Source organism: Microbacterium sp. M1A1_1b (genome assembly GCF_053345565.1).
In genome coordinates this window covers 1-57,671 of the sequence record NZ_JBKFAJ010000005.1, presented here as the reverse complement: position 1 = coordinate 57,671, position 57,671 = coordinate 1, and the positions used below count along the sequence as shown (strand labels likewise).

At 71.6% G+C, this 57,671-nt stretch carries 51 protein-coding genes and 1 tRNA gene (1 of these 52 running past the window's edge); 32 read left to right on the top strand and 20 right to left on the bottom strand.

Annotation, left to right across the window (positions count from 1 at the left end):
• Together ACLBWP_RS12660 and ACLBWP_RS12655 are read left to right on the top strand one after the other, a co-directional pair.
• Positions 1–279, top strand: partial view of a glycosyltransferase family 2 protein gene (locus tag ACLBWP_RS12660; RefSeq protein WP_374202498.1) — the end only. It extends 570 nt beyond the left edge of the window; the window shows 279 of its 849 coding nt (coding positions 571–849); its start codon lies beyond the left edge, outside the window; the stop codon is at positions 277–279.
• A 27-nt stretch (positions 280–306) separates the two neighbouring features.
• Complete coding sequence (locus tag ACLBWP_RS12655) at positions 307–1,539, top strand: CDP-glycerol glycerophosphotransferase family protein (protein ID WP_447655439.1); 1,233 nt, start codon at positions 307–309, stop codon at positions 1,537–1,539.
• Between the two features lie 11 nt (positions 1,540–1,550).
• Here ACLBWP_RS12655 and ACLBWP_RS12650 read toward each other — a convergent pair whose 3' ends face one another.
• From ACLBWP_RS12650 to ACLBWP_RS12635, 4 genes are all read right to left on the bottom strand, one after another.
• On the bottom strand, positions 1,551–1,853 hold the full coding sequence (locus ACLBWP_RS12650) for a hypothetical protein (RefSeq protein WP_243561292.1): 303 nt from the start codon (positions 1,851–1,853) through the stop codon (positions 1,551–1,553).
• Between the two features lie 120 nt (positions 1,854–1,973).
• Entirely contained in the window at positions 1,974–2,744 is a 771-nt protein-coding gene (locus tag ACLBWP_RS12645; RefSeq protein WP_447655438.1) for an ABC transporter ATP-binding protein, read from the bottom strand.
• The gene (locus ACLBWP_RS12640; protein WP_447655437.1) at positions 2,744–3,568 is read right to left on the bottom strand and encodes an ABC transporter permease; all 825 of its coding nucleotides are present in this window, start codon (positions 3,566–3,568) and stop codon (positions 2,744–2,746) included. The genes ACLBWP_RS12645 and ACLBWP_RS12640 overlap by 1 nt, the downstream gene beginning before the upstream one ends.
• Positions 3,569–3,609: 41 nt before the next feature.
• Entirely contained in the window at positions 3,610–4,305 is a 696-nt protein-coding gene (locus ACLBWP_RS12635; RefSeq protein ID WP_243561289.1) for a phosphocholine cytidylyltransferase family protein, read from the bottom strand.
• 297 nt (positions 4,306–4,602) lie between these two features.
• Between ACLBWP_RS12635 and ACLBWP_RS12630 the strand changes: the two genes are divergently transcribed.
• From ACLBWP_RS12630 to ACLBWP_RS12620, 3 genes are read left to right on the top strand one after another with little or no spacing between them, the layout of a single operon-like run.
• Positions 4,603–5,886 carry an ABC transporter ATP-binding protein gene (locus ACLBWP_RS12630; RefSeq protein ID WP_447655436.1) on the top strand — a complete coding sequence of 428 codons (1,284 nt, stop codon included), beginning with the start codon at positions 4,603–4,605 and terminating at the stop codon, positions 5,884–5,886.
• Positions 5,862–7,436 (top strand): ABC transporter permease, encoded by a 1,575-nt coding sequence (locus ACLBWP_RS12625; protein WP_447655435.1) that lies wholly within the window; start codon positions 5,862–5,864, stop codon positions 7,434–7,436. The genes ACLBWP_RS12630 and ACLBWP_RS12625 overlap by 25 nt, the downstream gene beginning before the upstream one ends.
• A gap of 55 nt (positions 7,437–7,491) precedes the next feature.
• Positions 7,492–7,755: a DUF3039 domain-containing protein gene (locus ACLBWP_RS12620; protein ID WP_243561287.1), complete on the top strand. Its 264-nt coding sequence runs from the start codon at positions 7,492–7,494 to the stop codon at positions 7,753–7,755.
• Position 7,756: 1 nt separating this feature from the next.
• On the opposite strand, the gene ACLBWP_RS12615 is transcribed toward ACLBWP_RS12620, so the two are convergent.
• Complete coding sequence (locus ACLBWP_RS12615; protein WP_447655630.1) at positions 7,757–9,007, bottom strand: nicotinate phosphoribosyltransferase; 1,251 nt, start codon at positions 9,005–9,007, stop codon at positions 7,757–7,759.
• A 119-nt stretch (positions 9,008–9,126) separates the two neighbouring features.
• On the opposite strand from ACLBWP_RS12615, the gene murI reads away from it, so the two are divergent.
• From murI to rdgB, 3 genes are read left to right on the top strand one after another with little or no spacing between them, the layout of a single operon-like run.
• Positions 9,127–9,972 carry a glutamate racemase gene (murI, locus tag ACLBWP_RS12610; RefSeq protein WP_447655434.1) on the top strand — a complete coding sequence of 282 codons (846 nt, stop codon included), beginning with the start codon at positions 9,127–9,129 and terminating at the stop codon, positions 9,970–9,972.
• Entirely contained in the window at positions 9,969–10,697 is a 729-nt protein-coding gene (gene rph / locus ACLBWP_RS12605) for a ribonuclease PH (protein WP_243561285.1), read from the top strand. The genes murI and rph overlap by 4 nt, the downstream gene beginning before the upstream one ends.
• On the top strand, positions 10,694–11,296 hold the full coding sequence (rdgB, locus tag ACLBWP_RS12600) for an RdgB/HAM1 family non-canonical purine NTP pyrophosphatase (RefSeq protein WP_243561284.1): 603 nt from the start codon (positions 10,694–10,696) through the stop codon (positions 11,294–11,296). Before rph ends, rdgB begins: the two co-directional genes overlap by 4 nt.
• Positions 11,297–11,314: 18 nt before the next feature.
• Here rdgB and ACLBWP_RS12595 read toward each other — a convergent pair whose 3' ends face one another.
• From ACLBWP_RS12595 to ACLBWP_RS12585, 3 genes are all read right to left on the bottom strand, one after another.
• Positions 11,315–12,007 carry a DedA family protein gene (locus ACLBWP_RS12595; RefSeq protein WP_243561283.1) on the bottom strand — a complete coding sequence of 231 codons (693 nt, stop codon included), beginning with the start codon at positions 12,005–12,007 and terminating at the stop codon, positions 11,315–11,317.
• Between the two features lie 116 nt (positions 12,008–12,123).
• Positions 12,124–12,204: transfer RNA gene (locus ACLBWP_RS12590), tRNA-Leu, on the bottom strand.
• 94 nt (positions 12,205–12,298) lie between these two features.
• Positions 12,299–13,585: an MFS transporter gene (locus ACLBWP_RS12585; RefSeq protein ID WP_447655433.1), complete on the bottom strand. Its 1,287-nt coding sequence runs from the start codon at positions 13,583–13,585 to the stop codon at positions 12,299–12,301.
• Between the two features lie 44 nt (positions 13,586–13,629).
• On the opposite strand from ACLBWP_RS12585, the gene mnmA reads away from it, so the two are divergent.
• The 11 genes from mnmA (at position 13,630) to gap (ending at position 28,825) form a co-directional block, all read left to right on the top strand.
• Positions 13,630–14,736 carry a tRNA 2-thiouridine(34) synthase MnmA gene (mnmA, locus tag ACLBWP_RS12580; protein ID WP_447655432.1) on the top strand — a complete coding sequence of 369 codons (1,107 nt, stop codon included), beginning with the start codon at positions 13,630–13,632 and terminating at the stop codon, positions 14,734–14,736.
• A gap of 43 nt (positions 14,737–14,779) precedes the next feature.
• On the top strand, positions 14,780–17,149 hold the full coding sequence (gene ligA / locus ACLBWP_RS12575) for an NAD-dependent DNA ligase LigA (protein ID WP_447655431.1): 2,370 nt from the start codon (positions 14,780–14,782) through the stop codon (positions 17,147–17,149).
• A 214-nt stretch (positions 17,150–17,363) separates the two neighbouring features.
• A complete protein-coding gene (locus ACLBWP_RS12570; protein WP_447655430.1) occupies positions 17,364–18,677 on the top strand; it encodes an alpha/beta hydrolase in 1,314 nt (437 codons plus the stop codon).
• A gap of 200 nt (positions 18,678–18,877) precedes the next feature.
• The gene (locus ACLBWP_RS12565) at positions 18,878–21,130 is read left to right on the top strand and encodes a transglycosylase domain-containing protein (RefSeq protein ID WP_447655429.1); all 2,253 of its coding nucleotides are present in this window, start codon (positions 18,878–18,880) and stop codon (positions 21,128–21,130) included.
• 240 nt (positions 21,131–21,370) lie between these two features.
• Positions 21,371–21,670 (top strand): Asp-tRNA(Asn)/Glu-tRNA(Gln) amidotransferase subunit GatC, encoded by a 300-nt coding sequence (gene gatC, locus ACLBWP_RS12560; RefSeq protein WP_243561277.1) that lies wholly within the window; start codon positions 21,371–21,373, stop codon positions 21,668–21,670.
• Positions 21,667–23,214, top strand: coding sequence for an Asp-tRNA(Asn)/Glu-tRNA(Gln) amidotransferase subunit GatA (gene gatA, locus ACLBWP_RS12555; protein ID WP_447655428.1), 1,548 nt, complete (start codon positions 21,667–21,669; stop codon positions 23,212–23,214). The genes gatC and gatA overlap by 4 nt, the downstream gene beginning before the upstream one ends.
• A complete protein-coding gene (gene gatB, locus ACLBWP_RS12550; RefSeq protein ID WP_243561275.1) occupies positions 23,214–24,716 on the top strand; it encodes an Asp-tRNA(Asn)/Glu-tRNA(Gln) amidotransferase subunit GatB in 1,503 nt (500 codons plus the stop codon). Before gatA ends, gatB begins: the two co-directional genes overlap by 1 nt.
• Before the next feature lie 80 nt (positions 24,717–24,796).
• Positions 24,797–25,936, top strand: a complete 1,140-nt coding sequence (locus ACLBWP_RS12545) for a type III polyketide synthase (protein ID WP_447655427.1) — start codon at positions 24,797–24,799, stop codon at positions 25,934–25,936.
• Entirely contained in the window at positions 25,933–26,652 is a 720-nt protein-coding gene (locus ACLBWP_RS12540) for a methyltransferase domain-containing protein (RefSeq protein ID WP_243561273.1), read from the top strand. Before ACLBWP_RS12545 ends, ACLBWP_RS12540 begins: the two co-directional genes overlap by 4 nt.
• Positions 26,653–26,705: 53 nt before the next feature.
• On the top strand, positions 26,706–27,656 hold the full coding sequence (locus tag ACLBWP_RS12535; protein ID WP_447655426.1) for a GlxA family transcriptional regulator: 951 nt from the start codon (positions 26,706–26,708) through the stop codon (positions 27,654–27,656).
• 158 nt (positions 27,657–27,814) lie between these two features.
• On the top strand, positions 27,815–28,825 hold the full coding sequence (gene gap / locus ACLBWP_RS12530; RefSeq protein ID WP_447655425.1) for a type I glyceraldehyde-3-phosphate dehydrogenase: 1,011 nt from the start codon (positions 27,815–27,817) through the stop codon (positions 28,823–28,825).
• A gap of 157 nt (positions 28,826–28,982) precedes the next feature.
• Here gap and ACLBWP_RS12525 read toward each other — a convergent pair whose 3' ends face one another.
• The 7 genes from ACLBWP_RS12525 to ACLBWP_RS12495 form a co-directional block, all read right to left on the bottom strand.
• Positions 28,983–29,990 (bottom strand): N-acetylglucosamine kinase, encoded by a 1,008-nt coding sequence (locus tag ACLBWP_RS12525; protein WP_447655424.1) that lies wholly within the window; start codon positions 29,988–29,990, stop codon positions 28,983–28,985.
• Positions 29,991–30,034: 44 nt separating this feature from the next.
• Positions 30,035–31,342, bottom strand: a complete 1,308-nt coding sequence (locus ACLBWP_RS12520) for a 6-phospho-beta-glucosidase (RefSeq protein ID WP_447655423.1) — start codon at positions 31,340–31,342, stop codon at positions 30,035–30,037.
• 7 nt (positions 31,343–31,349) lie between these two features.
• Entirely contained in the window at positions 31,350–32,243 is an 894-nt protein-coding gene (locus ACLBWP_RS12515; RefSeq protein WP_447655422.1) for a carbohydrate ABC transporter permease, read from the bottom strand.
• Between the two features lie 28 nt (positions 32,244–32,271).
• On the bottom strand, positions 32,272–33,312 hold the full coding sequence (locus ACLBWP_RS12510) for a carbohydrate ABC transporter permease (protein ID WP_447655421.1): 1,041 nt from the start codon (positions 33,310–33,312) through the stop codon (positions 32,272–32,274).
• Complete coding sequence (locus tag ACLBWP_RS12505) at positions 33,312–34,652, bottom strand: extracellular solute-binding protein (RefSeq protein ID WP_447655420.1); 1,341 nt, start codon at positions 34,650–34,652, stop codon at positions 33,312–33,314. The genes ACLBWP_RS12510 and ACLBWP_RS12505 overlap by 1 nt, the downstream gene beginning before the upstream one ends.
• Before the next feature lie 193 nt (positions 34,653–34,845).
• Complete coding sequence (locus ACLBWP_RS12500; RefSeq protein ID WP_447655419.1) at positions 34,846–36,087, bottom strand: ROK family transcriptional regulator; 1,242 nt, start codon at positions 36,085–36,087, stop codon at positions 34,846–34,848.
• A gap of 168 nt (positions 36,088–36,255) precedes the next feature.
• Positions 36,256–37,308, bottom strand: coding sequence for a zinc-binding dehydrogenase (locus ACLBWP_RS12495; RefSeq protein ID WP_447655418.1), 1,053 nt, complete (start codon positions 37,306–37,308; stop codon positions 36,256–36,258).
• An 80-nt stretch (positions 37,309–37,388) separates the two neighbouring features.
• Here ACLBWP_RS12495 and ACLBWP_RS12490 point away from each other — a divergent pair, with 80 nt between their 5' ends.
• Both ACLBWP_RS12490 and ACLBWP_RS12485 read left to right on the top strand, forming a co-directional pair.
• Positions 37,389–38,354, top strand: a complete 966-nt coding sequence (locus ACLBWP_RS12490; RefSeq protein WP_447655417.1) for a DUF3097 domain-containing protein — start codon at positions 37,389–37,391, stop codon at positions 38,352–38,354.
• Between the two features lie 69 nt (positions 38,355–38,423).
• The gene (locus tag ACLBWP_RS12485) at positions 38,424–39,071 is read left to right on the top strand and encodes a spermidine/putrescine ABC transporter substrate-binding protein (RefSeq protein ID WP_243561262.1); all 648 of its coding nucleotides are present in this window, start codon (positions 38,424–38,426) and stop codon (positions 39,069–39,071) included.
• A 229-nt stretch (positions 39,072–39,300) separates the two neighbouring features.
• Here ACLBWP_RS12485 and ACLBWP_RS12480 read toward each other — a convergent pair whose 3' ends face one another.
• Complete coding sequence (locus ACLBWP_RS12480) at positions 39,301–40,314, bottom strand: LacI family DNA-binding transcriptional regulator (protein ID WP_243561261.1); 1,014 nt, start codon at positions 40,312–40,314, stop codon at positions 39,301–39,303.
• Positions 40,311–40,793 carry a DUF3054 domain-containing protein gene (locus ACLBWP_RS12475; protein WP_243561260.1) on the bottom strand — a complete coding sequence of 161 codons (483 nt, stop codon included), beginning with the start codon at positions 40,791–40,793 and terminating at the stop codon, positions 40,311–40,313. Before ACLBWP_RS12475 ends, ACLBWP_RS12480 begins: the two co-directional genes overlap by 4 nt.
• A gap of 350 nt (positions 40,794–41,143) precedes the next feature.
• On the opposite strand from ACLBWP_RS12475, the gene ACLBWP_RS12470 reads away from it, so the two are divergent.
• The 10 genes from ACLBWP_RS12470 to ACLBWP_RS12425 all read left to right on the top strand — a co-directional run bounded on the left by ACLBWP_RS12470 (position 41,144) and on the right by ACLBWP_RS12425 (position 52,932).
• A complete protein-coding gene (locus ACLBWP_RS12470) occupies positions 41,144–41,854 on the top strand; it encodes a hypothetical protein (RefSeq protein ID WP_447655416.1) in 711 nt (236 codons plus the stop codon).
• Between the two features lie 351 nt (positions 41,855–42,205).
• Entirely contained in the window at positions 42,206–43,366 is a 1,161-nt protein-coding gene (locus tag ACLBWP_RS12465) for an ABC transporter substrate-binding protein (protein WP_447655415.1), read from the top strand.
• A complete protein-coding gene (locus tag ACLBWP_RS12460; RefSeq protein ID WP_447655414.1) occupies positions 43,363–44,388 on the top strand; it encodes an ABC transporter permease in 1,026 nt (341 codons plus the stop codon). The genes ACLBWP_RS12465 and ACLBWP_RS12460 overlap by 4 nt, the downstream gene beginning before the upstream one ends.
• Positions 44,385–45,197 carry an ABC transporter permease gene (locus tag ACLBWP_RS12455; protein ID WP_447655413.1) on the top strand — a complete coding sequence of 271 codons (813 nt, stop codon included), beginning with the start codon at positions 44,385–44,387 and terminating at the stop codon, positions 45,195–45,197. The genes ACLBWP_RS12460 and ACLBWP_RS12455 overlap by 4 nt, the downstream gene beginning before the upstream one ends.
• Before the next feature lie 26 nt (positions 45,198–45,223).
• A complete protein-coding gene (locus ACLBWP_RS12450) occupies positions 45,224–46,315 on the top strand; it encodes an ABC transporter ATP-binding protein (protein ID WP_447655412.1) in 1,092 nt (363 codons plus the stop codon).
• Complete coding sequence (locus ACLBWP_RS12445; protein ID WP_447655411.1) at positions 46,312–47,889, top strand: inositol monophosphatase family protein; 1,578 nt, start codon at positions 46,312–46,314, stop codon at positions 47,887–47,889. Before ACLBWP_RS12450 ends, ACLBWP_RS12445 begins: the two co-directional genes overlap by 4 nt.
• Before the next feature lie 154 nt (positions 47,890–48,043).
• The gene (locus ACLBWP_RS12440) at positions 48,044–48,841 is read left to right on the top strand and encodes a hypothetical protein (protein ID WP_447655410.1); all 798 of its coding nucleotides are present in this window, start codon (positions 48,044–48,046) and stop codon (positions 48,839–48,841) included.
• A gap of 54 nt (positions 48,842–48,895) precedes the next feature.
• Positions 48,896–49,996, top strand: coding sequence for an ATP-binding cassette domain-containing protein (locus tag ACLBWP_RS12435; protein WP_447655409.1), 1,101 nt, complete (start codon positions 48,896–48,898; stop codon positions 49,994–49,996).
• Positions 49,993–50,841 carry an ABC transporter permease gene (locus tag ACLBWP_RS12430; RefSeq protein ID WP_447655408.1) on the top strand — a complete coding sequence of 283 codons (849 nt, stop codon included), beginning with the start codon at positions 49,993–49,995 and terminating at the stop codon, positions 50,839–50,841. Before ACLBWP_RS12435 ends, ACLBWP_RS12430 begins: the two co-directional genes overlap by 4 nt.
• 108 nt (positions 50,842–50,949) lie before the next feature.
• Positions 50,950–52,932 (top strand): amino acid transporter, encoded by a 1,983-nt coding sequence (locus ACLBWP_RS12425; RefSeq protein WP_243561250.1) that lies wholly within the window; start codon positions 50,950–50,952, stop codon positions 52,930–52,932.
• Between the two features lie 37 nt (positions 52,933–52,969).
• Here the strand turns inward: ACLBWP_RS12425 and ACLBWP_RS12420 are convergent, their stop codons facing one another.
• Positions 52,970–54,652, bottom strand: coding sequence for a long-chain-fatty-acid--CoA ligase (locus tag ACLBWP_RS12420; RefSeq protein WP_447655407.1), 1,683 nt, complete (start codon positions 54,650–54,652; stop codon positions 52,970–52,972).
• 100 nt (positions 54,653–54,752) lie between these two features.
• Here ACLBWP_RS12420 and ACLBWP_RS12415 point away from each other — a divergent pair, with 100 nt between their 5' ends.
• A complete protein-coding gene (locus ACLBWP_RS12415; protein ID WP_447655406.1) occupies positions 54,753–55,679 on the top strand; it encodes an oxygenase MpaB family protein in 927 nt (308 codons plus the stop codon).
• 129 nt (positions 55,680–55,808) lie between these two features.
• Here the strand turns inward: ACLBWP_RS12415 and ACLBWP_RS12410 are convergent, their stop codons facing one another.
• Both ACLBWP_RS12410 and ACLBWP_RS12405 read right to left on the bottom strand, forming a co-directional pair.
• Entirely contained in the window at positions 55,809–56,792 is a 984-nt protein-coding gene (locus ACLBWP_RS12410) for an aldo/keto reductase (RefSeq protein WP_447655629.1), read from the bottom strand.
• An 8-nt stretch (positions 56,793–56,800) separates the two neighbouring features.
• The gene (locus tag ACLBWP_RS12405; RefSeq protein WP_243561247.1) at positions 56,801–57,373 is read right to left on the bottom strand and encodes a TIGR03086 family metal-binding protein; all 573 of its coding nucleotides are present in this window, start codon (positions 57,371–57,373) and stop codon (positions 56,801–56,803) included.
• Positions 57,374–57,671 lie beyond the last annotated feature (298 nt).

Genomic DNA, 57,671 nt, shown 5'->3' with positions numbered 1-57,671 from the left:
CCGGCCATCGACCCCGCCCGGCACGCCGAGTACGTCCGGCTGAACGCCCGGAACCGAGTGTGGCTGGCACGCCGGAACCTGCCCGTGGCGCTGCGCCCCCTGTACGTCGGCTCGTGGGCCGCTATCCAGACCCTGCGGTGGTGGCGTCGTCCCCGGCAGCTGCGGGTGTGGTTCGCCGGTGTCCGCGAGGGCTGGACGTCCGACTGCGGCGCCGCGCGCACGATGGGGTGGCTGACGATCGGCCGGATGACCCTGGCCGGGCGCCCGCCCGTCGTCTGACCCAGACCGAACGAGAGAGATCCGAGCATGCCGAGCCTGCGCGACGCCCGAACGGCCCTGCGGCTGGTGCAGCGCCTGTTGACCGCACGTGGCAACCGGCGCGACCTGGCCCGGCGCCTGGCGACCGAGCGCCCGCTGGTGCCGGGCACCGTCGAGGTCGCCGTGTACTTCGCCGACGGCCCCGTGAACATGTACCAGGTGCGGCAGTGGTACGCGCCGCTGGCCGAGTTGGCACGGACCCACCCCGTCGCGATCATCTCGCGCAACCCCGGCACCATGCTGACCCTGCTCGACGAGGCCCCCGTGCCCGCGGTGTACGCCCGGCAGGTGGTCGACCTGGAGCGGTTCGTCGACGAGCAGGCGCCGAAGCTGGTGCTGTACGTCAACCAGAACGCCCGCAACTTCCAGATGATGCGGTACGGACGGATGTGGCACGTCTTCGTCAACCACGGCGAGAGCGACAAGATGTACATGACGACCAACCAGTTCAAGGCGTACGACTACGCCCTGATCGCCGGGGACGCCGCTCGTGACCGCCTGGCCGAGGCGCTGTGGGACTACGACCTGGACCGGCGGGCGATCGCCATCGGACGCCCCCAGGCGGACCACTTCGCCGGGGAGCCGCCGTACCCGTCCGACGACCGCACGGTGGTGCTGTACGCGCCGACGTGGGAGGGCGACCGCGCCGCCGCTGCCTACGGGTCGATCCAGAGCCACGGCACGACCATCGCGGAGCGCGTGCTGGCATCGCCCCGACACCGTCTGGTGTACCGGCCACACCCGCGCAGCGGCGTCACCGATGCCGGGTACCGCGCGGCGCACGAACGGATCGTCGCGGCCATCGCGGCCGCCAACGCTGCCGACGCGAGCGCCCACCACGTGTACGACGACGGGCCGGGCATGGGGTGGCAGCTCGCCGACGCCGACGTGGCGATCACCGACATCAGCGCGATGATCTACGACCGGCTGGCCGTCGGCAAGCCACTGATCGTCACCCGCCCGGCAGCCGCCGAGGCCGACGTCGACGAGCGCGGGTACCTGGCCGCCGCGAACTGGCTGCGGGCCGAGGACGCCGGCGACGTGATCGGCCGTGTGGACGCCGCGGCGCACGACGAGGCCGAGCTCGCGGAGCTGCGGCGCTGGGTCACGCGGTACTTCGGCGACACCACGCCCGGGGTGGCGACCGCGCGGTTCCATGCCGCGGTCGAGCGGCTGGTCGCACGCTGGCACGAGGTCGACCGTGCCCACGGCGGCCGCTGAGGGGCCCTGGTTCACGGCGCGAGCCCCGGGCCGACCAGGGACATCCGCCAGACGTACTCGGAGCGGTCCGGTCGGCGCCACCGGACGATGACCACGCCGGTCTCGTCCGGGGCGACGCCGAACACCGCGATCCCGATGCTGCGGCCCGGGTCGAGACGACGGACGACGAGGGGCGGGCAGTAGCCCGTTCCGAGGTGGGTGAGGCTCAGGCCGTCGACGGGCTCGTCCCCCATGTTGACGAGGTCGTACCGGTGCGGGGCCTGGCTGCGGTCGACGGCGAACGGGACACGGTAGGCGGTTGGTGCTGGGTGCATGGGGGACACGGTAGGGGGAGGGTCCGACGCTGGGGGCCGGGGATCCCTCGGTGGCGCGTGGCCTGTGGAGCGAGGTGCGGTGGGGCGGGTTGTGGAGGGGAGGGGAACCCGTCCGCGGGCTCAGACCGCGTAGTCGGCGGCGTACTGCGCGAGCGCCTGGTCGACGGTGCCGTCGAGCTGCAGCCGGCCCTTGTCGAGGTACAGGCCGCGGTCACAGAAGCGTCGGATGTCCTTGTCGCTGTGGGAGACGAAGAACAGAGTCCGTCCGCCGGCGAGCAGCTGCTCGATGCGCTTGTAGCACTTCTCGCGGAAGGCCTTGTCGCCGACCGCCAGGACCTCGTCGACCAGGATGACGGGTTCGTCGAGGCGGGAGATGACCGAGAAGGCGATGCGGACCTTCATGCCGCTCGACAGGTGCTTGTAGGGAGTGTCCACGAAGTCGCCGATCTCGGCGAAGTCGATGATCTCGTCGAAGTCGTCGCGGATCTCGGTCCGGGACATGCCGTGCAGGCCGGCCGTCAGGTAGACGTTGTCGCGCACCGTGAGGTCGCCGACGAACCCACCCGTGATCTCGATGAGCGGTGCGACGCCGGCCCCGACCCGGACACGACCCTCGTCCGGCAGCATCACCTGCGCCACGAGCTTGAGCAGGGTCGACTTGCCCTGCCCGTTGCGGCCGACGACACCGATCGCCTCGCCCGGACGCACGTCGAACGAGACGTGGCGCAGGGCCCAGAACTCGTCGCCGCGCTGCCGGCGGTTGCTCCCCGCGAACAGGTCCTTGAAGTTCCGCGCGGCCTTGCGGTTGCGCTTGAACCGGATGCCGGCGTCGGTGACCGAGATGACCGGCGCGACGGTCTTGGCCTCGTCAGGTGCCTGGGTCGAGGTCATCACAGCTCCTTGAGGACGCGGTGCTCGCTGCGACGGAACACCGCGAGACCGATGGCGACGACCACCGCGGTCGTGACCGCCGACGCCAGGACCTCGCTCCAGTCGAGCTGGCTGGGGAAGAACGCCGCGCGGTAGATGCCGAAGATGCCGGTGAGGGGGTTGATCGCCGCCAGGTCGTGCAGGACCCGGGGGAGCGCGTGCGTGCCGTAGATGATGGGCGAGGCGTAGAAGGCGAACCGGAGCAGCAGCTTCACCGCACGCTCGAGGTCGCGGAAGAACACAACGAGCGGGGCCACGATCAGGCCGATGCCGTAGACCAGCGCCGCCTGCAGCAGGATCGCGAGCGGCCAGAGGACGACCTGCCAGTGCAGGTGCGCACCCGTCGCGATGACGAACACCGCGAGCACGGGGATGCTCAGCAGGAACTCGATGCCCTTGGACGCGTCGATCCGGAGCACCCAGATGCTGCGGGGGATCGTCGTCGAGCGGATCAGCTTGGACTCGGAGATGAACGCGCGGGTGGAGTCGGACACGGCCCCCGTGAACCACATCCACGGCAGCAGCGCCGACAGCAGGAACACGATGTAGGGCTCTTCGCCCACGGACCCGCGGTGGAACACCTGCGTGAAGACGAACCAGTAGATCCCCGACATGACGAGGGGATCGAGGATCGACCACACGTAGCCGAGCGCCGAGGTGGAGTACCGGACGCGCAGGTCGCGCTTGGTGAGCAGCCAGAGCGCATGACGATAGCGCCGAGTCGCACTGCGGGCCGTTGCCGGGGCAACGACCGGCGGCGCGGTCGTCGCACTCGATGTCGTCATGGGGTCCTTCCGGCTGGGATCACCGAGAGGATGCCAGTCGCTCAGGCGAACAGGTTGTTCGCGCGCTCGAGGTCCTCGGCGAAGTCGATCTCGACCGCGTACAGGTCGGAGATGTCGATCGGCGTCCAGCGTAGACCGTCTTCAGCGATGGCTGCCTCGATGCCGCCCTCGAAGTACTCCTGGTCGTCGACCCGGCCGAGCTGGTGGATGAGCGCCTGCTTGTCGGCGGCGGAGACGTAGTTGATGCCCACCGCTTCGCCCAGACCGCCCACGACCTGCTTGGACAGCTTGTGGATGCAGCCTTCGGCGTCGACCGTGTACTTGACTTCTTCGTCGGACACCTTCTCGGTGTTGACGCTGACGAACGAGCGGTCCTGGTCCATCATGTCGGCCGCGCGGACGAGGGCCCGCGGGTCGAAGACGACGTCGCCGTTCATCCAGAGGACGCCGCCCTTGCCCGTGGCCTTGAGCGCACGGAGCAGGCTCTTCGAGGTGTTGGTGGAGTCGTAGGACTCGTTGTAGACGAAGGCGGCTTCGGGGAAGGCCTCGACGATGTACTCGGACTTGTAGCCGACGACGACCGTCACCTTGGCGCTCGAACCGAACGCGGCGCGGATGTTGTCGAACTGCTGCTGCATGATGGAGCGGCCGTCACTGAGTTCGGTGAGCGGCTTCGGCAGGCTGCGCCCGAGGCGGCTGCCCATCCCCGCTGCGAGGATGACGATCTGCGTGGTCATGCTGGTCCCTTCGGGTGTCTGCCCGCGCGCCGTTGGGCACAGGCAGGCCTTCTCGAGTGTGCTCCGGTCAGGTGCGAACGAGCCGTGAGCCGCGCCCGGCCGTCGTCGACGGGGCAGCGATCCGCGACCCCGCAGGCATCCGGGGCAGGTTTCCAAGTGGTGAACACTCCGTCGTGTCCTCGTGAATGATACGGAAAGTCCCCCCGTCGGGGTACGTCCTGAACGGGTTCGTAGTCATTTCGTGACCCTGGGGATCCGCCCACCCCGACGCGTCCGGCGCATTGGTACGGTGGGGCCGTGGCGGCTGCAGCAGGGGATGAGAACGACGTGTACGCGACGTCCGACGCGGCCTGGCTCACCGAGACGACCGAGTTCGACGGCGACGACGCCGTGGACGACGACAACGCAGACACGGGGGACAGGGATGCGGACGATCGCCCTGCACAGGACGGCATGACGGACGACACCGCGACGGACACCCGCGTCGCCGACGACGTCCGGACGGACGGCACGGGCGGCGCTGCACGCACCGGCACGGGCCCGGGTGCCGGGCAGCGCACCGGCAAGAAGGGCCGCGCGACACGCCCGCAGGGCGCCGCGGCGTCGAAGTCGGGCCGGACCGGCGTGGTGGACCGGACCGAGGGGCGGGCGGAGGGGGTCGACGCGACCGCCACCGAGCCTCCCGTCCGGAACGACGCAGCCGACGCGCCAGGCGCCGGGCAGACCGCGCCGGCCGCCGGGCAGACCGCGCCGGCGAAGAAGCGCGCACCGCGGCCGACCGCGACGAAACGCGCCACGGCCGCCGCTCCGGCACCGCAGCAGCCCGTGGTGCTCCGTGCTGCCGGCCTGGTCAAGCGGTACGGCAAGACGATCGCCGCGGACGAGGTCGACCTCGAGATCCGCCAGGGATCGATCTTCGGGGTCGTCGGACCCAACGGCGCGGGCAAGACCACGACACTGTCGATGCTCACCGGTCTGCTGCGTCCCGACGCCGGCACCGCGACCGTGCTCGACCACGACGTGTGGGCCGACCCGGCCGCGGCGAAACGGAGCATGGGCGTGCTGCCCGACCGGCTCCGTCTGTTCGACCGTCTGACCGGTGCGCAGCTGCTGTTCTACTCGGCGACGCTGCGCGGGCTCGACGGCAAGACCGCCCGAGCGCGGAGCGCCGACCTGGCCGAGGCCTTCGGGCTCGGCGACGCACTCGGTCGTCAGGTCGCCGACTACTCCGTCGGGATGGCGAAGAAGATCGCCCTGGCCGCGACCCTCATCCACTCCCCGCGCGTGCTCGTGCTCGACGAGCCGTTCGAGTCGGTCGACCCGGTCAGCTCGGCGACGATCGTCGAGATCCTGCGCCGCTACACCCAGGGCGGCGGCACCGTCGTCCTGTCGAGCCACTCGATGGAACTCGTCCAGCGCACGTGCGACTCGGTCGCCGTGATCGTCGGCGGCAAGGTGCTCGCGTCGGGCACCATGGCGCAGGTGCGTGGCCGGAAGAGCCTCGAGGACAAGTTCGTCGAGCTCGCGGGTGGCCGCGTCGTCGCAGAGAGCATGGAATGGTTGCACAGCTTCTCCGGCTGAGGGCCGACCTGCTGGCGGGCGAGGTCCGGGGGAGTGCGCGTCGCTCGGTCCTGGTCGTCGTCGGCAGCCTCGCCGGACTCGCCGCCGCCGTGCTCGTCGCCATGGCGGTCACCGCCCTGCGCACGGCCGACCCCGAGGTCGCCCGGACCGTCGTCGTGCCCGTCGGCACGCTGGTGATGGTCGGGTTCACGATCATCCCGCTCGCCGTCGGCGGCGCGGACCAGTTCGACCCGCGACGGTTCGCCGTGTTCGGCGTCACCCGACGCGACCTGGCCGTGGGACTCGGCGTGGCCGGACTGGTCGGCGTGCCGATCGTGTCCGTGGCGATCGTCGCGGTCGCCCAGTCCGTGACCTGGATGCGGGACGCCGGCAGCGGGGTCCTCGGGGTCGTCGCAGCCGTGCTCGTCGTCGCGACCGCCGCCCTGCTGGTGCGGGTCGGGTGTGCACTGGGAGCGTGGCTCTTCGGCGGGCACCGTCCGACACGCGACGCCGGCTGGTTGGTGACGCTCGTGGTCGTGGTCCTGGCGATCCCGACCGTGTCGCTGCTGCTGCGCGTCGACTGGGTCGACCCGCGCAGCACCGAACTCGACCGGATCGCCGACATCGCCGGGTGGACCCCGTGGGGAGCCGCGTGGGCCGTGCCCGCTGCGGCCGCCGTCGGCGACACCGGCGGAGCCGTCGTCGAGCTCCTGATCGCGCTGGCGGTCCTCGGCCTGCTGGCCTGGGCCTGGTGGGCGCTCGTCGGGCACCTGCTCGTCACGGTCGACGACCGTGCGTCGGTCCGGAGCTACCGGACCCTGGGGTGGTTCGACCGGCTCGGGGCGACCCCGGTCGGTGCCGTCGCCGCCCGTGCGTTGACCTACTGGGGCCGTGACCCGCGGTACCGCACCTCGTACCTGATCCTGCTCTTCGTGCCGATCGTCGTCGTGCCGCTCGGCGTCGCCGGCATGCCCTGGCACTGGACCGCGCTCATCCCGCTGCCGCTGATGGCCGTCATCGCGGGGTTCCTGCCGCACAACGACGTCGCGTACGACAACACCGCGGTGTGGTTGCACGTGGCTTCGGGGGCACCCGGCTGGAGCGACCGGCTGGGCCGGCTGACGCCCGTGATCGTCGTCGGGGTGCCGGTGATCGTCGCGGGCAGCGGGGTGTCCGCCTGGCTCTTCGGCGACGCCGCGGCCTTCCCGGTGCTGATCGGCGTGTGCGTCGGGGCGCTGTTCGCGGGCCTCGGGATCTCGAGTGTCGTGTCCGTGGCACTGCCCTACCCGACGGTGCGACCGGGCGACCGGGCGTTCCAGCAGCCGCAGGCCGCCGGCGTGGTGTCGACCGTGTCGCAGTCGGTCACGATCATCGGGATCCTGGTGTTCTCGGTCCCCGCGGGGTGGCTCGCGGTGCTGGCCTTCGCGGACAGTGCGGCGACGTGGGCGATGCTGACGTTGCTCGTCGGTGCCGGCGTCGGCGTCGTGGTGCTCGGGCTCGGTGTCGTGGTGGGCGGCAAGCTGTTCGACCGGCACGGCCCGGACCTGCTCGCAGCGGCGCAGCGCAACTGACGCCGCGGAGCAGCGGCGCAGCGCAACTGACCGCGGACGGACGTACCCTGGTCCCATGAGCATGACGGAACCCGGTGGCGGCGGACTCGACGTGATGGACCGCGAGCTCGAGAAGCTCCTCGAGGAAGAGGCGATCGAGCCCGGCGACCACGAGCGCTTCTCGCACTACGTCAAGAAGGACAAGATCCTGCAGTCGGCCCTGAGCGGCAAGCCCGTCAAGGCCCTGTGCGGCAAGAAGTGGATCCCGGGCCGCGACCCGGAGAAGTTCCCGGTCTGCCCGGACTGCAAGGCCATCTACGAGAAGATGCAGGCCGAGTAGCTCACACGATCAGCGTCGGGATCGCGGGGTCGCCCCGACCGATCCGTGCCGCGTCGACCGGCAGCTCGGCCTTGGCGTTGGCGTGGTGTGCCCGCGCCGCCTCGACCCCGTGACTGCCGAGGAACGCCGGGTCGACCTCGCCGTGGGTCACGACGGGCACGAGCAGCGGACGCTCGTCCGGACCGGCGGACGTGCCCGGGGTGCGGACGACCTCGGCCGTCGCGATGCCGTTGCGCAGGCGCCGCCCGGCCTCCTTGCGCCCGCCGATCGACGCCTTGTCGGCGGACTTCTTGGCCACGGACACCCATTCGCCGGCCGGCGACTGATGCGCGACGAGCTTGAAGACCATCCCGGCAGCGGGGTGCCCGGACCCGGACACGACCGAGGTCCCGACGCCGTACGAGTCGACCGGGGCGGCACGGAGCGCGGCGATCGTGTACTCGTCCAGGTCGTTCGTGACGGTGATCTTCGTGCTCGTCGCGCCGAGCCGGTCGAGCTGCGCGCGGACCGACGCCACGACGGACGGCAGGTCGCCGCTGTCGATGCGGACGGCACCCAACCGACCGGATGTCAGCCGGACCGCGGTGTCGACGGCCGCCTCGATGTCGTAGGTGTCGACGAGCAGCGTCGTGCCGTCACCGAGGGCGTCGAGCTGGGAGCGGAACGCCGCTTCTTCCGAGTCGTGCAGCAGGGTGAACGCGTGCGCGGCGGTGCCCATCGTCGGGATGCCCCACGTGCGGCCGGCCTCGAGGTTGCTCGTCGCGTTGAACCCGGCGATGTACGCAGCGCGGGCCGCGGCGACCGCGTTCCACTCGCCGGTGCGCCGAGAGCCCATCTCGGCGATCGGGCGGTGGTCGGCGGCGGACACCATGCGCGCTGCTGCCGAGGCGATCGCCGAGTCGGCGTTGAAGACCGACAGGGCCAGGGTCTCGAGCAGGACGGCCTCGGCGAACGTGCCCTCGATCTGCAGCACGGGGGAGTTCGGGAAGAACACCTCGCCCTCGCGGTACGCCCGGACGTCCCCGGTGAAGCGGTACCCGGCCAGCCAGTCCGCGGTACCGGCATCCACGACACCGCGGTCGCGCAGGAACCCGATCTCGTCGTCGCCGAACCGGAAGTCCCCGAGTGCGGTGAGGAACCGCCCGAGGCCGGCCGCCACGCCGTAGCGACGCCCGTCCGGTAGCCGTCGCGCGAAGACCTCGAACACGCAGCGCCGGTCGGCGGTGCCGTCCTTCAGGGCCGCATCGACCATGGTGAGTTCGTACTGGTCCGTCAGGAGCGCGCTGGTCACCCCATCGACACTAGTCAGGACCTGCGGCTGGAGGCCCGGGTGGCGTCCGGCACGTCGGCCCGCGTCGGTACGCTGGTGCCGTGACGGATGCACCGATCGGAGTCTTCGACAGCGGCGTCGGTGGCCTGACGGTCGCCCGGGCCATCATCGACCAGCTCCCGCGCGAGAGCATCCGCTACGTCGGCGACACGCTGCACTCGCCCTACGGCCCGAAGCCCATCGCGGACGTCCGCCGGTACGCCCTGCAGGTGATGGACGACCTGGTCGACCAGGGCGTCAAGGCCCTGGTCATCGCGTGCAACACGGCGTCGTCCGCGGTCCTGCGCGACGCCCGCGAACGGTACGAGCAGGCGTACGGCATCCCCGTCGTCGAGGTCATCCAGCCCGCGGCCCGCGCGGCCGTCAAACAGACCAGGACCGGTCGGGTCGGCGTGATCGGCACGGTCGGCACCATCGCCTCGCGGTCGTACGAGGACGCCTTCGCCGTGGCGGCTGACGTCACCCTGACGCTGGCGGCCTGCCCGCGCTTCGTCGAGTTCGTCGAGGCCGGGGACACGTCGTCGCCGGAGCTCCGCCGGGTCGCGGCCGGGTACCTCGAGCCGATCCGTGCGGCGGACGTCGACACGCTGGTGCTCGGCTGCACGCACTACCCGTTGATGTCCGCGGCGATCCAGTACGTCATGGGTCCCGACGTCACACTGGTGTCGAGCGCCGAGGAGACCGCCAGCGACGTCTACCGTCGCCTGGTCGAGCACGGGCTCGAGCGCACCACCACCGAACCCCCCACCTACGCGTTCGAGGCCACCGGCGCCGACGAGACCGGGTTCCTCCGGCTCGCCCGCCGGTTCCTCGGCCCCGAGATCGTCCGTGTCGGTCACCTCGAGACCGGCGCGATCACCCTGCCCCACCCCGGAAGGACACCATGACCCGCATCGACGGCCGTCAGACCACCGAGCACCGCCCCGTCACGATCGAACGCGGCTGGAGCGCCCAGGCCGAGGGCAGCGCGCTCATCTCGTTCGGCAACACGAAGGTGCTGTGCACCGCGTCGTTCACGAACGGCGTCCCGCGCTGGATGGCCGGCAAGGGCTCGGGCTGGGTCACCGCCGAGTACTCGATGCTGCCGCGCTCCACCAACGAGCGGATGCAGCGCGAGTCCATCAAGGGCAAGGTCGGCGGGCGCACGCACGAGATCTCCCGCCTGATCGGGCGCTCGCTGCGTGCCGTCGTCGACATGAAGGGCCTGGGCGAGAACACCCTGGTGCTGGACTGCGACGTGCTGCAGGCCGACGGTGGCACCCGCACGGCGTCGATCACGGGCGCCTACGTCGCGATGGTCGACGCGATCGAGTGGGGCCGCGACAAGGGCTTCATCGCGAAGAAGGCGACGCCGCTCACCGACAGCGTGCAGGCCGTCTCGGTCGGCATCGTCAAGGGCGAGCCGATGCTCGACCTGGCGTACACCGAGGACTCGGCGGCCGACACCGACATGAACATCGTCACGACCGGCTCCGGCAAGTTCATCGAGGTGCAGGGCACCGCCGAGCACGCGCCGTTCGACCGCGACGAGCTGAACGTGCTGCTCGACCTGGGCCTGGCGGGCAACGCGTCGCTCGCGGCGATCCAGAAGACCGCACTGGGACTCGCGTGACCAGCCGCTCGGTGGTGCTGGCCACCCACAACCAGGGCAAGGTGGTCGAGCTGCGCGAGATCCTGGGCGGGGCACTCGGCGACGGTGTCGCGCTGCAGGCCTACGACGGCCCCGAGCCGGTCGAGGACGGCGACACCTACGCCGCGAACGCGCTGATCAAGGCCCGCGCGGCCGTGGCCCACACCGGGTTGCCGGCCCTGGCGGACGACTCCGGCATCGCGGTCGACGCGCTCGGTGGCGCGCCGGGCATCCACTCGGCGCGGTACGCCGGCACCCGGGTGGACGCGGACAACATCGATCTGCTGCTGCAGAACCTGCAGGGCGTCGTGGAACGGACCGCGGCGTTCGTCTGTGCGGCCGCGTTCGTGACACCCGACGGGGTCGAGCACGTGGTCGAGGCGGTGTGGAACGGCGAGGTGCTGACCGAGCGCCGCGGTGACGGCGGACACGGGTACGACCCGGTGTTCCAGCCGGACGACGCGGACCGGTCGTCGGCCGAGCTCACCCGTGCCGAGAAGAACGCCCTGAGCCACCGGGCCAAGGCCTTCCGGGGCATCGCACCGATCGTGCGGGAGTGGTTCGCCACCACGGCGGGCTGACCCGACCGGGGGCACGCGTCAGTCGACGGTGGGCTGGCCGTGCTCCTGCTGGTCCTTCTTCGCCTTGCGCGCATTGCGGATGTAGGTCAGCGCCATGGGCACGACCGTCACGACGACCGCGGCGAGCAGGATGACGTCGATGTACTCGCGGACGATGTGGGCGACGAACGGGATGTAGCCCAGGAAGTAGCCGAGGAACGTGACGCCGAGACCCCAGATGAGCGCGCCGATGGCGTTGAACAGCGAGTACTTCTTGTAGTCCATCCGGCCGACGCCGGCGGCGATCGGCAGGAACGTGCGGACGACCGGCACGAAGCGGGCCAGGATCACCGCGAGCGGGCCGAATCGGTGGAAGAACGCGTTGGTCCGGTCGACGTTGGCCTTGGAGAACAGACCGCTCTCGCGGCGCTCGAAGATCGGCGGACCGGCCTTCTTGCCGATGTAGTAGCCGAGTTCGCCACCCAGGAACGCGGCGGCGGCGATCATCAGCGCGGCGACCCAGATCGGGATGCCGCCGATGGCGCCACCGCGGTCGAAGGCGAACAGGCCGGTGATCACGAGCAGGCTGTCACCGGGGAAGATGAACCCGATCAGCAGACCGGTCTCGGCGAAGATGATGGCGCACACGACGAGCACGGCGACGGCCCCGAAGTGGTCGAGGATGTACTGCGGATCCAGCCAGGGGATCAGGGCGAGTGCGACGGAGTGCATGCTTCTTCCGGTCGTGCTGGTGCGGAGGCAGGAGGCCTCCTGCAGGACGAGGGTACCGTGCAGCCCTCCGGGGTCCGTCCGCCGGGGTGATGAGATGTGCGTCGGGCCGTCACCGGTGCGGAAGGAGGGACTCGAACCCTCACGCCTGGGGCACAGGAACCTAAATCCTGCGTGTCTACCGATTCCACCACTCCCGCGAGCACCGACAGCGTACCCGGCCACGTCGGAGCCGGACCCGCGGGGCGGCGGTGACTCGGGCCTCCCGTCCGACGTGCCGGGCAGGTGCGCGCGTCAGCGCAGCTGGCGGGGCAGGTACCGCGGCACGTACCGCAGCAGCAGTCCCGCGCCGACCAGGCCCAGTACGCCCATCACGCCGCTGGCGACGGCGATCGAGGCGACGGCCGTGATGCCCGATATGACGAGCGGAGCGGCTGCCTGCCCGAAGTCGCCCGTGAAGCGCCACGCACCCAGGAACGGCGCCGGGGCGTCGCGGGGTGCCAGGTCGGCGCCGAGGGTCATCAGGATGCCCGACCCCACGCCGTTCGCCAGCGACATCCCGATCGCGATGCCGACGAACCAGCCGACGCGGGAGTCGAGGTGGCCGCTCCACGCCAGCAGGAAGTAGCTGACGCTCAGGCCGAGCATGCACGGCAGGGCGCTGGCGAGCCGCCCCCAGCGGTCCATGATCTGCCCGCTCGTGTAGAAGAGCGCGAAGTCGACCGCCCCGGCGATGCCGATCACCAGGGCCGCGGTGGCGTCGTCGAGTCCGACGCCGACGGCCCAGAGCGGCAGGATGACCTGGCGCCCGGCCCGCATCGCGCCGATGAGCGCGGCCCCGCTGCCCATCCGGAACAGCACCCGGTGGTGCTGCCGCAGCGTCCGGAACAGGCCGTGCGACTCCTGCTGCACCAGGATCGCGCCGGTGTCCGTCGCGTCACCGGCCGGGGTGGCGCCGTCCGGACGGGAGGCCCGGCTCGGCCACCGCAGTCCGCGCACGCCCGTCGCGGGGTCGCGGATGACCAGCAGCGTCACCGCCGCTGCCAGGCAGCACACGATGTGGATCCAGAAGGCGCTCTGCGTGGTGCCGGTCAGGTGGACCACCCCGGCGGCGAGGAACGGGCCGACGAAGTAGCCGAAGCGGAAGACGCCGCCCAGGCTGGACAGCGCGCGGGCCCGGATCTGGATCGGGATCGCGGTGGTCATGTACGCGTGCCGCGCGAGCGCGAACACCGCGGTCGAGATCCCCACCAGGAAGACGCCGACCGCCAGCACGACGGGGTTCGGGGCGACCGTGCACACGACCAGCCCGACGATCGACACCAGGGCCGCGCCGATCATCGCGTTGCGCTCGCCGATCCGGGCGACCACGACCCCGGACGGCACGTCGCCGATGAGCTCGCCGACCAGGATGAGCGACGCGACGAAGCCCGCGATGGCCAGCGTCGCACCGAGCGAGGTCGCCGCGATCGGGATGATCGGGATGATCGCGCCCTCGCCGATGGCGAACAGCGCGGCGGGCAGGAAGCCGGACAGCAGGACGCCGCGGAAGTCGAAGGCGTCGTGGCTGCTGGTGGTCATCGCCCGACCAACGCTACGCCCGGCGCGGGAGTTACCCTGGACACATGCGAGTTCTGGCGGCGATGAGCGGTGGTGTCGACTCGGCGGTGGCCGCGGCCCGGGCGGTGGACGCCGGACACGACGTGGTCGGGGTGCACCTGGCGCTGAGCCGGATGCCGGGCACGCTCCGCACCGGCAGCCGCGGGTGCTGCACCATCGAGGACTCGATGGACGCACAGCGCGCCGCGTCGGCACTCGGCATCCCGTACTACGTGTGGGACTTCTCGGCCCGGTTCAAGGAGGACGTGGTCGACGACTTCGTGGCGGAGTACCAGGCCGGTCGCACCCCGAACCCCTGCATGCGCTGCAACGAGCGGATCAAGTTCGCCGCGCTGCTCGAGAAGGCCCTGGCGCTCGGCTTCGACGCCGTCTGCACCGGCCACTACGCCTCGATCGTCACCGTGGCCGACGGCTCCCGCGAACTGCACCGGTCGGCCGCGTGGGCGAAGGACCAGTCGTACGTGCTGGGCGTGCTCACCGCCGAGCAGCTGCAGCACGCGATGTTCCCGCTCGGCGCCACCCCGTCCAAGGACGAGGTCCGCGCCGAGGCCGCCGCGCGCGGGCTGACCGTGGCGCAGAAGCCCGACTCCTACGACATCTGCTTCATCCCGGACGGCGACACCCGCGGCTGGCTGGCCGACCGCGTCGGGACCGCCCCGGGCGACGTGGTCGAGCGTGACGGCACCGTGGTCGGCTCGCACGAGGGCGCCGCCGGGTACACGGTCGGGCAGCGCCGCGGCCTGGCACTCGGCCGTCCGGCGCCGGACGGCAAGCCGCGCTTCGTGCTCGAGATCCGTCCCAAGGACAACACCGTGGTCGTCGGCCCGAAGGAAGCGCTCGCCGTCACGTCGATGTCGGGCGGGCGGTTCACCTGGGCCGGCGCCACTCCGGCCGACCCCACGACGCCGTTCCGGTGCGACGTGCAGATCCGCGCGCACGCCGACCCGGTGCCCGCGACCGCCCGGGTGGACGACGGGCTGCTGGTGATCGACGTCGACGAGCCGTTGCACGGTGTGGCGCCCGGCCAGACGGCCGTGGTCTACGTCGGCACCCGCGTGCTCGGGCAGTGCACGATCGACACGACGGTCAGTGCGGTGCCGGTCGACGCCTGACGTCTGGCTGTGGCGGTCGGGGGTTCGCGGTAGAACTGTCGGTATGAGCGAGACCGACGCCACGTTCGAGACCATCGACCCCGCCGAGCTCGACGCAGCCCAGGCGGCGCGCGAGGTCGACCGGTTGCGTGCGCGCGCGAACGAACTCCGCGACGACTACTACGAGGGCAACGGCTCGCCCGTGTCGGACGCCGACTACGACGCCATGATGCACCGGCTCGACGCGATCGAGCAGCGGTTCCCCGAGCTCCTGACCGCCGACAGCCCCACGCAGACGGTCGGCGGCCGTGCCGAGACGACGCAGTTCGCCCCCGTCGAGCACGCCGAACGCATGCTCAGTCTCGACAACGTCTTCTCGCCGGACGAACTGACCGACTGGGCCGTCAAGGTGCAGCGGGACGCCGGAGCCGAGCGCGTCCGGTTCCTGACCGAGCTGAAGATCGACGGGCTCGCGATCAACCTGCGCTACGAGCACGGGCGCCTGGTCACGGCGGCGACCCGCGGCGACGGCGTCGTGGGCGAGGACGTCACCGGCAACGTCCGGACGATGGGCACCATCCCGGACCGGCTGGCCGGCTCCGGGCACCCACCCCTGGTCGAGGTCCGCGGTGAGATCTTCTTCCCCGTCGAGCAGTTCGACGAGCTGAACGCCCGGCAGCGCGACGCGGGTGAGCGCGTCTTCGCGAACCCCCGCAACGCCGCCGCCGGGTCCCTCCGGCAGAAGGAATCCGGCAAGTCGCCCGCCAAGCGCGAGCTCATGGTCGACCGGCTGCAGCGCCTGCGCATGCTCGTGCACGGCATCGGCGCGTGGCCCGTGCGCGAGCTCGAGCGCGACACCGAGGTGCGCTCGCAGTCCGAGGTCTACGAGCTGCTGCACACCTGGGGCCTGCCCACGGGGACGCACCACCGCGTGTTCGACTCCATCGACGAGGTGCTGGGCTTCGTCAGGGACTACGGCGACCGGCGTGCATCGGTGGAGCACCAGATCGACGGCATCGTCATCAAGGTCGACGACCTGGGCCTGCACGAGGAGCTCGGCTCGACGTCCAGGGCCCCGCGGTGGGCGATCGCCTACAAGTACCCGCCAGAAGAGGTGCACACGACGCTGCTCGACATCGTGGTGAGCGTCGGCCGGACCGGGCGGGCGACACCCTTCGCGGTGATGGCCCCGGCCGAGGTGGCGGGCTCGGTCGTGCGCCAGGCGACGCTGCACAACCAGCAGGTCGTCAAGGCCAAGGGCGTCCTGATCGGCGACACCGTCGTGCTGCGCAAGGCGGGTGACGTCATCCCCGAGGTCCTCGGCCCGGTCGTCGAGCTGCGTGACGGCTCCGAGCGCGAGTTCGTGATGCCGACCGAGTGCCCCGAGTGCGGCACCCCGTTGGCCCCGGCGAAGGACGGCGACATCGACCTGCGCTGCCCGAACGCCAGGAGCTGCCCGGCGCAGGTGCGTGGACGGGTCGAGCACATCGCTTCGCGCGGGTCGCTCGACATCGAGGGGCTCGGCGAGGTCGCCGCCTCGGCCCTGACGCAGCCGCTCCACCCCGAGGTGCCCCCACTCGACACCGAAGCGGGGCTGTTCGACCTGACGATGCAGGACATCGTCCCGATCGAGGTCATCGTCCGCGACGCCGAGACCGGCATGCAGAAGACCGACGAGGACGGCACCCCCAAGCGCGTCACCCCGTTCAGCCGTGCCCGCAAGAAGACCGATCCGCCCTTCGACCCGGACGCCCGTGGCGCGGACTACACCGGCGAACCGAGCCGGTACCCGTCCAAGAACGCGTTCGAGATGCTCGCCAACATCGACGCGGCCAAGACGTCGCCGCTGTGGCGCATCCTGGTCGGTCTGAGCATCCGCCACGTCGGGCCGGTTGCCGCCCGGGCCCTGGCGAACCACTTCGGGTCGCTCGACGCGATCCGGTCGGCGTCGCGCGACGACCTGGCTGCGGTCGACGGCGTCGGTGGGATCATCGCCGACGCGCTGCTCGACTGGTTCGAGGTCGACTGGCACCGTGAGGTCATCGACCGCTGGACGGCTGCCGGCGTGCAGTTCGCCACGCCCGGCCACCCCGGCCCGGGTGCCGCCACGACCGAGGACGGCGTCCTGAGCGGCGTCACCGTCGTCGCCACCGGCTCGCTCGAGGGGTACACGCGTGAAGGGGCCCTCGAAGCGATCATCGCAGCCGGGGGCAAGGCCGCGTCGAGCGTCAGCAAGAAGACCGACTTCGTGGCCGCCGGGCCGGGCGCTGGTTCCAAGCTGACGAAGGCCGAGCAACTGGGCCTGCGGATCATCGACGCCGAGCAGTTCCGCCTGCTGGTGACCGAGGGGCCGGGCGCGCTGGGCGAACCGGAGCCGGCCGAGCAGCCCGGAGAGCCCGAGCAGACAGACCCGGAGCAGTCGGCTGGCGACTGACACCGGCGGACAGGGCGACGATCTGTCCGCAGAACGCGGCATTCGCCGTCGTGTCCCCAGTACGGGGGCCAAGTTGCATCGGGCACGACCGGATCGGGCCGGTCCTCCGTAAACTCGACGGAGCATCACCTGTCGTCTTCAGGGAGTCGACAGGCAGGCCTTCCCGGGGGAGACCGGTTTGCTGCTCCTCGCCGCTGCTCTGCTCACAGTCTCGATGCACTCCCTCGGAGTGGTCGAGTCGTCCGTCCTGCCCGGCGACACGTCGTCCGCCGTCGTGCACGTGCCGGACACCGACCGGTCGGACACCCCGGCCCGGTCCGACGACCGGGCGAGCCTGGACCGACTGCGTGCGGCGCGCGGCCGGGGTCTGCTCGACGCGCTGGTCGCGGCGACACCCGCGCAGCTGTCGGCCGCCGACCAGGACAGCCGCGTCGTCGCCACCGCGATGGACGAGCCGCCGAGCGCCGCGGTCGTCGCCGCGTGGTGGTCCGGGCTCGACGGCCGGACGCAGACCCGGCTCGCGCGGACCGCACCCGTGGTCGTCGGCTGCCTCGACGGCGTTCCCGTCGCGGTGCGCGACCACGCGAACCGGACGGTGCTGGCGGCGGGGCTCGCCGACCCGCGGACCGACGCGTCGCAGCGGGCGATGCTCGGACAGGTCCGCGACGCCCTGCACCGCGCACCGGGAGCGCCACCGAAGTCGCTCGTCACGCTCGACACCCGCGGCGCCGGTCGCGCAGCCATCGCGATCGGCGACCTGACGACCGCGGCCGACGTCACGGTGCTGGTGCCGGGGATGTTCTTCACCGTCACCGGGCAGATGGACGACTTCACCGCCACCGCGGGGGACCTGTACGACGAACAGGCGACGCTCGCGCCCGTCGCGGCCCCGGCGTCCGGCACCGGCGTGGCCGTGCTGGCGTGGTTGGGGTACCGCACGCCGGACCTGTCGAACGTGCTGTCCCTCGGGCTGGCGGACACGGGGGCGAGCCGACTGGAGCGGACGGTCGAGGGCATCCGGACACTCCGCGACGGCGACCAGCCGCGACTGGGGATCGTCGCCCACTCGTACGGGTCGACGACGGCGCTGATGGCGCTGGCGTCGGGACGGATGAGCGCGGACAGCCTGACCGTGCTCGGGTCGCCGGGCAGTGACGTCCGGCGCGCATCGGAGCTGTCCGTCGCCGCCGGCCAGGTGTACGTCGGCGGTGCCCACCTGGACCCGGTTGCCGGCTCCGGCTACTTCGGCACGGACCCGGCGGCGTCGTCGTTCGGCGCGACGGTGCTCGACCTGGCCGGTGGGACGGTCCCCCGCGCGGACGGGGACGTGTTCCGGCGCCCGGTCGGCCACAACGACTACCTCAAGCCGGGGACGGCGTCCCTGCACGACGTCGCACTCATCGCCGTCGGCCGTGGCGACCTGGTGCGGGACGCGCTGCACCACCACGGCGGTGACGACGGCGGCGACGTGCAGCCCTCGCTCGACCTGTACCTGGTGCGCCCGCAGGACCTGCAGCCCCGCGACTGAGCCCGGTGACCCGGTCGTCCCGGCCACCGCGGGGTGGACGTGACCGGATCGTGACCGTGGCGGCGGGACGGGCGCGATCCGCGCCTCCAGGCTGTCTGCCGGTCCCGCGACGCGGTGTCCGTGAACGAACCTGAGGACCGGTGCAGCTTGCGCGACGCTCGGAGCAGTCCCGACCCAGCACGAGTCCTTACCGTGCCGTCATGCGTGTCGTGCGGTGGCCAGGGGCCCTCCTGATGTTCGTGGTCATGTCCGTGCTGGCGGGCCTGCTGGTCGCGGTCGCCGTCACACCCGCCGTCGCGGTCGCCGGCGAGGGCGCCTCGGGCGCGGCCGCGTTCTTCGAGGACCTGCCGAGCTACCTGGACGTGCAGACGCCGCAGCAGGTGTCCACCGTCTACGCGAAGCAGGGCGGGCAGGACGTCGCGATCGCGTCGTTCTACGCCGAGAACCGCACGATCGTCAAGGCGGACGCCATCGCGAAGACGCTGCAGCAGGCCGCGATCGACACCGAGGACCCGCGCTACTACGACGAGGGCGGCATCGACGTCATCGGCACCCTGCGCGGTGCCGCGGCCACCGCCGTCGGCGACGACGTGCAGGGTGGCTCGAGCATCACGCAGCAGTACGTCAAGAACGTGCTGGTGCAGCAGTGCGAGCAGCTGACGGGCAAGGACGCCGCGGCGACCCAGGCCAAGATCGACGCCTGCTACCACGACGCTGCCGGTGTCACCCCGCAGCGCAAGCTGCAGGAGATGCGGTACGCGATCGCGGTCAACAAGAAGTACTCCAAGGCCCAGATCCTGACCGGCTACCTGAACATCGTGGGGCTGGGCGGCCGGGTCTACGGTGCCGAGGCCGGTGCCGAGTACTACTTCGGGGTGCACGCGAAGGACCTGTCGCTCGAGCAGTCGGCCACGCTCGTCGCGATCCTGAACAACCCGTCGAACCTGCGCATCGACCAGCCCGACAACAAGGACAACGGGTCGGCCAACGGTTACGCGGCGACGAAGGAACGGCGCGACTACGTGCTGCGGCGCATGCTCGCGCACCACTCGATCACGAAGGCCCAGGAGCAGCAGGCCGTCGCGACCCCCGTCCAGCCGAAGATCACCGAGACCGCGAACGGCTGCAGCGCGGCCGCGACGAACCACGACGCCGGGTACTTCTGCGACTACGTGCGCGACCAGGTGCTGCAGGACCCGGCCTTCGGCAAGACCTCGGCCGACCGGATCGCGACGCTCGACACCAAGGGCCTGCAGATCCACACCTCGCTCGACCTGGACCTGCAGGCGCAGAGCCAGTCGGCGCTGTCGACGTACGTGCCGACGACCATGGCGGGCGTCGACGCGGGCGGGTCGAACGTCACGGTCGAGCCGGGGACCGGGCGCATCCTGTCGATGGTGCAGAACACGACCTACACGCAGTCGGACGCGGCGACCGCCGGTCAGACCGCGGTGAACTACAGCGCGGACGAGGGCTACGGCAACTCCACGGGGTTCCAGACCGGGTCGACGTACAAGGTCTTCACGCTCGCCGAGTGGCTGGCGAGCGGGCACACGCTGTCCGAGTCCGTCTCGACCACCGAGCACACCTTCCAGAACTCCGAGTTCACGAACTCGTGCGAGAACGTCTCCGGCGGCACCTGGCCCGTCGCGAACGCCGAGTCCGTGCCGGCCTCGATGACCGTGCAGGACGCCACGACCGAGTCGATCAACACCGCGTTCGGCGCGATGGGCAAGCAGCTCGACCTGTGCAAGATCGCCCAGCTGGCGAAGTCGATGGGCATCCACCGTGCCGACGGGGGAGCGCTCGGACAGACCCCGTCGTCGATCCTCGGTGTGAACGAGCTGTCCCCGATCGACCTGGCCGAGGCCTACGCCGGCTTCGCCAACGGCGGCACGGTCTGCACCCCGACCGCGATCGACTCCGTCACCACCGCCGACGGCACGAAGATCACCCCCACCCCGGCGTCCTGCACCCAGGGCGTCTCGGCCGAGGTCGCTGGCACGGTGGACTACGCGCTGCAGGGCGTGCTCAGTGGGAACGGCACCGCCGCCACCGCCAACCCCGGCGACAGCACGCCGAAGTTCGCCAAGACGGGCACCACCGACGGTGACGTGCAGAACTGGTTGGTCGCGTCGAGCACGAAGTACACGAACGCGACCTGGATCGGCAACGTGCAGGGCAGCGTCCGGCTGGCGAACTGGCCGTTCCTGCAGGGGACGACCGGGTACAGCGCCAAGTTCGGCGTCGGCAAGTCGATGATGCAGTACCTCGACGCGCACTACGGCGGCGACGCGTTGCCGGCTCCGGACCAGGCGATGATCGGGACGGTACCGACGCCGAAGGCGCAGTCGTCGTCCCAGGGCGGCGACCAGGGCACCCCCGCCGCTCCGGCGAGTCCTGCTGCGCCGGCCGCACCCGCCGATCCGGCCGCGCCGACCACCGGGAACTAGGCGCCACCGCGGTCGTCACCGAAGTCGCCGCCGCGGTCGCGGCCGCGGCCGCGGTCGTCACCGGAGTCGTCACCGTCTGGAGGCCCGGTGCCGGTCCGTCGGACCGGCACCGGGCCTCCAGACGGTCCTGCACACTGCCGCGGTCCGGCCCGCTCGTCCACAGCCGACCGACCGCGGGGCGACGTGCTCGGTGCGGCCAATAGACTGGTGGCCATTCCACGAACCGATCGACGGAGCACCATGCCTGACATCACGAGCGAGCAGGTCGCCCACCTGGCGGACCTCGCGCGCATCGCCCTCACGCCCGACGAGATCGAGAAGCTGACCGGGGAGCTGTCGCACATCGTCGACAGCGTCGCGAAGGTGACCGAGGTCGCCACGCCGGACGTCCCCGCGACGAGCCACCCGGTCGCGCTGCCGAACGTCCTGCGACCCGACGTCGTCGGCGAGACCCTGACGCAGCAGCAGGCGCTCTCCGGGGCGCCCGACTCCGACGGCGAACGATTCCGCGTGACGGCCATCCTGGGAGAAGAACAGTGACCGACGACATCACCCGGCTGAGCGCCGCTGCGCTCGCCGACGCCCTGGTCGCGCGCGACGTCTCGAGCGTCGAAGCCACGCAGGCCCACCTCGACCGGATCGCGGCCGTCGACCCGGACGTGCACGCGTTCCTGCACGTCAACGAGCACGCCGTCAGCGCCGCGAAGTCCATCGACTCGCGCCGCGCCGCCGGTGACGACCTCGGCGCGCTCGCGGGCGTCCCGATCGCCGTCAAGGACGTCCTCTGCACGATCGACATGCCGTCGACCGCCGGCTCGAAGATCCTCGAAGGATGGGTCCCGCCGTACGACGCCACCACGGTGACCAAGCTGCGCCGGGCCGGCATGGTGCTGCTCGGCAAGACGAACATGGACGAGTTCGCGATGGGCTCGACCACCGAGTTCTCGGCCTACGGCCCGACGCACAACCCGTGGGACCTCGGCCGGATCCCGGGCGGATCCGGCGGTGGGTCGGCGGCCGCGGTCGCCGCGTTCGAAGCGCCGCTCGCGCTCGGTTCCGACACGGGCGGGTCCATCCGTCAGCCGGGGGCCGTCACCGGCACCGTCGGTGTCAAGCCGACCTACGGTGGGGTCAGCCGCTACGGCGCGATCGCCCTGGCGTCCTCGCTCGACCAGGTCGGTCCCGTCGCCCGCACCGTCCTCGACGCGGCGCTGCTGCACGACGTGATCGGCGGGCACGACCCGCGCGACTCCACCTCCATCCCGCAGGAGTGGCCCTCGTTCGCCGCCGCCGCGCGCGACGGCCTGCAGGCCGACACGCTGCGTGGGCTCCGGGTCGGCGTGGTCAAGGAACTGGCGGGGGGCGACGGCTTCCAGGCCGGCGTCGTCCAGCGGTTCCAGGAGACCGTGGCGATCCTCGAGTCGGCCGGTGCCCAGGTGGTCGAGATCGACGCCCCGAGCTTCGCGTACGCCATCAGCGCGTACTACCTGATCCTCCCGGCCGAGGCATCGTCGAACCTGGCGAAGTTCGACTCCGTCCGCTTCGGCCTGCGGGTCACCCCCCAGGACAGCGCCACCGTCGAGGACGTGATGGCCGCCACGCGCGAAGCGGGCTTCGGTCCCGAGGTCAAGCGTCGCATCATCCTCGGCACCTACGCGCTGAGCGCCGGGTACTACGACGCCTACTACGGCAGCGCGCAGAAGGTCCGCACGCTGGTGCAGCGCGACTTCGACGCCGCCTTCGCGCAGGTCGACCTGCTGGTCAGCCCGTCGGCGCCGACGACCGCGTTCCCCCTGGGTGAGCGCCTCGACGACCCGCTGGCGATGTACCTGAACGACCTGACCACCATCCCGGCCAACCTGGCGGGCGTGCCCGGCATGAGCATCCCGAACGGCCTGGCCCCCGAGGACGGCCTGCCCACCGGCGTCCAGCTGATGGCACCGCAGCGCGCCGACGAGCGGCTGTACCGCTACGGCGCGGCGCTCGAACGCCTGCTCGAGCAGCAGTGGGGCGCCCCGCTCATCGACCGGATCCCCGACCTCGACCAGAGTCAGCAGTCGGCAGCAGAGGAAGGCGTGGTCTGATGGCCGCCAAGGACGCACTGATGGACTTCGACGAGGCACTCGAGCGCTTCGAGCCGGTGCTCGGCTTCGAGGTGCACGTCGAGCTCGCGACGAAGACCAAGATGTTCTCCGACGCCCCGAACTTCTTCGGTGGCGAACCGAACACCAACGTCACACCGGTCGACCTCGGACTGCCCGGGTCGCTGCCGGTCGTGAACGAGCAGGCCGTGCGCTTCTCGATCAACCTCGGGCTCGCCCTCGGCTGCTCGATCGCCGAGTCCTCGCGGTTCGCCCGGAAGAACTACTACTACCCGGACAACCCGAAGAACTACCAGATCTCGCAGTACGACGAGCCGATCGCGTTCGAGGGCGAAGTCGAGGTCGAGCTCGCCGACGGCACGATCTTCCAGGTACCGATCGAGCGTGCCCACATGGAAGAAGACGCGGGCAAGCTCACCCACGTCGGTGGAGCGACCGGTCGGATCCAGGGCGCCGAGTACTCGCTCGTCGACTACAACCGTGCCGGCGTGCCGCTCGTCGAGATCGTCACCAAGCCGATCTTCGGCGCCGCACACCGTGCCCCCGAGCTCGGTGCCGCGTACGTGCAGGTGATCCGCGACCTGGTGCGCGCCCTCGGTGTCTCCGAGGCCCGGATGGAACGCGGCAACCTGCGCTGCGACGCCAACATCTCGCTGCGCCCCTGGGGCCAGGAGAAGCTCGGCACCCGCACCGAGACCAAGAACGTCAACTCGTTCCGTGCCGTCGAGCGCGCCATCCGCTACGAGATCCAGCGGCAGGCGGCCATCCTGGCCGACGGCGGCACCATCACGCAGGAGACCCGGCACTGGCACGAGGACACCGGTCGGACCTCGGCCGGTCGCCCCAAGTCGGACGCGGACGACTACCGCTACTTCCCGGAGCCCGACCTGCTGCCGGTCGTCCCGGACCCGGCGATGATCGAGGAACTCCGTGCGTCCCTGCCCGAGGCGCCGGTGGCACGCCGACGTCGGCTGAAGGGCGACTGGGGCTTCGCGGACCTGGAGTTCCAGGACGTGGTGAACGGCGGCCTGCTCGACGAGCTCGAGGCCACCGTCGCCGCCGGTGCCCCGGCCCAGGCGGCCCGCAAGTGGTGGACCGGCGAGATCAGCCGTGTCGCCAACACGCGGGACGCGGCCCCCGGTGACCTGGTGTCGCCCGCGCACGTCGCCGAGCTGATCACACTGGTCGAGTCCGGTGAGCTCACCGATCGTCTCGCACGTCAGGTGCTCGAGGGGGTCATCGCCGGCGAGGGATCACCGTCCGCGGTCGTCGAGTCGCGCGGGCTGAAGGTCGTCTCGGACGACTCGGCGCTGACTGCCGCGGTGGACCAGGCACTCGCCGCGCAGCCGGACGTGCTCGCGAAGATCCGCGACGGCAAGGTCCAGGCCGCCGGCGCCATCATCGGTGCCGTCATGAAGGCCATGCAGGGCCAGGCGGACGCCGCCCGCGTGCGCGAGCTCGTGCTGGAGCGCGCCCAGGCCTGAGCGCCCCCGCACGTGTCGACGCGTCCCCGGGGAGCCGTGCTTCCTGGGGGCGCGTCATCGCTCGAGTGACAGGATGAGGCGTGTCCGCAACGATCCGCGCCATCGGTACCGCCGTCCCCACGACGACGCTGCAGCAGGTGGCTGTCCGGCAGCTCTTCGCCGCGCAGCCGGGCCTGGGACGACTCGGCCGGCGGGTGGTGCCCGCGGCGTTCGACGCGTCCCACGTCGAGCACCGGCACACGGTCCTGCCCGAGCTCGACCCCGCGGCCGCGCCCGGACCCTTCCGCGACGTCGACGGCCTGCTGCACTCACCGTCGACGGGCATGCGCAACGACCGGTACCGCGAACTCGCTCCGCCGCTGTTCGTCGCGTCGGCGCGTGACGCCCTCGAGCGTGCCGCGGTCGACCCGGCGTCCGTGACGCACCTGGTGACCGTGTCGTGCACGGGTTTCACGCAGCCCGGGCCCGACCTGGCGATCGTCGAGGAACTCGGGCTGCGGCGCACCGTGTTCCGGCACCACATCGGGTTCATGGGCTGCTGCGCGGCGTTCCCGGCCCTCCGGAGCGCTGCCGCCTTCGCCGAGTCCGACCCGGACGCCGTCGTGCTGGTGGTCTGCGCCGAACTCTGCACGCTGCACGTCCGCGCGTCGGACGACCCCGACCAGATCGTCGCGAACAGCGTCTTCGGGGACGGTGCCGCCGCGGCGGTCGTCACGGCCGACGGTCCCGGGCTCCGGCTCGACACCTTCGCGACGACCCTCGTGCCCGAGGGCGCGTCGGAGATGGCGTGGAACATCGGCGACGAAGGGTTCGAGATGGTCCTCAGCACCGCCGTCCCGAAGCTCGTCGGAGCCACCGTGGCCCAGGCCGTCGCGCCCCTGCTGGACGGTCCCGCCGCCGCAGTCCCGATCTGGGCGGTGCACCCCGGCGGCCGTGCGATCCTCGACCGCACCCAGGACGCGCTCGCCCTGCCCGACAGCGCGATGGCCAGCAGCCGTGCGGTGCTGCGCGACCACGGCAACATGTCCAGTGCGACCGTCCTGTTCGTGTTGCGCGACGCGGTGGACGCCGGGCTCACGGACGGTACGCCCGTGGTGGCGCTGGCCTTCGGACCGGGGCTGACGGTCGAGAGCGCCCGGCTGACCGCGGTGGGGACCAACGCCGCGAGCGCGACCGCCGACGTGATCGCCGAACCGGAACTCGCCGGAGAGCTCCGGTGAGCCGGCCCCGCGGAGCCGAGCCGGGCCTCCCGATCGATCTGAGCACCCGTGACCTGGTGCTCCGCGAGCTGATGGACGACCCCGACTGCGACCCGCGCGCGCTCGAACGGACGTTCCGGCGGTTCGCGGTGGTGAACGCACTGGTGAGCGGGTGGCGTGCCGCCTGGCGGACCCACGTCGTGCCGGCGCTGCCGGCCCATGGGCGCGGGCGGGTGCTCGACCTGGGATGCGGTGGCGGCGACCTGGCTCGCGCGCTCGTGAAGTGGGCGGACGGTGACGGCTTCGACATCGAGGTGGTCGGCGTCGACCCCGACCCGCGCGCCATCGCCGCTGCCAACCGGGCGACGACGCGCGGGGTGACCTTCCGCGAACAGTCGAGTGGCGCGCTGGTGGCCGCGGGGGAGCAGTTCGACGTGGTCGTGTCGAACCACGTGCTGCACCACCTGGACGACGACGAGCGTGCCGGGTTCCTGGCGGACTCGGAACACCTGGCGGCGAAACGCAGCCTGCACTCGGACATCCGCCGCTCGCCGGCCGCCTACCGGGCGTACGCGCTCGGGTCCACGCTCGTCGCTGCCGGCACCTTCGTCCGGGTCGACGGGCTGCGGTCGATCCGTCGGAGCTTCACGCTGCCCGAACTGCATGCCGCGCTGCCGAAGGGCTGGCGCGCCGAGGCCGCGGCACCGCACCGCGTGCTCGCGATCCGCGACGTCTGAGCCGGCGGGACCGGGCAGTCCGGGTCGCACTCGGTGTCGGCTAGCGTCGGACCATGGTGCCTCCACGTCTCCACCGGGTCGCGGTGCTCGTGCTCGACGGAGCGAAGCCGCTCGACGTCGGGATCCCGGCGCAGGTGTTCTCGAACCGGCCGAGCATGCCGTACGAGGTCCGCGTGTGCGGTCCGCACGCGGGGCGGGTCGCCGGTGGAGACGGGCTGGCCTACGCCGTGGACCACGGACTCGAGGCCTTCGACTGGGCGGACACGGTGTTCGTCCCCGGCTACCGGTTCCCGGCCGACACCCCGCCGCCCGAGTCCGTCGTGGCTGCGCTTCGACGCGCGCACGAGCGCGGGGTGCGCATCGCGGCGATCTCGACCGGTGCGTTCGCCCTGGCCGCCGCGGGACTGCTCGACGGCCGACGGGCGACCACGCACTGGCACTACACGCGGATCCTCGGTGAGCGGTACCCGGCGGTCGAGGTCGACGAGAACGTCCTGTTCGTCGACGCCGGCTCGGTCCTGACGAGCGCCGGAGCGGCGAGCGGCATCGACCTGTGTCTGCACCTGGTGCGCCGTGACCACGGGGTCGCGCTGTCGAACCACGTCGCCCGCCGGCTGGTCAGCGCGCCGTACCGCAGCGGCGGGCAGGCCCAGTACGTCCCGCGGAGCGTCCCCGAACCGCTCGGCGACGTGTTCGCCGACACCCGGGAGTGGGCGCTGCGGCACCTGGCCGAGCCGTTGACGCTCGAGGTCCTCGCGCGCACGGCGACGGTGTCCGCCCGGACGTTCTCGCGGCGTTTCGTCGAGGACACCGGGTACACGCCGATGCAGTGGGTGCTCCGAGCGAGGGTGGACCGTGCCCGCGAGTTGCTCGAGCGGACGGACCTGGCGGTGGACCAGGTGGCCGAACACGCCGGACTCGGGTCGGACGCGAACCTGCGGTCGCACTTCCGCCGGGTGCTCGGCACGACGCCGACGGCGTACCGGCAGACGTTCCAGGACTGAGCCCGACGGACGGCCCGGGGCCGGCCCCGGGGCAGGGGCCCGGCTGAGCAGGGCCGGGCCGGACGGCGTTGGCGAGATCCTTGCGGACAATGGCTTCCTTGCCACTGGAGCCGCGCCTCCAGGCCGGTGAGCATGGACAGCGGGACGAAAGGAACCCCATGACCCGCATCGGCATCAACGGCTTCGGCCGCATCGGACGCAACACCCTCCGCGCACTGCTCGCCCGCGGCGGTGACGACCTGCAGGTCGTCGCCGTCAACGACCTGACCGCGCCGGAGACGCTGGCGCACCTCTTCCGCTACGACTCGGCACTCGGCCCGTTCGCCGGCACCGTCGAGGCCGACGGCGACACCCTGGTGGTCGACGGCGCGCCGATCCGCGTCCTGGCGGAACGTGACCCCGCGGCGCTGCCGTGGGGCGAGCTCGGGGTGGAGGTGGTCCTGGAGTCGACGGGGCGCTTCACCGCCCGCGACGCCGCGGCCGCGCACCTGCAGGCCGGTGCCGCACGGGTGCTGATCAGCGCTCCGGCGACCGGGGCCGACGCCACGATCGCGTACGGCGTGAACTCGGACACGTTCGACCCGGCCCGCCACACCGTCATCAGCAACGCGAGCTGCACGACCAACGCGCTGGCGCCGCTGGCCTCGGTGCTCGACGACCTGGCCGGGATCGAGCACGGCTTCATGACGACCGTGCACGCCTACACGCAGGAGCAGAACCTGCAGGACGGGCCGCACCGCGACCTTCGCCGCGCTCGTGCGGCCGGCGTGAACATCGTGCCCACGACGACCGGGGCCGCGAAGGCGATCGGCCTGGTGCTGCCGCGACTGGAGGGCAAGCTGTCCGGCGATGCCATCCGTGTGCCGGTGCCCGTCGGGTCGATCGTCGAGCTGAACACCGTCGTGGCGCGGGACGTCACCGTGGAGCAGGTGAACGCGGCGTACCGGACTGCAGCTGCCGGGCCACTCGCCGGGGTGCTGGCGTACACCGCCGACCCGCTCGTGTCGACGGACATCACCGGGCGCAGCGAGTCGAGCGTGTTCGACTCGCTGCTGACCCGCGTCGACGGGGGCCGCCACGTGAAGGTCGTCGCCTGGTACGACAACGAGTGGGGCTTCTCGAACCGGGTCGTGGACACGCTCGGGATGCTGGCGCGAGCCGCGGCGTAGCGCGCGGCGCGGGTCCGGCGGCAACCACCCGCCGAGTCTCGGCCCGGCGGACACTTTCTGCGCGATCCGTGGCGCAGGATGTCCGCCAGGCCGAGACTCGGCGGGGCGGCGCGGCCGCGGCGGGGCGGCGGCGGCGCGGCGCCGCCGCGCAGCGCCGCTACGCGATGAGCGCCGTGGTCGACGCGAACGAGCGCGACAGCACCGCCGCCCGGTAGCGCTCGAGCGCCTCGGCCGAGGCCCCGACCGACTCCAGCGCCGCGAGCCCCGCACCGAGCACCGGGGGAGCGGTCACCCACGTCGGCTCCGCCCCCGGTACCCGCTCGCGCAGCCCGCCGACGACGGCGTCCACGAGCAACGGGTGCCGCGCGGCGAGCACACCGCCCCCGAGCACCACGGGCACGGCGGCGGATGCCCCGAGACCGAGTCGCTCGAGTGCGACCGACGCCAGCAGCACGATCTCCTCGGCCTGCCGTGCGACGACCCGGGCAGCGACGGTGTCCCCGGACGCCGCGACCTCGAACAGCACGGGGCAGAGCCGGTTGAACACGCGCTGGTCGAGCCGGCCGAAGTGGATGGCCTCGGTCACCGCGCGGACGGTGTCGAGCCCGAGCGCCGCGGGCACCGCCTGCACGAGCGCGGTCGCGGGTCCCCGCCCGTCCTCGGCGCGGGCGGCGTGCCAGAGCGCGCGGTTGCCCAGGTAGGCGCCGCCGCCCCAGTCGCCCGACACGTCACCGATCGCCGGGAACCGCGCGGAGGCGCCGTCGGCCCGGACCGCCAGCGCGTTGATCCCGGTGCCGCACACCACGGCCGCGGCGTCCGGCGACAGCGTGCCGGCCCGCAGCAACGCGAACAGGTCGTTGTCGAGCACGTCGGGCGCCCCGCCGTCCGCGTCCCAGTGCGCCAGTGCAGCGGTCGCCGCCGTCAGCTCGTCGGGCAGGTCGAGTCCGGCCAGGTACACGTGCGTCGTCCGGATCCGGGCGCCGTCGAGCGCATCGACCACCCGTCCACGGACGTCGTCCAGGATCGGTCCGGCGAGCTCCCACCCGCGGGTCTGCGGGTTCGAGCCCGGACCGCGCGCGTGGCCGACCAGGGTGCCGTCGAGCGCGATGGCGACGACGTCGGTCTTGCTGCCACCGCCGTCGACGGCGAGCACCACCTCCGGCACGGTCGGACTGGAGGCCCGGCTCGACCCCGCCCCGTCGGCGCGGCTCAGCGCGCCCACGTCACCTGCTCCGCTCGCGCCCACGGGATGTGCTCGGCGTTCGCCGCCAGCAGCAGGTCCGTCAGCTGTTCGGCCCTGTCGACCTGGCCGACCAGGGGGTGCGCCCACATCGCGCGGAGCACCCGGTCGCGGCCACCGTGGACGGCAGCGTCGAGCGCGAGCCGTTCGTACGCGGCCACGTGCGACACCAGCCCGACCATGTCCGCGTCGAGGGCGGCGACGGGCAGCGGGGTGATCGCCTGCCGGGTCACGCGGGCGGGGACCTCGATCACGTGGTCGTCCGGCAGGAACGGGAACGTGCCGTCGTTCCGCACGTTGAGCACCTGCACGTCGCCGCGGTCCCCGAGGATCGAGGACAGCACGTCGATCGCGGCCTCGGAGTAGTACGCGCCGCCGCGCTGCTCGAGCTCGACGGGCTTGGTGACGACGGACTCGTCGGCGTACTGCGCCAGCAGGGCGCGCTCGGTCGCCATCACCGCTTCGGCACGGGTGGGTTCGTGTAGCTGTTCCTGCAGCACGACGTCGTGGGCGTAGAAGTAGCGCAGGTAGTACGAGGGCACGGCGTGCTGCAGTCGGATCAGTTCCTGGGGCATGTGCACGCTCTCGGCCATCCGCGCCAGCGCCCCGCCGTCCGGGTCGAGCAGCTCGTCGATGACGTCGCGCTCACGGCCGTCGGCGCCGGTGACGTGCACACCGCGTTCCCACGTCAGGTGGTTCAGGCCGACGTGGTCGAGCCGGACGGCACCCGGAGCGACGCCGTACTCCTGCGCGAAGCGGCGCTGGAACCCGATGGCGACGTTGCACAGCCCGACGGCGCGGTGTCCGGCCTGCAGCAGGGCCCGCGTGACGATGCCGACCGGGTTGGTGAAGTCGACGATCCAGGCGTCCGGCTTGGCGTGCTTGCGGACCAGCTCGGCGTACTCCAGCACGACCGGCACGGTGCGGAGCGCCTTCGCGAACCCGCCGGGGCCGGTGGTCTCCTGGCCGATGCAGCACGCCTCGTGCGGCCACGTCTCGTCCTGCTGGCGTGCGGCCTGCCCGCCGATGCGGAGCTGGAACATCACGGCGTCGGCGTCGGACACGCCCGCGACGACGTCGTCCGTCACGTGCACGGTGCCCGGGTGTCCGGCGTGTGCGAACATCCGCTTCGCCACACCGCCGACGAGTTCGCGACGCACGGGGTCGGGGTCGACGAGCCAGAGTTCGTCGATGGGGAGCTGGTCGCGGAGCCGGGCGAAGCCGTCCACGAGTTCGGGGGTGTAGGTCGAACCGCCGCCGATGACTGCGAGTTTCACTGTGGTGCTATCCCTTCACGCCGGTGAGCGCGATGCCCTCGACGAATGCCTTCTGTGCGAAGAAGAAGATGATGACGACCGGGACCATGACGACGACGGTCATCGCCATCGTCATCGACCAGTCGGTGCCGTGTTGCCCGCGGAACGTGGCGAGGCCGTACGCCACCGGCCACGCGGCCTGGTTCTCCGACGCGTACAGCAGCGGGCCGTAGTAGTCGTTCCACGAGTTGAAGAACATGAAGATCGCCGCTGACGCGATGCCCGGGCGGGCCATCGGCACCACGACGCGCATCAGCACGCCCCACTCGCTGCAGCCGTCCATCCGGGCGGCGTCGCCGTACTCCTTCGGGATCGTCATGAAGAACTGGCGGAGCAGGAAGATGCTGAACGCGTCGCCGAGCAGGTTCGGCAGGATCAGCGGCCAGAGCGTGCCGGTCAGGTGCAGGTGCGACCACATCACGTAGACCGGCACCGCGGTGACCTGCGGGGGCAGGAGCATCGCGACGATGATCACCGTGAAGACCAGGTTCGCGCCCTTGAACCGGATCTGCGCGAGCGCGTAGGCGGCTGGCACCGAGCTCAGCAGCATGAACGCGGTGGCGAGCACGGCGTACAGCGCCGAGTTGCCGAACCACTGCAGCAGCGGCACCTCGGTGAACACCCGCACGTAGTTGCCGAGGTCGAACGGCCGGGGGATGATCGACGCCGTCAGGGCCTGGTTGCTCGACATCATCGACGTCAGCACCACGAACACGATCGGCGCGAGGGTCAGGACGCCGATCGCGACGAGGGCTGCGTGCTCGGCGATCCACAGCAGCGGGCTGCGACGGGGACCACGCGCGTCGCCGGGCGCGGAGCCGCGGGGTGCCCGGGCGAGCGGGGACTGGGAGACGGCGGTCATCAGGACTCCTCGGGTCTGGCAGTGCTCATCAGTCGGCCTCCGGCCGGAAGACCGAGATCCGTCGCATCGTGAACACGAGCACGACGGCGGTGACGACGAACAGCACGACGGCCATCGCCGACGCGTAGCCGAACTGGAAGTTCGCGAAGCCGTGCTGGTACAGCAGCTCCGTGTAGGTCAGCAGCGACGTGCCCGGGTACCCGAGCTCGGCTGCGCTCCCACCGCCGATCGTCGCCTTGCCGCTCGCGACACCGGATGCGACCGCGGCCTCGGTGAAGTACTGCAGCGCCGCGATCACCCCCGTGACGGCGGCGAAGCCGATCACCGGCGCGATGGTCGGCAGGGTGATGTGCCGCACCTGCTGCACGCCGTTCGCCCCGTCGAGTGACGCGGCCTCGTACAGGTCACGCGGCACGTCGAGCAGCGACGCCAGGAAGATGATCATGATGTCGCCCATCACCCAGACGCCCATGATCACGAGCGACGGCTTCGACCACGACGGGTCGTTGAACCACAGCGGACCGTCGATGCCGAACAGCTTCAGGACCTGGTTGACCGGGCCGGTGCCGGGGTTGAACAGGAACACGAACGCCACGACGCTCGCCACCGGGGGGACCAGTGCGGGCAGGTAGAACAGCGTGCGCCAGAAGCCCGTGGCCGTCTTCGCGCGGCTGAGCAGCCCGGCGACCAGCAGCCCGCAGACGATCCGGACCGGCACCAGGATCACGACGAACCAGATCGTGTTGAGCACGGCCGGGCCGATCTGCGGGTCCTGGGTGAACAGGAACCGGTAGTTCAGCAGCCCGACGAACTGCGGTTCCTGCAGTTGGTTGTACCGCGTGAACGAGTAGAAGATGCTCGCGACCAGGGGGTAGGCGAAGAAGACGATCAGCCCCAGGATCGCGGGAGCCAGCATCGTCAGCGCGACGATGCGGCGCCGGGACTCGGCCGAGCGGGGCCGGCGTGTCCGACCCGTGGGGGGCAGTGGACCCGACCCCGTCGGGCCCGCGGGGCGGGAGGACCGGGTGGGCCGGTCCTCCCGCCCGGCGGTCTTGGTGGTGGCGCTCATCACGGACCGGCCAGCTGGTTCGCGTTGTCGATGTCGGAGTCGAGCTTCTTGAGCTTCGCACTCAGGTCGCCACCGTTCTCCTGGTACGCCTGCCAGAACTTCGTGAAGGTGCCGATGTAGGCGGCGCCGTCCGAGGTGGCGGGCGAGGTGATCGTCTTCGGGTCGCCGGCGACGTCGACGAAGGTCTTGTAGTTGTCGTCGACCTCGAGGTCGGGGGACGTCAACGCCGACGTGATGGTCGGGATGTTCTTCAGCCCGTTCGCCATCGTGACCTGCGCGTCGGTGTTCGTCGACAGGTACTTCAGCAGCGCCCAGGCGAGCTCGGGGTTCTTCGAGCCCTTCGCGATGCCGGCCACGTTGCCCGCGATGTAGGTGGAGCCGTAGTTGCCGACCCCGGACATCACGGGCGTCGGTGCGGTGCCGTACTGCAGGTCGGGCTTCTGGTCCTTGATGAAGGCGGTGCGGTACTCACCGTCGATCTGCATCGCGACCTGACCGGTCTGGAACGCGTTGTCGGCGGCGAACTCCTGGCCGAGGCCCGACGTGAACGTCTTGAGCTTGTCGTAGCCGATGGCGTCGACGTAGCCCTTCTGCCACTCGATGAGCTTCTTCCAGGCAGCCGAGGTGCCGATCTCGCTGTTGCCCTTGCTGTCCAGCCACGTGCCGTTGATCATCGGCGAGAAGTGCTCGGGGGAGTTCTCGTAGAAGTCGATGAGCGGGTTGAAGCCCAGCTGCTTGATCGACCCGTCCGCGTTGTACGTCGTCATCTTCAGGCCGTCGGTCTGCAGCTCGTCGAGCGTCTTGGGCGGGCTGGTGATGCCGGCGGCGGCGAAGGCCTGCTTGTTGTACATCAGCGCGCTGACGTCGGCCAGGGCCGGCAGCGTGCACCGGGTGCCCTTGTACGCGGTGTACCCGCGGACGGCCTCGGGGATGTCGGACAGGTCCACCTTGTCGCGCTTGATGTACGGCGACAGGTCGCGGAACGCCCCCGACGAGCAGAAGCTGCCGACGATCGCCGTCGAGTACGACAGCCCGACGTCGATGTTCTGTCCGGACGAGATCGCCTTCTGCAGCTTCTCGTCGTCCTGCCCGGCGTGGATGTCGACCGTGACGTCGGGGTTCGCCTTCTCGAAGCCCGCGACGGCGCTCTTGACGACACCGGCCTCGCGACCCGTGAAGAAGTGCCACAGGGACACGGTGCCCTTGAGGTCCTTCGGTGCGGTCTTGTCGATCGAGGACGCGCTGCTGCCGGAGCTGCAGCCCGCCACGACGAGCGCGCCCGTGGTGGCGATGGCGGCGGCGGTGAGGATCCGCCGGAGGGTCGGCCTGGGGTGTGACATGCGGTACTCGCTCTCTGGTCTCGCTCCGGAGCGCTGGTCGCCGGCCGACGGGGTCGGTCTGCGGGCGCGCCGGAGAGCCCTCGGACAGGGCTGGCCTTCGGACAGGGCTGGTGTGGTGCCTCGAGTGGTGCGGGTGGGTGGAGCTGGCGGTGCTGACGGTGCGGCTGGCGGCGGTACGGGCGGCGGTGCTGGCTCAGGCGTGCTGCGCGGGGTCGGGCTCGGACGCGTCGTCACTGATGCGGTCGAGTCGGCCCGCGAGCGCGGTGCGCACGACGTCGATGAGGACGTGGCGTGCGCCGTGCAGGACAGGGGTGTCGGGGACGCCGGGTGCCACCACGGCGGTGGACCAGCGCGAGCGGGTCCGGAGCCAGGCGGTCACGGCGGCGGCCAGGGCGGGACCACCCGCGATCCCGGTCGGGCCGTGCAGCACGACCGTCTCGGGATCGGCGACGGCGAGGACGGGGAGCACGTTGTGCCCGACGCGCTCGCCGAGGGCGGTCGTGAAGGGGTGCTGCGCCGGCAGACCGGGCAGCTGCGGGAGCACCTGGCGCCAGTCGGCAGCGGTGCCGTCCGGAGCCGTGATCCCGTGGTCGGCGGCGAGTCGGGTGATCGCGGTCTCGGAGATGAGGTCCGCGACGATCGTCGCCGTCGGGTCGAGGGGGAGCGCGTCGGCGGGCACGCTCAGGTAGCCGATCTCACCCGCGGCGCCCGAGGCTCCCGCGTGCAGTCGGCCGTCCAGGTCGAGTGCCATGCCGAGGCCCTCGGCCATCCACAGCACCGCGAACGAGCTCGGGGTGCGGCCGGCGCCCATGTTCCGTTCGGCGATCGCGGCGAGGTTGGCGTCGTTCTCGATGACGACCTGCACGCCGAGCGCACCGGACAGCGTGGCGGCGACCTGGTCGCGCGGCCAGCCGGGCAGCCCGTCGGTGAAGATGAGGGTGTCGGTGGCGTGGTCGACGCTGGCCTGCACCCCGACGGCCACGGCGGTGACCAGGTCGGCGTCGACACCGGCAGCGGCTGCGGCGCGTCGGACGGCCGCGGCGACGATGTCCTCGCCCGCCGCGCGCACCTCGTCGTCGTCCATGCGGTGCTCGGCGACGGGGTAGCTCCGGCCGGTGGCGTCGACCACGGTCGAGCGGACGTCGACCAGCTGCACGTCCACGGCGACGGCGAGGTCGCGGTCGGTGATCGCCTCGTACACGACGGCGCTGGGGCCGCGGCGTCCGGTCTGCGTGTCGGTGCCGGCCTCGCGGATCAGCCCGGTCGCCTCGAGCCGGCGGATGATCTCGGCGGCGGTCGGCTTGCTCAGCCCGGTGCGCTGCGCGATCTCGTTGCGGGTCATCGGACCGTCGTCCAGCAGCATGCCGAGGGCGGCGCGGTCGTTGAGGACACGGAGCAGTGCGGGCTGCCCGGGGGTGCGTCCTCGTGTGGTCATGTCGAGGACTGTAACGGACAACCTTCTTTACTGAAAGGTTTGTTCACAATTCCGCAACATGCGTTCTGTTCCGCGAAACACGCCGCCGCCCGGACGGGCGTCGAGACGGACAGGAGGCCCGGTGCCAGCTGGCACCGAGCCTCCTGTCCGGTGGGTGCGCGCGACGCGCTACGGGCGCAGCAGCACCTTGATCGCACGGCGCTCGTCCATCGCGGCGTACGCCTCGGCGGCCTGCTCGAGCGGCAGCTCGAGGTCGAACACCTTGCCCGGCTCGATGCGACGGGCGAGCACGTCCGGCAGCAGCTCGGGGATGTAGGCGCGCGCCGGGGCCATGCCGCCGCCGACCGTGATGTTCCGGCCGAACAGGAACGGCATCGGCAGCTCGGGGTCGCCCGCCGGGACGCCGACGTAGCCGACGTTGCCACCGGCGCGGACGACGCGGAGTGCCTGGTCCATGCTCTCGGCGGTGCCGACGGCCTCGAGCGCGCAGTCCGCCAGGTCCCCGTCGAGCAGGTCGCGCACGGCCTGCACCCCCTCGTCGCCGCGGGTGTCGACGATGTCGGTCGCGCCGAACTCGCGGGCCAGCGCCTGGCGGTCCGCGTGCCGGCTCATCGCGATGATCCGCTCGGCGCCGAGACGCTTGGCCGCCAGCACCGCGGACAGCCCGACCGCTCCGTCGCCGACCACGACGACGGTGCGGCCCGGGCCGACCTCGGCGGACACGGCGGCGTGGTGCCCTGTGGAGAACACGTCCGACAGGGTCAGGAGTGACGGGATCAGGTCGTCGTCGACCGGGCCGGGCACGACGACGAGCGATGCGGCGGCGTCGGGCACGCGCACGGACTCGGCCTGGGCGCCGCCGAGCGGCAGCCCGTGGGCGTCCGGCGTCACGCCGAAGGTCGATCCGTGGTCGCAGCCGCTCGTCATGCCGTGCGCGCACGCCTGGCAGGTGCCGTCGTTCGTGGTGAACGGTGCGATCACGAAGTCACCCACGCGCAGGTCGCCGGTGGACTCTCCGAGCTGCTCGACGACGCCGACGAACTCGTGGCCGATCGCACGGGGTTCCTTGGTGTCGCGGACGCCGCGGTACGGCCACAGGTCCGAGCCGCACACGCAGGCGGCGACGACGCGCACGACGGCGTCGGTGGGGGCGAGGAGTTCGGGGGCGTCGCGATCCTCGACGCGGATGTCGCGAGGGGCGTGGATGACTGCTGCGCGCACGGGTGGTGCCTTCCGTCGGGAGTGGGTGGTGTCGGCCGGTCGACGTCGTCCGGAGCCGCGTCGACACTACGCTCGTGCGGGTGGACGAGGACCGGTACGGCAACGACGTGCTCTCGGGCGACTGGCGCTCGAAGGGCGTGCGGAAGGTGCGGCAGGTGCCGCTCGAACGGGACATGGTGCTCGAGGACCCGGCGTCGGGCTGGGCCGGTGCCGTGGTCGGACTCGAGGCCGGGAACATCGCGCTCGAGGACTGGAAGGGCCGCACGCGCGCCTTCCCCTTCGACGGGCAGTTCCTGCTGGAGGGCGAGCTCGTGACGCTGGGTCGCCCGCAGGCGCCGGTCGGCAGAGGCGGTGGGGCCGCGCGAGCGGGTTCCGGTCCGTCGCTCGGTTCCGTGCACACGGACTGGAGGCCCGGCTCGGCCCCGGCGGTCCGCCAGGCGTCCGACGGTGGTCGGCTGCGCACGGCGTCCGGATCGTTCGCGGTGGAGTCGCAGCGCGCCCGGGTGGCGCTGCCGTCGCGGATCATGGTCGAGGGCAAGCACGACGCCGAGCTCGTCGAGAAGGTCTGGGGCGCGGACCTGCGCGTCGAGGGCGTCGTCGTCGAGGAGCTCTCCGGTGTCGACAACCTGGCTTCGGTGCTGGACGACTTCCAGCCCTCCCGCGACCGACGCGTCGGCGTGCTCGTGGACCACCTGGTGCCCGGGTCGAAGGAGTCCCGCTTCGCCGATGCCGTCATGCAGGGGAAGTGGGGCGCGCACGTGCTGGTCGTCGGACACCCGTTCGTCGACGTCTGGCAGTCGGTCAAGCCCGCACGGGTCGGACTGCGCGCGTGGCCCACGATCCCGCGGTCGATCGAGTGGAAGGCCGGCATCTGCGCCGCGCTCGGCTGGCCGCACGCCGAACAGGCCGACATCGCGCGGGCATGGCAGCGGATCCTCGGGCAGGTGCGGACGTTCGCCGACCTGGAACCCGAGCTGCTGGGTCGCGTCGAGGAGCTCATCGACTTCGTGACCGAGCCGATCGCGGAGCGTCCCGCGCGGCGGTGAGCCGGCGGATCGGGGACGGGACGGCCGTGGCGGGGGTGATCCGGGCCTCCAGGTCCGTATCGTTGGAGGATGGACGGCATCGACGGGCGTGTGCGGAACGCCGTCGACCTGTGGCTGCGGTGGCTGCCGCGGTGGCAGATCGGGACCGCCCGGCCGCGCACGCGGATCTGCCGGAAGTGCACCGGGTCGCCGATCGCCAGCGCGGCGGGCTTCGGGCCGGACGTGCCGCACCCGGTCCAGCACGCGCTGATCGGGCGGATCTCGACCATCATCGACGACGCCGTGGACGACTACACCGCGAAGAACCTGCCGCTGTTGCACCGTGAACTCGCGCGCGCCGACGCCCGGAAGCGCCACGCGGGGTACCAACCGGCCGAGGGCCTGTCGCCCGAGTTCCAGGGGCTCGACATCGACCCGCAGCCGCAGGACGGCTCACCGTTCCTGTTCACGTTGGAGGAGCTCGCCGGCACCGGCGCGTCCGAGCCCGCGCCCCGCGAGCCGCTGTCCGACCAGGCCAAGGCTGCGCTGCGTCACGAGATCGAGCTGTCCGACGAGTGTGCCCGGTCCACCGGCACTGCGGTGTGCCTGGCGCTGATCGACCACCGGGAGCGGATCGCCGAGGCGGTCGAACGGCTCGTCGAGCCGCAGATCGAGGCGCTCGTGTCGGACATGTTCCGCGGGCTGGACGGGGACGGGCCGCGCGGCGGGCTGTTCTGACGCCGCGTGCGGGCGGGTGCGGGGGCGGGTGCGGGCGCGGGGGCGCGCGGGCGGCGAAGCTCGCACGGTGCTGCGCCCACCGGTGGTGCGCGGTTGACCGCCCCGTGCCGGCATGTTTCCTCGCACCAGGCGGCCGGGGCCGCACGGGCGGCGAAGCTCGCACGGTGCTCGCCCCCACGAACGCCGCACCAGCCGCACAGCGGCGCACCGTGCGCACGGCGGCAGCGTGTCAGCGGCGGAGCAGGGTGCGGCCGGGCAGCACCGTGCCGCGGAGCGACCGGTGCTCGACGGCCCGGCCGGGGTCGTCGATGCGGCCGATGACCAGGTCGATGGCCTCGCGGCCGATGCGGTCGACGGGCTGCTGCAACGTCGTGAACCCGATCCAGTCGTTCGCGAGCGGGTAGACGCCGTCGAAGCCCGTGACCGAGACGTCGCTCGGCACACTGACGCCGCGCTTGGCCAGAGCGTCGCAGACGTCGAGCATGAGCCGGTCGGTCGGGCACATCACCGCGGTCGCACCGGACTCCCGCATGACGTCGACCACGTCCGCGGCGATGTCGTCGGCCGGGCGGACGAAACTGGCGTCGATGTCGATCGCCGTGACGCCGCGGCCGCGCAGCCGTCCTGCCATCGCCGTCGACCGCGCGTGCTGCGTGATCGCGTTGTCCAACGGGACGGTCAGCACGACCACGACCGCGTGGCCCGCGTCCGCCACCGCATCGGCGATGCGGTGCCCGCCGTCGACCTCGTCGCAGTACACGCTGGACAGCGCCGGGTGCAGTTCGGGGCGCCCGGCGACGACGGTCGCGATCCGCGGCGCGAACTCGGCGATGTCCGCCGACGGCAGGAGTCCGCTGCACACGACCAGTCCGTCGACGCGCATGGACACGAGCGACGCCAGGGCGGACTTCTCGTCCTCGACCCGGCCGACCCCCGTCGTCGTGACGACGCGGTAGCCGAGCTCCGAGGCACGCTGCTCCATGACGGCGTGCAGCGCGGTGTAGAGCATCGACGAGGCGTCGCGCACGAGCATCCCGATGGTGTGGGTCCGCCCGCTGACCAGCCCGCGTGCCATCGCGTTCGCCACGTAACCGAGCTCCGCTGCGGCGCGCTCGACGCGTTCGCGGGTCTCGTCGGAGAACCGTCCGGTGCCGGAGAGGACCCGGCTCACCGCGGACTTGGAGACCCCTGCCCGTGCGGCGACGTCGACGATCGTCGGCTGCGAGCCGCGGCTGCCGTTCACGTACCCGGCGTGACGCCGGGGCTGTTCGACGGATCCGCCGCCGGGTCCTTCGTCACGGGGTCGTCGAGCGCCGGTGCGTCGGTGGCGCGGCGACGTGCGACCGCGCGCAGGACGACACGAGCGATCGCGCGCCACCCGAGCAGGAACACGCCGAGGACGATCGTCGCGACGATGAGGAACGAGATGGGCAGCGGGTTGCCGTCGACGACGCCCTGGCCGGTGGCGACGCGGATGGCCATCCCGACGAAGACCGTGAGGATCCACGCGACGACGCCGGTCGGCCACGTCCGCAGGGGTCTGGCCCAGGCGCCGCTGGTGACGTAGGCGATCGCCCAGCCGGCCAGGAACGGGTACGCGGTGGTCCAGAGCGCGCCGAGTGAGTTCGCCTCGCCGTGCGAGGACCGCCCGATCAAGGCGAACACGACGATGAGGACGACGTCGATGACGGCTGCGAGCCAGCCCCAGGTGCGATCGGTCACAGCGCCATTCTCGCAGCCCGGTTCCTCCACAGGTGCCACTCTTCGGCCTCCTGTGCACAGCTCACACGAGCGCGTCGTCGCGCTGCGTCGCGTCTCACGAGGATCGCGCCATGAAACGAACCTTCACCCTCGCACCTGTTCCACACGTCCCGCTCTTCCGAACGTCTTCGCACCGGCCTGACGAATCCGACCGCATCCGGAAGCGTGCCTCGACGGGCGAGCTCACCCGGATCAGTCGGGGGCTCTTCGTCGGTTCAGCGGAGTGGAACGCATTGCGACCCGCTGACCGGCACCGCCTGCGGATAGAGGCGGTCGCTGACCGGATCCGGTCGGACCGGATCATCTCGCACGTGTCGGCAGCCGTCGTCCTCGCGGTGCCACTCGTCACCGATCCGCCGGACCGGGTGCACCTGACGACGCACGGGGCCGATGGTCGCACGACGAACGCCACGTTCATCGTGCACGCGGACATGGACCCGTCGGGGGATCGCAGTACGGTCGTCACTCCCGACGGACTCCGCACGTCTGGCCCGGAACGTGTCGCAGCGGACCTTGCGCTGACGTTCCCGCTGGTCGACGCCGTGGTCGCGCTCGATGACCTGCTGCGGCGAGGAACGGACCGAGCCCGCGTGCAGCAGTCGATCGAACGGCGGGGCCCGAAAGGCCGTCGGCGTGCGCTCCGTGCCGTCGCGTTGGCGGATCCTGCGTCGGGTTCCGTGGGGGAGTCCGTGTTGCGGGTCCGGTTCGACGATCTCGGCACCGAGCGCCCGGTGCTGCAACACCGATTTCGGCAAGCGGGGTTGCCCGACATCGTCGTCGACTTCTGGTTCCCGGAAGCAGGCGTGGTCGTCGAGTTCGACGGTGAGGTCAAGTACCGCGACGCGCAGATGCGTGCCGGGCGCTCGGCCGAGGACGTCGTCATCGCCGAGAAGCAGCGCGAGGACCGACTCCGCGCGATGCCCGGCGTGCGATGGGTCGTCCGGCTCGCGTGGTCGGACCTGTGGGACGAGGGGCGTCTTCGGGCTGCGCTCCGTCGTGCAGGCGTGCGGATGACCCGCTGACGGGGTGCACGGTGCGAGGTTCGCGGGCGGGTGTGTGGCGCGCACGGTGCGAGGTTCGGGGTCCGTGCCTCGACAGTGGGCCGGTGCGAGGTTGATTGCCGGCACGGGGCCGTCAACCTCGCACCGGCCGCGAAGCTCGCACCATGCGCACGGGCACGAGTTCACCGAGGCGGCACTGCGGCGGCACCGGGAGTTCACCGGGCCGCGTCACACTCGACCACGGTGCGGGAACGTTCCCACACGGCACGCCCAGACGACACCACGCTCCACACCCCGAGCACGACACCCCCACGCACCACCCCACGCTCCACACCCCAACGCACCACCCCACGAACCAGGGAGACCACCGCCGTGAAGACCCGAGCCCTCGCCGGCCTCGCGATCGCCGCCGTCGCCACCGTCGCACTGTCCGGCTGCGTCCAGAGCGCCAACGCCGCGAACGACAGCGCCGACAGCGACACCGGCAGCACCAGCCTCACCGTGTTCATCAGCGGCGACACGAACGTCCAGGACCTCTGGGACAAGTCGCTCATCCCCGCCTTCGAGAAGCAGCACCCGAAGATCTCCGTCCGCACCAGCATCGACCTGCACGGCGAGCACGACGCGCAGACCCAGGCCAACCTGGCGACCGCGGTCAAGGCCGACAAGACCGTGGCCTACGACCTGGTCGACGCCGGCTTCGTCACCACCGCGGGCAAGGCCGGCCTGATGGCGACGGTCGACGACAGCGCGATCCCGAACATGAAGAACGTGCCGAAGGCGACGAAGCAGCAGGGCGGCGACCGTGCCATCCCGTACCGCGCATCGAGCGTGCTGCTGGCGTACGACACCAAGAAGGTGTCGACGCCGCCGAAGACCCTCGACGCCCTGCTGTCGTGGATCAAGGACAACCCCGGTCAGTTCGCCTACAACTCGCCGTCCTCGGGCGGTTCGGGTGGTTCGTTCGTGATGACGGTCCTGGCGAAGTACCTGTCGGAGAGCGAGCAGTCCACGATGCAGACGACGTACGACAAGTCGCTCGAGTCGAAGTGGGACGAGGGCTTCGCCACGCTCAAGGACCTCGGCCCGTCGATGTACCAGAAGGGCGTCTACCCGAACGGCAACGACCAGGTGCTGCAGATGCTCGGCTCCGGCCAGATCGCCATGGCCCCGGTGTGGAGCGACCAGTTCATCACCGCGCAGAAGGCCGGCACGATCGGCAAGGACATCGCGTTCACACAGATCTCCGACCCGACGTTCACGGGCAGCGCGAGCTACCTCGGCATCCCGAAGACCGAACCGAAGGCCAAGAAGCAGGCCGCCGAGGAACTCGCCGACTTCGTCCTGTCCTCGAAGGGACAGCAGCTCGTCGCGAACGCCGTGTCCGGCTACCCGGTCATCCCGCTCAGCTCGCTGCCGTCGAGCGTCGCCGAGCAGTTCTCGAAGGCCGACCCGTCGAAGCTCCGCCTCGGCTTCCAGAGCGAGTTCGCCGCCGACATGAACGCGGCGTGGGACGCGAAGGTCCCGCAGTGACCCAGACCGTCCCGAACGGCCCGGCGCTCGACCGGGAGGCCCGTGGCGACTCCGCCACGGGCCTCCCGCCCGTCCCCGCCCCGGCCCAGGGCGCCACCGACCCGACCGACCGGCGCACGGTCCAGCAGCGGCTGGAGCGCCGCCGGCGCCTGCAGGGCATCGCGCTCGTCACCGCCCCGGTGCTGGTGGTCGTGCTGTTCGTCGGCGTGCCGGTGGTCAACGCCGCCCTGTTCAGCCTCGGGTTCACCGGCGGGCTGAACCAGGCGCTCGCCGACATCGGCCAGGACACCGTGCGCGGGTTCTCGTTCGGGGTGTACGGCACGCTGCTCGGCAACCCGACGTTCCTGCGCGACCTCGGCGCCACGATCGGGGTCACGGTCGCCTCGACCGGACTGACGATCGCGCTGGCCGTGCTGATCGCGGTGATCCTGCGGCTGCGCGGCGGGTTCCTCGGCCGGACGCTCAGCGTGCTGGCCGTCGTGCCGATCTTCGTCCCCGTGGTGATCGCGAGCTGGTCGATCCTGACGTTCACCGACGCGCAGGGGTTCCTGCGGAGCGCCGGCGCCCAGGTGGGCATCGACGTGCCGGTGTGGGGCTACACGCTCGTCGCGGTCGTGTTCGGCAGCGTCTGGACCAGTCTGCCGTTCGCCGTGCTCATGATCGCCGGGGCGCTGCAGGGCACACCCGACGCCCTGATCGAGGCCGCGAAGGACGCCGGTGCCAGCACGTGGCGCGTCGTGTGGCAGGTGCTGCTGCCGATGGCCGCGACGCCCATCGTCATCGCGACGACGTTCACCGTGATCGGTGTGCTCGGGTCGTTCACGGTGCCGTACTTCACCGGTCCGAACGCCCCGTCGATGCTCGGCGTCGACATCTCCAAGTACTTCCAGTCGTACAACCGGCCGCAGCAGTCCACCGCGATGGCGTTCATCGTGTTCGCATTCGCCGCAGCTGCCAGCGTCTTCTACCTCCGGTCCACCGTGCGCTCGAACGCGCGCGAGCTCGGGAAGGGACAGCGATGATCAAGCGCCTCACCGGCACCGCACTGGTCTGGGCGACCGCCGTCGTCCTGGCCGTGTTCATCGCCGGCCCCCTGCTGTGGCTGGCCGTCCGGGCCTTCGCCTCCAGCTGGACGTACCCGAACCTGCTGCCCGACGGGTGGACCCTGTCGTGGTGGGGGACCGTGTTCCAGGACCCGTCCCTCGCCGTCGCCGTGCAGAACTCGCTCGTGCTGGCACCGCTGACCGTCCTGATCGCCGCGGTGGTCTGCCTGCCCGCTGCGTGGGCGATCAGCCGGATCGAGTTCCCCGGACGCCGGCTGGTGCTCGTCGGGCTGTTCGCCACGAACGCCTTCCCGAAGATGGGCCTGTTCGTCACGATGTCGGCGATGTTCACCGCGCTGAACCTGATGAACACCGTGACCGGCATCCTCATCGTGCACGTGCTCGGTTGCGTCGTGTTCATGACGTGGCTGCCCGCGGCGGCGTTCTCGGCCGTGCCGCGCTCCCTCGAAGAGGCCGCGCGCGACGCCGGGGCAGGTCGCTGGCGCACGTTCTGGTCCGTCACGCTCCCGATCGCCTGGCCGGGCATCCTCGTCGCGATGGTGATGAGCTTCCTGGCGTCGTTCGACGAGGCCCAGGGCACGTACCTGGTCGGCGCCCCGACGTACATGACCATGCCGACTGCGATGTACTCGCTCGTCCTGAACTCGCCGCGGCAGGTGTCGGCGGTGTTCGCGATCGCGCTGAGCATCCCGTCCGTGGTGCTCATGACCCTGGCCCGCAAGCACATCATGGGCGGCCGCCTGGCGGACGGGTTCCAGATCCGATGACCACTCCCAGCACGAAAGGCGACCCCATGACGGACGCAACGCTCGTCGCGGACCCCGCACCGAGCCTCCAGACCGGCGGACGGCCCTCCGACGGCCGGACCACCGACGGCCGCACCGGCGGCGGACTCGCGCTGCGGGGACTGACCAAGTCCCTCGGCGGCCGCGACGTCGTCGCCGGCATCGACCTTGACGTGGCGAAGGGTGAGCTCGTCTCGCTGCTCGGCCCGTCCGGCTGCGGCAAGACGACCACGCTCCGCATGGTGGCCGGCTTCCTGCCGGTCGACGGCGGCACCGTGACGATGGGCGGCGCCGACGTCACCGACCTGGGACCGGAGCGCCGTCCGAGTGCGATGGTGTTCCAGAACTACGCGCTCTGGCCGCACATGACGGTCACGCAGAACGTGGCGTTCCCGCTCCGCACCCGCCGCGTGTCCAAGCAGCGGACGGCCGAACGCGTGCGCGAGGCCCTCGAGCTGGTCGGACTGACGCACCACGCCGGGTCGAAGCCGACCGCGATCTCGGGTGGCGAGCAGCAGCGCGTCGCCCTGGCGCGGGCGATCGTGCAGGAGCCCGACGTGCTGCTGCTCGACGAGCCGCTGTCGAACCTCGACGCCAAGCTGCGCGTGAGCGTCCGCGACGAGATCCGCCGGATCCAGCAGCGCCTGGGCATCACGACCGTCATCGTCACCCACGACCAGGACGAGGCGCTCAGCGTGTCCGACCGGATCGCGGTGATGCACGACGGCCGGATCGAGCAGGTGGCGTCGCCGACCGACCTGTACGCCCGGCCCGCCACTCGGTTCGTGGCCTCGTTCATCGGTGCCACCAGCTTCGTGCGCGGCGCGTTCCTGGCCGACGTGCGCACGCCGTTCGCCGACGGCGACGAGGTCCTCGTCCGACCGGAGGAGGTCACGCTCGTGTCGGACGCGACCGTCACGGCGACCGTCACCCGCGTGCTCATGCGCGGGCACTTCGCCGAGGTCGTGCTCGCCGCCGGTGACGCCGAGCTGCGGTCGTTCGTGACCGGTGCGCCGCCAGTGATCGGCAGCACCACGGGCGTCCGGCTCGGGTCGGTGCTGGTCTACCGCGACGGCGCACTGGTGGAGGGCCCTCGATGAGCACCGAGACGCTGCCGACGGTCGACGCCGAGCATGGCGCGCGGTCCCGTGTCCGCCTGCCGCGCCTGGTCGCCCACCGCGGTGCGCCGCGTGTCCGCCGCGAGAACACCCTGCCCGCCGTCGCGGTCGCCGAGGCGCTCGGGGCCGACACGATCGAGGTCGACGTCCGGCGCACCGCCGACGGGGTCGCCGTGCTGGTGCACGACGAGACCCTCGGCCGGCTGTGGGGAGACGCCCGCCGCGTGTCGGAGGTCGCGTGGTGCGACGTGGCCCGGCTGGGCAACGGCCTCGACCGCATCCCGCGGCTGGACGCCGTGCTCGAGCGGCTCGACGGCTGCCGGTCGGTGCTGCTCGTCGACCTGACCGACCCCGTGGACGCCGTGGTCGCCGCCGCCACCGTCGCGGGCTCCACGGCCTCGGTCACCGTCGCCTGGTGCGGGGCGCCCGACGCCATGCACGCCGTGCGCACGGTCCTGCCGGACGCCGACGTCTGGCTTGCGTGGGAGTCGCTCGAACCGCCGACGCCCGCCGACCTGGTCGACCTGACCCCGTCGACGCTCAACCTCGACGTCGCGTTCCTGACCCCGCGCACGGTCCGGGCGGCGCACGACCTCGGACTGCAGGTCTCGGTGTGGACGGTCGACGACCCGGAACCCGCGCTGTGGGCCGCCCGGCTCGGCGCCGACTCGATCACGACGAACGACCTGGCGCTGGTCCGTGCCGCCATGGCCGCCGCCGAGCGCGACGGTTGGCCGGAGCCCGCGCGCGAGCCGACCGAGACCGAGGTGGCATCGCGAGCCCAGGCCCTGGCACACCGGATCGCGCACGAGGTCATCGCCTTCACGCGCGAGCACCCCGTCGGCACGATCACGACGAAGGCACACGCAGCCGACCTGGTGACCGACGTCGACCGGCTCGTCGAGCAGCACGTCCGCGGTCGGGTCCGCGCTGCCTTCCCGACGCACGGGTTCACCGGCGAGGAGTACGGCGAGGCCCCCGGCGACAAGCACCGCTGGTACCTCGACCCCGTCGACGGCACGACGAACCTGGCGAACGGCATCCCGTGGACCAGCATGTCGCTCTGTCTGACCCGCAGCGGCCGACCCGTCGTGGGCGTCGTCGCGGACCCGTGGCGGGGCGAGGTGCTCGAGGCCCGTCGTGGTCGCGGTGCCACGATCCGCGACCGGCAGCTCCGGCTCGACGACGTCCCACGGCCGTTGGCGGGCGCCGTCGTCGGCACCGAGCTCGACGGGCACCTGCCGTGGCCGGGCTTCGGCGCGTTCCTCGACGCGCTCGCCGCCCGCTCCTGCACGCTGCGGGTGCAGGGCTCCGGCACGCTCACGATCGCGCAGGTCGCGGCCGGTCGGGGGATCGGCGGCTGCGTGTCGTCGTTCAACCCGGTTGACCACGGCGCCGCGGTGCTGCTCGTCCACGAGGCGGGCGGCGTCGTGATGACCGAGGACGGTCCGGTGTCCGGCTTCCCCGAGCTCGGTGCGCCGTTCCTGGTGGCCCACCCCGGAGCCGCCGACGAACTGCACCAGGTGTGGGTGGGGGCGCTGCGCTCCGCCCGTTGACGGACTGGAGGCGCGTTGCGGGCCCGCCCCGCGCCTCCAGGCCGTTCGGTGGTGACGTCCACCGCATTCTGTGCGGCCACACAGTCACCGGTCGTCCGGCGACCCTACTGTGGCAACTCCACGGACACCGTGTCCGTGCCGAAGGAGCAACGCCATGGGATTCCTCGACCGCCTGCTCGGCCGTGAGGACCGATCGCAGCAGCAGGGCTGGAACGCGCAGCAGCCGCAGCAGCCGAGCTGGGGGCAGCCCCAGCAGCAGGGCTACCAGTACGGCCAGCAGTCGTACACCGCGGCGCCCGCTCCCGGTGCCGGCGCCCCGGGCGGGGTCGCTGGTCCGGGTGGTGCGCGCTCCGAGGACGAACAGGCCGTCGAGCGGTACCGCTACCTGCTGAAGACCGCGCCGCCCGAGCGCATCGAAGAGGTCCACGCCGAGGCCTTCGAGCGCCTGACGCCCGAGCAGCGCCGCATGGTCTACGACGAGTTCACCCGCACCGCTCCCGCGGGCGAGGCCCCGCGCGGCGACGACCCACGCTCGCTGGCACAGGCGGCGACCCGCTCCGAGATCCGGCAGCCCGGCTTCATGGAGCGCTCGCTCGGCGGCATGAACGGTGGCATGAACGGCCGCGGCGGCATGGGCGGCGGGTTCGGCCAGCGCCAGGGTCCGTCGTTCGGCGGGATGCTCGGCGCGTCGATCCTGGGGACCGTGGCCGGCTACGTGATCGGTTCGACGCTGATGAGTGCCTTCCTGCCGGACCCCTCCGGGTTCGACGGCGGGACGGACGCCTCGGGCGACGGCGGCAACGACGCCGGATCGGGGGATGCGGGTGACGGTGGTTCGGGGGACACTGGTGCCGAGAACGCGTCGTGGGACGACGGCGGCGGCTCCGACTTCGGAGGCGGCGGCGGATTCGACGACTTCGGCGGCGACATGGGCGGCGGATTCGACATCTGACGCCTGACCGGTGCCGACCCTTCCTTGTTGCACGGTCCACGAAGGAGTGGCGGCATGGCCATCATCGAGGCCTCCGGGCTGACCAAGACCTACCGATCCAAGTCGGGGCCGGTGCACGCGCTCGCCGGCCTCGACCTGTCCGTCCCGCAGGGCACCGTCATGGCGCTCCTCGGGCCCAACGGCGCCGGCAAGACCACCACGGTCAAGGTGCTGACGACCCTGATCAAGCCCGACGCGGGCACCGCCACGATCGCGGGCATCGACGTCGTCGCCGATCCCCAGGCCACCCGGCGGTCGATCGGCGTCTCCGGGCAGTACGCCGCCGTCGACGAGAATCTGACCGGGTTCGAGAACCTCGAGATGATCGGGCGGCTCTACCACCTGGGCGGCAGGGCCTCGCGGCAGCGGGCACGTGAGCTCATCGACGTGTTCGACCTGTCCGAGGCCGGCGACCGACCCGTCAAGGGGTTCTCCGGCGGCATGCGGCGGCGGATCGACCTGGCCGGTGCGCTCGTGATGAACCCGAGCGTGCTGTTCCTCGACGAACCGACGACCGGACTCGACCCGCGCAGCCGACTCGCGCTCTGGGGGATCATCGAGCGTCTGGTCGCCGACGGCGCGACCGTGCTGCTGACCACTCAGTACCTGGAAGAAGCCGACCGGCTCGCCGACGACATCGCGGTGATCGACGACGGCACGGTCATCGCCGAGGGCACCGCCGACCAGCTCAAGGCCCAGGTCGGCGGCCACCGGGTGGTGGTCACGCTGGTCGACGACGCCGACGGCGACGCGGCCACGACGGTGCTGCGGCGGTACGGCACGGGTGCGGTCGAGGTCTCCGGCGACGGACGCACGTTCGGCATCGCGGTCGACGCCGGGCCCCCGGCGCTGCAGCGCGTGCTGGCCGACCTGGGCGAGGCGGGCATCGAACTCCACGACGCCGGCATGCGACGCCCCACGCTCGACGACGTGTTCCTGCGTCTGACGGGGCACGCGGCGACCGAGGACGACGGCGACGGGCCGGGCGGTGCTACCGGTGCCGGCGCCGGTGCCGGTGGTCGTTCTGGTGCGGCTGCTGCTGGCGCCGGTCCCGGTGCTGGTGGTGCTGCGCGCTCGCGCGGTCGTGCTGACGCGTCCGAGGAGCGGGTCCGATGACCGCCACCGTGACCGCGCCCGGTCGGCAGCTGCCCGTCGTCGTCACCGCGCCGCTGGCCGTGTGGTTCGAGGACGGCTGGACCGTCACCAAGCGCAACCTGATCAAGATCAAGCGGTCTCCGGACATGCTCGTGTTCGCGGTGCTGCAGCCGATCATGTTCGTGCTGCTGTTCAGCCAGGTCTACGGTGGCGCGATCGCCGTGCAGGGGACGGACTACACGCAGTTCCTGATGGCGGGGATCTTCGCGCAGACGGTCGTGTTCGGGGCCACGTTCTCCGGCTCGGCGATGGCGCAGGACCTGAAGGAAGGGCTCATCGACCGGTTCCGCACCCTGCCGATGTCGGCGTCCGCGGTGCTGGTCGGCCGGACCAACAGCGACCTGGTGCTCAACACGATCTCCATGGTGATCATGATGGTGACGGGCCTGGCGGTGGGGTGGCGGGTCAACTCGTCGCCGCTCGAGTTCCTGGCCGGTGTCGGACTGCTGCTGCTGTTCAGCTACGCGTTCAGCTGGGTGATGGCGCTGCTCGGCATGAGCGTCAAGACGCCCGAGGTCATCAACAACGCCTCGTTCATGATCCTGTTCCCGCTGACGTTCGTCTCGAACGCGTTCGTCCCGAGCGACACGCTGCCGCTGGTGTTGCGGGTGTTCGCCGAGTGGAACCCGGTGTCCTCGCTCGTGCAGGCCGCGCGCGAGCTGTTCGGCAACGTCGGGTCGGCGCCCGTGCCCGACATCTGGACGATGCAGCACCCGGTCGTCACGGTCCTGATCGGCATCGCGGTGATGCTCGTCGTGTTCGTGCCCTGGGCCGTGTCGAAGTACACACGGATCAGCGCCAAGTAGGCGGTTCTGCACAGGTCGGTCCGGGTGGCGTGCGACGCGTCACCCGGACCGCTTACGATCGACTCCTGTTCGTCGGGCACCCCCGACGTCCCGGCAGCGAGAGGGCCCATGACCGCGACAGACACCGAGCGCGCCGACCCGTCGGTCCGAGCGCCTCGATCCGGCCGGAACACGCGCCTGCGGCAGTGGATGCTGCAGGGGTCCGACCGGGGTGCCGACCACCAGGGTCCGCACCAGGTCGAGGTCGAGAAGACCCACTCGTGGTGGCGCGTCATGTGCCTGACCGGCGTCGACTACTTCTCGACGCTCGGCTACCAGCCCGCCATCGCCGCGCTCGCCGCCGGACTGCTCTCGCCGATCGCCACGATCGTGCTGGTGCTCGTCACGCTGTTCGGTGCGCTGCCCGTGTACCGCCGGGTGGCACAGGACAGCTTCCGCGGCGCCGGGTCGATCATGATGCTCGAGAAGCTGCTGCCGTGGTGGGCGGGCAAGCTCTTCGTGCTCGTGCTGCTCGGGTTCGCGGTCACCGACTTCATGATCACGATGACGCTGTCGGCCGCCGACGCCACCGCGCACATCGCCGAGAACCCGTTCACCCCGCACTGGTTCACCGAGATCCCGGTGCCGCTCACCCTGGCGCTGCTGCTCCTGCTCGGCGTGGTGTTCCTGCGCGGGTTCAAGGAAGCGATCGGCATCGCCGTCGGCCTGGTCGCCGTGTACCTGGTGCTCAACGCGGTCGTCGTCGGCGTCGCCCTGTGGCACGTGTTCGAGCGCCCGATGGTCGCCACCGACTGGTGGAGCAGCCTGACCGCGCAGCACAGCAACCCGCTCGTCATGGTCGGCATCGCGCTCATCGTCTTCCCGAAGCTCGCGCTCGGGCTGTCCGGCTTCGAGACCGGTGTCGCGGTCATGCCGCAGGTCACGGGCGACCCGAGCGATGCGACCAGCGCCCGGCCCGAGGGGCGCATCCGCGGCACCAAGCGGCTGCTGACCACGGCGGCGGTGATCATGAGCACGTTCCTCATCACCTCGTCGATCGTCACGACGTTCCTGATCCCGCAGCGTGAGTTCCAGCCCGGGGGCGGGGCGAACGGCCGGGCGCTGGCGTACCTGGCCCACGAGTACCTGGGCGGGGTGTTCGGGTCGGTGTACGACTTCTCGACCGTGGCGATCCTGTGGTTCGCCGGCGCGAGCGCGATGGCGGGACTGCTGAACCTGGTGCCCCGGTTCCTGCCGCGCTACGGCATGGCGCCGCAGTGGGCCCGAGCGACCCGACCGCTCGTCATCATCTTCACGCTCATCGCCTTCGTCATCACGATCATCTTCCAGGCGAACGTCGACGCCCAGGGCGGTGCCTACGCCACCGGCGTGCTCGTGCTCATCACGAGTGCCGCGGTCGCGGTGACCCTGTCGGCCCGCCGCAAGCAGCAGAAGAAGCGCACGATCGGGTTCGGCATCATCGCGGTCGTGTTCGTCTACACGACCGTCGCCAACGTGATCGAACGGCCCGACGGCGTGCGCATCGCGGCGATCTTCATCATCGCGATCGTCGTCGTCTCGCTCGTGTCACGCGTGCGCCGCTCGTTCGAGCTCCGCGCCTCGTCGATCGAGCTCGACGCCACCGCGCGGCAGTTCGTCGAGGCCGACGCCGACCAGTTCAGCTCGGTCTGCATCATCGCGAACGAGCCCGGCGCCGGCACCGCGGCCGCGTACCGGGCGAAGGGGCGCGAGGAACGCCGTGACTCGGGCATCCCCGCCCGTGTCCCGACGATGTTCCTCGAGGTCCTGCCCGCCGACTCGTCCGACTTCGAAGAGGACCTGGTCGTCGAGGGCCACGTCGTCCACGGCCACCGTGTGCTGCGTGTCCGGTCCGGCAACGTGCCGAACACGATCGCGTCGACGCTGCTCGCGATCCGCGACCTGGCGGGTGTCGTGCCGAGCGTGTACTTCGAGTGGAACGAGGGCAGCCCGATCCGCAACGCGATCCGGTTCGTCTTCACGGGCGTGGGCGACGTCGCCCCGGTCACGCGCGAGGTCCTGCGTGAAGCCGAGCCCGAGGTCTCGCGGCGACCGAGCGTCCACGTGTCCTGACCGGGCTGGCCGACGGCCGCGCTGGCCGACGACCGGGCTAGCTGACGATCTGGTCGCGGACCTTCCGCCGCAACACCTTGCCGATCATCGAGCGCGGCAGGTCCTTGACCACGACGACCCGGCGCGGCACCTTGTACGCCGCCAGGTGCTCACGAGCGTAGGCACGCAGGGCGTCGGCGTCGAACGCGGCAGCGTCGACCGGCACCACGGCGGCGACGACCTGCTCGTTGCCACCCTGGGTGATCCCGACGACGGCGACCTCGCGCACGCTGGGGTGCTTCACGAGGGTGTCCTCGACCTCGGTGGGTGAGACGTTGAAACCGCCGGTGATGATGAGCTCCTTGAGCCGGTCGACGATCCGCACGAACCCGTCGGCGTCGATGGCCACGATGTCCCCGGTGCGGAACCAGCCGTCCGCGGTGAAGACCTCGTCGGTCGCGTCGGCCCTGCCCCAGTACCCGCCGAACACCTGCGGGCCGCGCACCTGGAGTTCGCCGGGCTCGTCCGTGCCGAGCACCTTCGTGGGGTCGTCCGGGTCGGCCACGCGGGCCTCGGTCGAGGGCAGCGGCAGGCCGATCGAGCCCTCGCGGCGGGCGTCGGACACCGGGTTCGCCATCAGCACGGGGGAGCACTCCGACAGGCCGTAGCCCTCGACCAGGAAGCCGCCGGTGCGGGCCTCCCACGGTTCGACGACCTCGGCCGACAGCGGCATCGCCCCCGAGATGCCGATCTCGATGCCGCGCAACGAGACCTTCTTCGCGTCGGCCGCGTGCTGCAGCCGCGCGTAGATCGGCGGCACCGCCGGCAGGAACGTCGGCGGGTGCTGTTGCATGGCCGTCAGGACCAGGGCGGGTTCGAAGGCCGGGAACAGCACCAGGCGCGACGCCATGCTCATCGCGAAGGTCAGGCAGAGCGTCAGGCCGTAGGCGTGGAACATCGGCAGGATCGCGTACACGACGCTGCCGTCGCCCGGCTGGATCTGCGGGACCCAGGCACGCGCCTGTGCAGCGTTCGCGATGAGGTTCCGGTGGGTCAGCGTGGCACCCTTCGGCGTGCCCGTGGTGCCCGAGGTGTACTGGATGAGCGCGACGTCGTCGGTCGCGGGCCGGGCCGTGCGGCGGGGCAGTCGTCGCGACGTCACCAGGTCGTCCCACTTCGTGGTGCCGCGCACCTTCGTCGTGAGCTTCGCGCGGGACTCGCGGGCCTTGGCGACGGGGAGCGACAGGGCGAGCCGGGTCGTGCGCGGCATGGCCTTCGTCAGGTCGACGGACACGATCGCATCGAGCCGGACGTCGGCGGGGAAGTCCTGCAGCGTCTCGACCGACTTGTCCCACACGATCGCGACACGGGCGCCGTGGTCCTCGAACTGGTGCCGGAGTTCGCGCGGGGTGTACAGCGGGTTGTGCTCGACGACGACGGCGCCGATGCGCAGTGCGGCGTAGAACGCGACGACGTGCTGCGGACAGTTCGGCAGCACGAGCGCGACGCGGTCCCCGGCGACCACCCCGAGCTTCCGCAGGCCGTTCGCGGCGCGGGCGATCTGGTCCTCGAGCTCGGCGTACGTCGTGGTCCGCTTGAAGAACTCCAGCGCCACCTTCTTCGGGAACCGCTTCGCCGACTGCTCGACCAGGTCGACGAGTGACCCCGACGGCTCGTCGATGTCGTGCGGGACGCCGGGGGCATAGGCGGCAAGCCAGGGACGGGGCGTGTCGATGGTCACCCGCCCAACCTATCGGCCGCACCGACAGCGGGCTGTGAGCGGACCCGGGCCCTGGGCGGACCCGAGGCTGAATGTCAGGAGCACGACGCACGATGGGGACATGTCCTTCGTCACCGACGCCTTCCGCTCCCGGCTCAACACCACGTTCACGGGGAGCTCGACGGACCGTCCGGCCTGGGTCGACGAACTCGAACAGGGGAGCGACGCGGGCTTCTTCGGCCCGGGCTCGGCAACGTGGTCGGTGCACGGCGGCAAGCAGACCATCGTCGCGGGCGTCCGGGCGCTCCTGGTGCAGGCGATGCACCCGGGGGCACTCGCCGGCGTCGCCGACCACTCCCGCTACCGCGAAGACCCCTTCGGTCGACTGGCGGGCACGATCCGCTGGATCTACACGGTCTCGCACGGTGACACCGCCACCGCGACCGGCGCCAGCCAGTGGGTGCTCCGGCTGCACGAGAAGGTCCGCGGGCAGTACGTCGACGGCCACGGCGTGACGCGCGACTACACCGCGAACGACCCGGACCTGGCGCGCTGGGTGCACCTGGCCTTCACCGACGCGTTCCTGCGCGCCGCCGAACAGTGGGGCGACCCGATCCCCGGGGGTGCCGACGCCTACGTGCGCGAATGGGCGATCGCCGGCCGCCTGATGCGCGTCGAGGACCCGCCCGAGTCCGAGGCCGAACTGCGTGCGCAGATGAACGGCTACCTCGACCGTGGTGAGCTCGCGGTGACGCCACGCACCCGCGAGGTCCTGCGCTTCATCAAGAACCCGCCGCTCGCCCGCATGCTCCGGCCGGGCTACCAGGCGCTGTTCCAGGGCGCCGCGTCGACGCTCGACCCGCGACACCGGTCGATGCTGGGGCTGCGGGCACCCGCGATCGGCCCGGTCGAGCTCCCCGTCGGGCGCGCGACGGGGCTGGTCCTCGACGGGATCGGCTCGGTGCTCGGCAACCAGACGGGGACCGAGCGCGCAGCGCTCGCCCGGATCGCACGGCTCGAGCGCGAGGGCGCGGCGCCGGCGGCCTGAGTCCGCACATCTGAGGACGGGCGCGCCCCGCTGCGCGGTGACGCGCCAGCGTCACGCGGGGCGCGCCGACCGAGCCTGCGAGGGAGGGGTGCCGGCTGGCACCGGGCCTCCTGTCCGTCTCGTGGGGCGTCAGAAACCGGACGGCACCCGCGGCGTGTACGCGGACTCGAGTCGCGTCACCTCGTCGTCCGTGAGCGTGATCGCCGCGGCAGCCACCGCATCGTCGATGTGCTGCTCCTTGGTCGCGCCGATGATCGGTGCGGTGACGGCGCTCTTGCCGGACACCCACGCCAGGGCGACCTGCGCCATGCTGACGCCGCGGTCCTCGGCGACCTGCTGCACGGCGCCGACGATCGCGCGGTTGGCGTCCTCGTCCTGGCGGTACAGGGTCTTGCCGAACTCGTCCGTGTCCGACCGCGAACCGGAGCCCGCGCTGTCCCACGGGCGGGTGACCTTGCCGCGGGCCAGGGGGCTCCACGGGATGACGCCGACGCCCGTCGCGGCGCAGTACGGGTGCATCTCGCGTTCTTCCTCGCGCTCGAGCAGGTTGTACTGGTCCTGCATGCTCACGAACTTCGTCCACCCGTGCAGCTCGGCAGTGTGCTGCATCTCGGCGAACTGCCACGCCCACATGCTGCTCGCGCCGATGTAGCGGGCCTTGCCGGACTTGACGACGTCGTGCAGGGCCTCCATCGTCTCGGCGATCGGGGTGTTCGGATCGAAGCGGTGGATCTGGTACAGGTCGACGTAGTCGGTGCCCAGGCGCTGCAACGAGGCGTCGATCTCGTGCATGATCGCCATGCGGGACAGGCCTGCGCCGTTCCGGCCGGGGCGCATCCGGTTGAACACCTTCGTGAACACCTGGACGTCCTCGCGGGGACCGAGCTCGCGCAGGAGCGTGCCCGTGATCTCCTCACTGCTGCCGGCGGAGTAGACGTTCGCCGTGTCGAACGTCGTGATGCCCGCGTCGAACGCCCGGCGGACGAAGGGCCGCGCCTCGTCGATGCCGACGCTCCACGCGTGCGAGCCGCGGTCCGGGTCGCCGTACGACATCATGCCCAGGACGACGCTGCTGATCTCGAGGCCGGTGGCGCCGAGGCGGACGGTCTTCATGCCTTCGCTCATGCACTCACCCTGGCATCGCGGCCTGTGACGGCGAGCAGACGGACCTGCAGCGGGGCGTCGTCGTCGACCTCGACCGGTGCGGCGTACAGGCCCGTCGCCGCGAGGGACTCGATCTGCGGCTCGAAGTGCTGCCAGACCGCGTGCACCAGCGCGTCGGGCAGGTGGTCGTCGCTGCCCGTGGCCCGTGCGAGGTCCCACGTGTGGATCGTGATGTCGCTGGTCTGCTCGGCGAGGTACTCGCCCGCGGTCACGACGTCGGTCTCCAGGTGCACGGGGGTGTCCTGCGCGGACTCGTGCCAGGACGCCGTCGCGGCACCGGCGAACCGGTCCCAGGCGGCCACCAGGTCGTCGCCGATCGGCTCGACGGCCAGGTCGTCCTTCGCCTGGGAGTAGTCGCAGCCCGTCAGCAGCAGGGGGATCCACCGTTGCTCGTCGATGACGTGCGTGACGAGGTCCCGGGTCGTCCACTCCGAGTCCGGCGTCGGGGCGTCCCAGTCCGTCACGGCAGCGACGCGGCGGCCGAACTCGGCGGCCGCGAGGGCCTGCAGCGCGATCCAGTCGGTGGCCATGGTGGTGCTCCTGTTCATGCGGTGGTCGTGCGGGTGGGCTGGGGTCTGTCGAGCTGTGGTGCGGTGCGGTGCGGTGCGTTTGTGGTCTGGTGTTCGTGGAACCGACACCATGCTCCGCAGATTCCCGTCGCCCAACCTACGCGTGCTCGCCCGCCCCGCGGGCTGCGCTGGCGCGCGCGGGCGCGGGCGCGGGCGCGCGGTCCGGTCTCCGGGGGTGGGTGGGGGGCGAGCGGGCGTGGGTGGGGGCGAGCGGGCGTGGGCGGGGGCGAGCGGGCGTGGGTGGGGGCGAGCGGGGGTG

Coding starts and splice junctions, on each gene's coding strand:
- ligA (WP_447655431.1), top strand. CDS start 14,780: ATGAGCGAGACCGACGCCACGTTCGAGACCATCGACCCCGCCGAGCTC.
- ACLBWP_RS12405 (WP_243561247.1), bottom strand. CDS start 57,373: ATGGCCACCGACTGGATCGCGCTGCAGGCCCTCGCGGCCGCCGAGTTC.
- ACLBWP_RS12440 (WP_447655410.1), top strand. CDS start 48,044: ATGGGATTCCTCGACCGCCTGCTCGGCCGTGAGGACCGATCGCAGCAG.
- gatC (WP_243561277.1), top strand. CDS start 21,371: ATGCCTGACATCACGAGCGAGCAGGTCGCCCACCTGGCGGACCTCGCG.
- ACLBWP_RS12455 (WP_447655413.1), top strand. CDS start 44,385: ATGATCAAGCGCCTCACCGGCACCGCACTGGTCTGGGCGACCGCCGTC.
- ACLBWP_RS12595 (WP_243561283.1), bottom strand. CDS start 12,007: ATGCACTCCGTCGCACTCGCCCTGATCCCCTGGCTGGATCCGCAGTAC.
- ACLBWP_RS12430 (WP_447655408.1), top strand. CDS start 49,993: ATGACCGCCACCGTGACCGCGCCCGGTCGGCAGCTGCCCGTCGTCGTC.
- ACLBWP_RS12510 (WP_447655421.1), bottom strand. CDS start 33,312: ATGAGCGCCACCACCAAGACCGCCGGGCGGGAGGACCGGCCCACCCGG.
- gatB (WP_243561275.1), top strand. CDS start 23,214: ATGGCCGCCAAGGACGCACTGATGGACTTCGACGAGGCACTCGAGCGC.
- ACLBWP_RS12570 (WP_447655430.1), top strand. CDS start 17,364: ATGCACTCCCTCGGAGTGGTCGAGTCGTCCGTCCTGCCCGGCGACACG.
- ACLBWP_RS12485 (WP_243561262.1), top strand. CDS start 38,424: ATGGACGGCATCGACGGGCGTGTGCGGAACGCCGTCGACCTGTGGCTG.
- ACLBWP_RS12505 (WP_447655420.1), bottom strand. CDS start 34,652: ATGTCACACCCCAGGCCGACCCTCCGGCGGATCCTCACCGCCGCCGCC.
- rph (WP_243561285.1), top strand. CDS start 9,969: ATGACCCGCATCGACGGCCGTCAGACCACCGAGCACCGCCCCGTCACG.
- ACLBWP_RS12620 (WP_243561287.1), top strand. CDS start 7,492: ATGAGCATGACGGAACCCGGTGGCGGCGGACTCGACGTGATGGACCGC.
- ACLBWP_RS12500 (WP_447655419.1), bottom strand. CDS start 36,087: ATGACCACACGAGGACGCACCCCCGGGCAGCCCGCACTGCTCCGTGTC.
- ACLBWP_RS12425 (WP_243561250.1), top strand. CDS start 50,950: ATGACCGCGACAGACACCGAGCGCGCCGACCCGTCGGTCCGAGCGCCT.
- gap (WP_447655425.1), top strand. CDS start 27,815: ATGACCCGCATCGGCATCAACGGCTTCGGCCGCATCGGACGCAACACC.
- ACLBWP_RS12450 (WP_447655412.1), top strand. CDS start 45,224: ATGACGGACGCAACGCTCGTCGCGGACCCCGCACCGAGCCTCCAGACC.
- ACLBWP_RS12640 (WP_447655437.1), bottom strand. CDS start 3,568: ATGACGACATCGAGTGCGACGACCGCGCCGCCGGTCGTTGCCCCGGCA.
- ACLBWP_RS12445 (WP_447655411.1), top strand. CDS start 46,312: ATGAGCACCGAGACGCTGCCGACGGTCGACGCCGAGCATGGCGCGCGG.
- ACLBWP_RS12645 (WP_447655438.1), bottom strand. CDS start 2,744: ATGACCTCGACCCAGGCACCTGACGAGGCCAAGACCGTCGCGCCGGTC.
- ACLBWP_RS12415 (WP_447655406.1), top strand. CDS start 54,753: ATGTCCTTCGTCACCGACGCCTTCCGCTCCCGGCTCAACACCACGTTC.
- ACLBWP_RS12650 (WP_243561292.1), bottom strand. CDS start 1,853: ATGCACCCAGCACCAACCGCCTACCGTGTCCCGTTCGCCGTCGACCGC.
- ACLBWP_RS12635 (WP_243561289.1), bottom strand. CDS start 4,305: ATGACCACGCAGATCGTCATCCTCGCAGCGGGGATGGGCAGCCGCCTC.
- ACLBWP_RS12535 (WP_447655426.1), top strand. CDS start 26,706: ATGGTGCCTCCACGTCTCCACCGGGTCGCGGTGCTCGTGCTCGACGGA.
- ACLBWP_RS12435 (WP_447655409.1), top strand. CDS start 48,896: ATGGCCATCATCGAGGCCTCCGGGCTGACCAAGACCTACCGATCCAAG.
- ACLBWP_RS12410 (WP_447655629.1), bottom strand. CDS start 56,792: ATGAAGACCGTCCGCCTCGGCGCCACCGGCCTCGAGATCAGCAGCGTC.
- ACLBWP_RS12615 (WP_447655630.1), bottom strand. CDS start 9,007: ATGGTCGATGCGGCCCTGAAGGACGGCACCGCCGACCGGCGCTGCGTG.
- ACLBWP_RS12655 (WP_447655439.1), top strand. CDS start 307: ATGCCGAGCCTGCGCGACGCCCGAACGGCCCTGCGGCTGGTGCAGCGC.
- ACLBWP_RS12625 (WP_447655435.1), top strand. CDS start 5,862: ATGGTTGCACAGCTTCTCCGGCTGAGGGCCGACCTGCTGGCGGGCGAG.
- mnmA (WP_447655432.1), top strand. CDS start 13,630: ATGCGAGTTCTGGCGGCGATGAGCGGTGGTGTCGACTCGGCGGTGGCC.
- ACLBWP_RS12565 (WP_447655429.1), top strand. CDS start 18,878: ATGCGTGTCGTGCGGTGGCCAGGGGCCCTCCTGATGTTCGTGGTCATG.
- ACLBWP_RS12515 (WP_447655422.1), bottom strand. CDS start 32,243: ATGACCGCCGTCTCCCAGTCCCCGCTCGCCCGGGCACCCCGCGGCTCC.
- ACLBWP_RS12585 (WP_447655433.1), bottom strand. CDS start 13,585: ATGACCACCAGCAGCCACGACGCCTTCGACTTCCGCGGCGTCCTGCTG.